Annotated in this window: 51 protein-coding genes (2 of these 51 running past the window's edge); 13 read left to right on the top strand and 38 right to left on the bottom strand. The window is 45.3% G+C overall.

The window, feature by feature from the left end; all coding sequences use genetic code 11:
- The 7 genes from MHN09_RS03520 to MHN09_RS03490 all read right to left on the bottom strand — a co-directional run.
- Positions 1 to 431, bottom strand: partial view of a DUF3299 domain-containing protein gene (locus MHN09_RS03520; protein ID WP_239239149.1) — the 5' portion only. 298 nt of this gene lie to the left of the window's left edge; 431 of the gene's 729 nt are visible here — the first part of the coding sequence; it begins with the start codon at positions 429 to 431; its stop codon lies off the left edge, out of view.
- Positions 432 to 446: 15 nt separating this feature from the next.
- Complete coding sequence (locus MHN09_RS03515; RefSeq protein ID WP_014951169.1) at positions 447 to 893, bottom strand: hypothetical protein; 447 nt, start codon at positions 891 to 893, stop codon at positions 447 to 449.
- Positions 894 to 898: 5 nt separating this feature from the next.
- Positions 899 to 1,480: a DUF3299 domain-containing protein gene (locus tag MHN09_RS03510; RefSeq protein WP_014951170.1), complete on the bottom strand. Its 582-nt coding sequence runs from the start codon at positions 1,478 to 1,480 to the stop codon at positions 899 to 901.
- Between the two features lie 150 nt (positions 1,481 to 1,630).
- On the bottom strand, positions 1,631 to 1,837 hold the full coding sequence (locus tag MHN09_RS03505) for a DUF2892 domain-containing protein (protein WP_014977706.1): 207 nt from the start codon (positions 1,835 to 1,837) through the stop codon (positions 1,631 to 1,633).
- Positions 1,838 to 1,864: 27 nt separating this feature from the next.
- Complete coding sequence (locus MHN09_RS03500) at positions 1,865 to 3,478, bottom strand: hypothetical protein (protein ID WP_239239146.1); 1,614 nt, start codon at positions 3,476 to 3,478, stop codon at positions 1,865 to 1,867.
- A 28-nt stretch (positions 3,479 to 3,506) separates the two neighbouring features.
- Positions 3,507 to 4,397, bottom strand: coding sequence for an outer membrane lipoprotein-sorting protein (locus tag MHN09_RS03495; RefSeq protein WP_239239143.1), 891 nt, complete (start codon positions 4,395 to 4,397; stop codon positions 3,507 to 3,509).
- A gap of 1 nt (position 4,398) precedes the next feature.
- Complete coding sequence (locus tag MHN09_RS03490; protein WP_239239141.1) at positions 4,399 to 7,002, bottom strand: MMPL family transporter; 2,604 nt, start codon at positions 7,000 to 7,002, stop codon at positions 4,399 to 4,401.
- Positions 7,003 to 8,051: 1,049 nt separating this feature from the next.
- Here MHN09_RS03490 and MHN09_RS03485 point away from each other — a divergent pair.
- The 3 genes from MHN09_RS03485 to MHN09_RS03475 all read left to right on the top strand — a co-directional run bounded on the left by MHN09_RS03485 (position 8,052) and on the right by MHN09_RS03475 (position 10,929).
- Positions 8,052 to 9,266, top strand: coding sequence for an MFS transporter (locus MHN09_RS03485; RefSeq protein WP_187446376.1), 1,215 nt, complete (start codon positions 8,052 to 8,054; stop codon positions 9,264 to 9,266).
- A gap of 496 nt (positions 9,267 to 9,762) precedes the next feature.
- Positions 9,763 to 10,536: a siderophore-interacting protein gene (locus MHN09_RS03480; RefSeq protein ID WP_239239139.1), complete on the top strand. Its 774-nt coding sequence runs from the start codon at positions 9,763 to 9,765 to the stop codon at positions 10,534 to 10,536.
- 201 nt (positions 10,537 to 10,737) lie between these two features.
- Positions 10,738 to 10,929 (top strand): CsbD family protein, encoded by a 192-nt coding sequence (locus tag MHN09_RS03475; RefSeq protein ID WP_014951177.1) that lies wholly within the window; start codon positions 10,738 to 10,740, stop codon positions 10,927 to 10,929.
- Between the two features lie 157 nt (positions 10,930 to 11,086).
- Here MHN09_RS03475 and MHN09_RS03470 read toward each other — a convergent pair whose 3' ends face one another.
- From MHN09_RS03470 to MHN09_RS03460, 3 genes are read right to left on the bottom strand one after another with little or no spacing between them, the layout of a single operon-like run.
- A complete protein-coding gene (locus tag MHN09_RS03470; RefSeq protein WP_014951178.1) occupies positions 11,087 to 11,608 on the bottom strand; it encodes a hypothetical protein in 522 nt (173 codons plus the stop codon).
- Positions 11,598 to 12,452 (bottom strand): DVU3141 family protein, encoded by an 855-nt coding sequence (locus MHN09_RS03465; RefSeq protein ID WP_239239138.1) that lies wholly within the window; start codon positions 12,450 to 12,452, stop codon positions 11,598 to 11,600. Before MHN09_RS03465 ends, MHN09_RS03470 begins: the two co-directional genes overlap by 11 nt.
- A complete protein-coding gene (locus MHN09_RS03460; protein WP_039229337.1) occupies positions 12,449 to 12,946 on the bottom strand; it encodes an RNA polymerase sigma factor in 498 nt (165 codons plus the stop codon). Before MHN09_RS03460 ends, MHN09_RS03465 begins: the two co-directional genes overlap by 4 nt.
- A gap of 350 nt (positions 12,947 to 13,296) precedes the next feature.
- Here MHN09_RS03460 and MHN09_RS03455 point away from each other — a divergent pair, with 350 nt between their 5' ends.
- Positions 13,297 to 14,673, top strand: a complete 1,377-nt coding sequence (locus MHN09_RS03455; protein ID WP_239239136.1) for a S8 family serine peptidase — start codon at positions 13,297 to 13,299, stop codon at positions 14,671 to 14,673.
- A gap of 41 nt (positions 14,674 to 14,714) precedes the next feature.
- Here the strand turns inward: MHN09_RS03455 and MHN09_RS03450 are convergent, their stop codons facing one another.
- From MHN09_RS03450 to arfB, 4 genes are all read right to left on the bottom strand, one after another.
- Positions 14,715 to 15,734, bottom strand: a complete 1,020-nt coding sequence (locus MHN09_RS03450) for an outer membrane beta-barrel protein (RefSeq protein ID WP_239239134.1) — start codon at positions 15,732 to 15,734, stop codon at positions 14,715 to 14,717.
- Positions 15,735 to 15,983: 249 nt separating this feature from the next.
- Entirely contained in the window at positions 15,984 to 17,015 is a 1,032-nt protein-coding gene (locus MHN09_RS03445) for a hypothetical protein (RefSeq protein ID WP_239239133.1), read from the bottom strand.
- Positions 17,016 to 17,138: 123 nt separating this feature from the next.
- Entirely contained in the window at positions 17,139 to 17,816 is a 678-nt protein-coding gene (locus MHN09_RS03440; RefSeq protein WP_039229119.1) for a hypothetical protein, read from the bottom strand.
- Between the two features lie 126 nt (positions 17,817 to 17,942).
- Positions 17,943 to 18,359, bottom strand: coding sequence for an alternative ribosome rescue aminoacyl-tRNA hydrolase ArfB (gene arfB / locus MHN09_RS03435; RefSeq protein ID WP_014951185.1), 417 nt, complete (start codon positions 18,357 to 18,359; stop codon positions 17,943 to 17,945).
- 145 nt (positions 18,360 to 18,504) lie between these two features.
- Between arfB and MHN09_RS03430 the strand changes: the two genes are divergently transcribed.
- The gene (locus tag MHN09_RS03430; RefSeq protein WP_239239131.1) at positions 18,505 to 19,434 is read left to right on the top strand and encodes an alpha/beta hydrolase; all 930 of its coding nucleotides are present in this window, start codon (positions 18,505 to 18,507) and stop codon (positions 19,432 to 19,434) included.
- A gap of 9 nt (positions 19,435 to 19,443) precedes the next feature.
- Here MHN09_RS03430 and MHN09_RS03425 read toward each other — a convergent pair whose 3' ends face one another.
- The 4 genes from MHN09_RS03425 to MHN09_RS03410 all read right to left on the bottom strand — a co-directional run bounded on the left by MHN09_RS03425 (position 19,444) and on the right by MHN09_RS03410 (position 21,369).
- A complete protein-coding gene (locus MHN09_RS03425) occupies positions 19,444 to 19,878 on the bottom strand; it encodes a hypothetical protein (protein WP_101566306.1) in 435 nt (144 codons plus the stop codon).
- 73 nt (positions 19,879 to 19,951) lie between these two features.
- A complete protein-coding gene (locus tag MHN09_RS03420) occupies positions 19,952 to 20,398 on the bottom strand; it encodes a hypothetical protein (RefSeq protein WP_239239129.1) in 447 nt (148 codons plus the stop codon).
- Between the two features lie 130 nt (positions 20,399 to 20,528).
- Positions 20,529 to 21,092 (bottom strand): CBS domain-containing protein, encoded by a 564-nt coding sequence (locus tag MHN09_RS03415; RefSeq protein WP_039221649.1) that lies wholly within the window; start codon positions 21,090 to 21,092, stop codon positions 20,529 to 20,531.
- A 43-nt stretch (positions 21,093 to 21,135) separates the two neighbouring features.
- Positions 21,136 to 21,369 (bottom strand): hypothetical protein, encoded by a 234-nt coding sequence (locus MHN09_RS03410; protein ID WP_014977718.1) that lies wholly within the window; start codon positions 21,367 to 21,369, stop codon positions 21,136 to 21,138.
- A 461-nt stretch (positions 21,370 to 21,830) separates the two neighbouring features.
- Here MHN09_RS03410 and MHN09_RS03405 point away from each other — a divergent pair, with 461 nt between their 5' ends.
- Together MHN09_RS03405 and MHN09_RS03400 are read left to right on the top strand one after the other, a co-directional pair.
- Positions 21,831 to 22,358: a cytochrome b gene (locus MHN09_RS03405; protein WP_014951191.1), complete on the top strand. Its 528-nt coding sequence runs from the start codon at positions 21,831 to 21,833 to the stop codon at positions 22,356 to 22,358.
- A 22-nt stretch (positions 22,359 to 22,380) separates the two neighbouring features.
- Positions 22,381 to 22,947 (top strand): YceI family protein, encoded by a 567-nt coding sequence (locus tag MHN09_RS03400; protein ID WP_014951192.1) that lies wholly within the window; start codon positions 22,381 to 22,383, stop codon positions 22,945 to 22,947.
- 76 nt (positions 22,948 to 23,023) lie between these two features.
- Here the strand turns inward: MHN09_RS03400 and MHN09_RS03395 are convergent, their stop codons facing one another.
- Both MHN09_RS03395 and MHN09_RS03390 read right to left on the bottom strand, forming a co-directional pair.
- Positions 23,024 to 24,316: an NAD(P)/FAD-dependent oxidoreductase gene (locus MHN09_RS03395; protein ID WP_014951193.1), complete on the bottom strand. Its 1,293-nt coding sequence runs from the start codon at positions 24,314 to 24,316 to the stop codon at positions 23,024 to 23,026.
- A gap of 185 nt (positions 24,317 to 24,501) precedes the next feature.
- Positions 24,502 to 26,571, bottom strand: a complete 2,070-nt coding sequence (locus MHN09_RS03390; protein ID WP_239239126.1) for a TonB-dependent receptor — start codon at positions 26,569 to 26,571, stop codon at positions 24,502 to 24,504.
- 317 nt (positions 26,572 to 26,888) lie between these two features.
- On the opposite strand from MHN09_RS03390, the gene MHN09_RS03385 reads away from it, so the two are divergent.
- Positions 26,889 to 27,332, top strand: a complete 444-nt coding sequence (locus MHN09_RS03385; RefSeq protein ID WP_014951195.1) for a DUF2721 domain-containing protein — start codon at positions 26,889 to 26,891, stop codon at positions 27,330 to 27,332.
- Between the two features lie 194 nt (positions 27,333 to 27,526).
- Here MHN09_RS03385 and MHN09_RS03380 read toward each other — a convergent pair whose 3' ends face one another.
- Complete coding sequence (locus tag MHN09_RS03380) at positions 27,527 to 28,537, bottom strand: 5'-methylthioadenosine/S-adenosylhomocysteine nucleosidase (protein WP_239239123.1); 1,011 nt, start codon at positions 28,535 to 28,537, stop codon at positions 27,527 to 27,529.
- Positions 28,538 to 28,851: 314 nt separating this feature from the next.
- On the opposite strand from MHN09_RS03380, the gene MHN09_RS03375 reads away from it, so the two are divergent.
- Positions 28,852 to 29,736, top strand: coding sequence for a LysR family transcriptional regulator (locus MHN09_RS03375; RefSeq protein ID WP_014951197.1), 885 nt, complete (start codon positions 28,852 to 28,854; stop codon positions 29,734 to 29,736).
- 127 nt (positions 29,737 to 29,863) lie between these two features.
- On the opposite strand, the gene MHN09_RS03370 is transcribed toward MHN09_RS03375, so the two are convergent.
- Positions 29,864 to 31,222, bottom strand: coding sequence for an outer membrane protein transport protein (locus MHN09_RS03370; protein ID WP_014951198.1), 1,359 nt, complete (start codon positions 31,220 to 31,222; stop codon positions 29,864 to 29,866).
- A 386-nt stretch (positions 31,223 to 31,608) separates the two neighbouring features.
- On the opposite strand from MHN09_RS03370, the gene MHN09_RS03365 reads away from it, so the two are divergent.
- Positions 31,609 to 32,607 (top strand): NADP-dependent oxidoreductase, encoded by a 999-nt coding sequence (locus MHN09_RS03365; RefSeq protein ID WP_239239120.1) that lies wholly within the window; start codon positions 31,609 to 31,611, stop codon positions 32,605 to 32,607.
- 23 nt (positions 32,608 to 32,630) lie between these two features.
- Here MHN09_RS03365 and MHN09_RS03360 read toward each other — a convergent pair whose 3' ends face one another.
- From MHN09_RS03360 to glmU, 8 genes are all read right to left on the bottom strand, one after another.
- Positions 32,631 to 33,707 (bottom strand): GGDEF domain-containing protein, encoded by a 1,077-nt coding sequence (locus MHN09_RS03360; protein WP_110288893.1) that lies wholly within the window; start codon positions 33,705 to 33,707, stop codon positions 32,631 to 32,633.
- Positions 33,708 to 33,811: 104 nt separating this feature from the next.
- A complete protein-coding gene (locus MHN09_RS03355; protein WP_239239118.1) occupies positions 33,812 to 35,737 on the bottom strand; it encodes an ATP-binding protein in 1,926 nt (641 codons plus the stop codon).
- A gap of 19 nt (positions 35,738 to 35,756) precedes the next feature.
- Positions 35,757 to 36,779: an ABC transporter substrate binding protein gene (locus MHN09_RS03350; RefSeq protein WP_239239115.1), complete on the bottom strand. Its 1,023-nt coding sequence runs from the start codon at positions 36,777 to 36,779 to the stop codon at positions 35,757 to 35,759.
- 124 nt (positions 36,780 to 36,903) lie between these two features.
- Positions 36,904 to 37,890: an LLM class flavin-dependent oxidoreductase gene (locus MHN09_RS03345; RefSeq protein WP_239239112.1), complete on the bottom strand. Its 987-nt coding sequence runs from the start codon at positions 37,888 to 37,890 to the stop codon at positions 36,904 to 36,906.
- 273 nt (positions 37,891 to 38,163) lie between these two features.
- Entirely contained in the window at positions 38,164 to 39,996 is a 1,833-nt protein-coding gene (gene glmS, locus MHN09_RS03340) for a glutamine--fructose-6-phosphate transaminase (isomerizing) (protein WP_014951234.1), read from the bottom strand.
- A 2-nt stretch (positions 39,997 to 39,998) separates the two neighbouring features.
- Positions 39,999 to 40,811, bottom strand: a complete 813-nt coding sequence (locus tag MHN09_RS03335) for a DeoR family transcriptional regulator (RefSeq protein WP_239239163.1) — start codon at positions 40,809 to 40,811, stop codon at positions 39,999 to 40,001.
- Between the two features lie 197 nt (positions 40,812 to 41,008).
- On the bottom strand, positions 41,009 to 42,049 hold the full coding sequence (locus tag MHN09_RS03330) for a Gfo/Idh/MocA family oxidoreductase (protein WP_239239110.1): 1,041 nt from the start codon (positions 42,047 to 42,049) through the stop codon (positions 41,009 to 41,011).
- A 289-nt stretch (positions 42,050 to 42,338) separates the two neighbouring features.
- Complete coding sequence (glmU, locus tag MHN09_RS03325) at positions 42,339 to 43,697, bottom strand: bifunctional UDP-N-acetylglucosamine diphosphorylase/glucosamine-1-phosphate N-acetyltransferase GlmU (protein WP_239239109.1); 1,359 nt, start codon at positions 43,695 to 43,697, stop codon at positions 42,339 to 42,341.
- A gap of 238 nt (positions 43,698 to 43,935) precedes the next feature.
- Between glmU and MHN09_RS03320 the strand changes: the two genes are divergently transcribed.
- A complete protein-coding gene (locus MHN09_RS03320) occupies positions 43,936 to 45,357 on the top strand; it encodes a diguanylate cyclase (protein WP_014977725.1) in 1,422 nt (473 codons plus the stop codon).
- Between the two features lie 17 nt (positions 45,358 to 45,374).
- Here MHN09_RS03320 and MHN09_RS03315 read toward each other — a convergent pair whose 3' ends face one another.
- Genes MHN09_RS03315 through MHN09_RS03305 form a run of 3 tightly spaced genes read right to left on the bottom strand, consistent with a single transcriptional unit; the run spans position 45,375 to position 48,298 of the window.
- On the bottom strand, positions 45,375 to 46,259 hold the full coding sequence (locus MHN09_RS03315) for a DMT family transporter (RefSeq protein ID WP_014951239.1): 885 nt from the start codon (positions 46,257 to 46,259) through the stop codon (positions 45,375 to 45,377).
- Between the two features lie 33 nt (positions 46,260 to 46,292).
- Positions 46,293 to 46,841, bottom strand: a complete 549-nt coding sequence (locus MHN09_RS03310; protein WP_239239107.1) for a methylated-DNA--[protein]-cysteine S-methyltransferase — start codon at positions 46,839 to 46,841, stop codon at positions 46,293 to 46,295.
- A 14-nt stretch (positions 46,842 to 46,855) separates the two neighbouring features.
- A complete protein-coding gene (locus tag MHN09_RS03305; RefSeq protein WP_239239106.1) occupies positions 46,856 to 48,298 on the bottom strand; it encodes an Ada metal-binding domain-containing protein in 1,443 nt (480 codons plus the stop codon).
- 300 nt (positions 48,299 to 48,598) lie between these two features.
- On the opposite strand from MHN09_RS03305, the gene MHN09_RS03300 reads away from it, so the two are divergent.
- Complete coding sequence (locus MHN09_RS03300; protein WP_039229068.1) at positions 48,599 to 49,747, top strand: serine hydrolase domain-containing protein; 1,149 nt, start codon at positions 48,599 to 48,601, stop codon at positions 49,745 to 49,747.
- Positions 49,748 to 49,790: 43 nt separating this feature from the next.
- On the opposite strand, the gene speA is transcribed toward MHN09_RS03300, so the two are convergent.
- From speA to MHN09_RS03275, 5 genes are all read right to left on the bottom strand, one after another.
- Positions 49,791 to 51,701 (bottom strand): biosynthetic arginine decarboxylase, encoded by a 1,911-nt coding sequence (speA, locus tag MHN09_RS03295; protein ID WP_014951242.1) that lies wholly within the window; start codon positions 51,699 to 51,701, stop codon positions 49,791 to 49,793.
- 158 nt (positions 51,702 to 51,859) lie between these two features.
- Complete coding sequence (locus MHN09_RS03290) at positions 51,860 to 52,282, bottom strand: arginine decarboxylase (RefSeq protein WP_239217755.1); 423 nt, start codon at positions 52,280 to 52,282, stop codon at positions 51,860 to 51,862.
- Between the two features lie 185 nt (positions 52,283 to 52,467).
- Positions 52,468 to 53,856, bottom strand: a complete 1,389-nt coding sequence (locus tag MHN09_RS03285) for an NAD(P)(+) transhydrogenase (Re/Si-specific) subunit beta (protein ID WP_239217757.1) — start codon at positions 53,854 to 53,856, stop codon at positions 52,468 to 52,470.
- A gap of 11 nt (positions 53,857 to 53,867) precedes the next feature.
- Complete coding sequence (locus MHN09_RS03280; RefSeq protein ID WP_014951245.1) at positions 53,868 to 54,149, bottom strand: NAD(P) transhydrogenase subunit alpha; 282 nt, start codon at positions 54,147 to 54,149, stop codon at positions 53,868 to 53,870.
- 2 nt (positions 54,150 to 54,151) lie between these two features.
- Positions 54,152 to 55,309 (bottom strand): NAD(P) transhydrogenase subunit alpha, encoded by a 1,158-nt coding sequence (locus MHN09_RS03275; protein WP_014980650.1) that lies wholly within the window; start codon positions 55,307 to 55,309, stop codon positions 54,152 to 54,154.
- Between the two features lie 541 nt (positions 55,310 to 55,850).
- On the opposite strand from MHN09_RS03275, the gene MHN09_RS03270 reads away from it, so the two are divergent.
- On the top strand, positions 55,851 to 57,671 hold the 5' portion of the coding sequence (locus tag MHN09_RS03270; protein ID WP_168463126.1) for a TonB-dependent receptor. It continues 1,086 nt past the right edge of the window; only the first 1,821 of its 2,907 coding nucleotides appear in the window; it begins with the start codon at positions 55,851 to 55,853; its stop codon lies off the right edge, out of view.

Raw genomic sequence — 57,671 nt, 5'->3', positions numbered from 1 at the left:
AAGAACGCCGTTATTTCTCGCTGTGCATTGGCTTCTACAGGCACAATAAACCCGCTGAGCTCGACGTACTTGCCATTAAATGTATCAACCGTATTTACTGAGATTAGCGCTTGCTGGTATTCATCGTCAAACGTGCGTTGAATAGACTGAAATACCTGTTCATGAAGGGGTAAATTCTGCTGAGGATTTTGAGTCGATTGGGTGTTGCCCAACAGCGCCTTTTCGGCGTCAGGTAACAGCGCGTCCCACGATAAGGGTTGGAACTGTTGAACGGTAGTTAACCTGTGGCTGTCTTGATAAATCGCCGTGTTATTCTCGAAAAAGCGCTCAATTACGCTATCAAGCTTACCCCTCAGGCCGAGCCCCACCAGCGCGCCCAATGCAATCAAAGCAATAATAGAAGCCAGTAAAACGTACGTGGCGCGCTTCATACATTATCCTAGCTTTTAACTTGCTAAAATTTTGACTTTGCGGGTGTAAGTTACTGGCACATTCTTTTTAAGCGCATAGACTTTTAGAACAAGTTCGTGCGTGCCTTCTTCTTGTGCCTGAAAGCTAATGGCTTGTTCGCCCTTTGTAGACGGCAAAGAAAAGCGCTGCGGCGACAGTAGCGTTACGCCATCACTTGCCATCACATCTACGCTAACTTCTTTATAGTTCGAAGGAATGGTAAATCGCAGCGGAACGGCTGACGCCTCAAGCTTAGCCACTTCTCGCTTTCTGTCGATATTGAGCGAAATGAGCGGCTCCTTAGCTGCCGCTAAGTGCTGTTGCATCATGGGGTGCTGAAAGCCAAACTGCATGTTTCCCATACCTGCGTGTAGTTCACACGCAGTACTATGAAATGCTATAAGACTTGATAAAACGGTAGCTGCAACGACTGTTTTTTTCATATCAGTTACTCCTCGTAAAGCGCGAAGCTGTCTAGCACTAACGAATAAGCAGATGTACCTAGTGCGCTTTCGTGGTTGTCTATTTTTACCGTGCCTTCAAACCAATAAGGGTCGTACAAGTTCTCAACTGCAATGCCTTCTTTGTATTCAACATACAAAATTTGATTTGGCGGCGGTGGTGGCATGTGTAAGCAAGCCCCAAAATAAGGAACGACGAAAAAAGCCGTCGCTTTTTGCTCATCGTTTTGCTCTAAAGGCACTATAAATCCAGGGATGCGGATAGCCTTCCCGTCAAACGCCTCTATCACTCGCGTCGACACTAACGCTTGTTGGTATCGCTGTGCTTGTTCATCTTCTAGCTGCTTTGAAGCAAAGTCATCGACAGAGTCGGCGGCAGAGCCATCGGCAATATCGTTTAAAAACTCAGGCCTATTTAAAAGCGCGCTCAAATCGTCCTCGGGCATAAGAGCTACCCAGTCAATTTCCTCGTAATTGGCGGCTTGGGTTGGGTTTAACGTGCTAAATAAAACCAATAGTGCCGCAATTAAACCGAATTTAACGCTAGAAAGCGTGACAGAAAATTTCACAAAGATGACCTAACATACTATTTAACAATCACGTTATAACATATCACAACGTAGTAAATTGCGATAAGCGTTTATCTTTGCAAAATGTTACTTAGCGCCAATTACTCAATAGAAAATGCTTTGCTAGCGCATTTGTGAAGCATCAGTTGATTACGCTAGCTCCCGTTCACTTTTAAGCCCAAGCACGTGTTTAAAAAATAGCGTTGCTGGGCAAAAGCCAGTGAAGCTCTGTTGGAACAAGTTTGCGCCAATAAACACGGTAAACCACATAAAGTTTGCATGAACAAACTGGGTTAGTAATACAGACAACAACACCATGAGCCCTGCGAAGGCGGTTAATGCTTTTTCCTGAGACATAGCGTAATCCTTAAATATTGGAAGAGATTAAAAATAAAATCGATAGGCAATAAACGCATTACTTGCGTCTTCAAACTGCCCCCAAAACGTATAGTTGTCCTTACCTGAAAAGACATTCACCCCCGCTCGCACTTGCCACTTGTCGGTGGGCGAATAAGCCACTGTAGTCTTTAGGTATCCGTCGCTATCGCTGGGTGAATAAAACAGAAAAGTATTTAACGTCAGTGTTTGACGAAGTGCTAACCACGTTAAACGGGTCGTCACCCAATGGCGGTATTTTTCTTGAACTCGCTCAGAAGACGAGACTGTTCTATTTAGGCCATCCCCATTGTGTAAGTACTCGGTGTACCACTGGAAACCACCGGTAAGATTTGCGGCAATTTCTTGGCTATAGCCTAGTAAGAAACGACTTTGATCATTCGCTATTTTCCCGTCACTTCCATCTATGTCTTCAAGGCTGTTGTAGAAAACATATTCCGCATTTGCTATCCCCCGCCCCAGAGGCGCGACAACACTTGCGCCATAGGCATTCATTTTACTGTAGCGCGGTCTTCCAAGAGAATCTGTCGCGGTGGGCTGCCTTGTATAACCGGTGTAACCATAGCCTGCAATCTCCATCCCCTTAACAGATTTATACACCCTTAAGGCAAGCTCACTTCCTCGTGGGCGATTATCACGTTCAACAGAAAACGAAGGGGCAATGTTTTCATCCAATTGCGGGCTGTAAAAAGAAAATATTTCGCCTGTAATACCAATATCAGGCTCAAATTCAGGTGTGACGACTAAGTCTACATTGGCAAAATCCGTGTAGCCCGACACCTTTAATGCATTACTCGGCGCTTTAAGGTATTCGTCTTCTCTTCCTGCAAAGAACGACTGATAATCTTTAGGGAAGAGATCATTTAAGAACAAGTAATCCCCTGTCCCCCAAGTCAGCACTTGCTTACCGACTTTAATGTCAAATGCATTTGCCCAGTCCCCCGTGCCGACTAAAGTGCTGGGTAGAATACTGCTTAAGCTACCTTGCCATGCCAGTTCGCGAAATTGTGATTCCCACGACGACGTTACGCCGTCATACCAAACGTCTGCTTTACTGGAAATGGAGGAACTGTCTAATGCATAGTCTGCGCGAAGTTGAACTCTGGCGTCGCGCAATGTGCTGTTACTTAACACGGATGGCGCGTTAGCAGCTTGAAAACTCTCGTTCATTTGTGAATTCTGACTGCCAAACGCGGTAGCCATGTCACGGGAAAAACGGTTTCCTACGGCGAGCTCGGCGAAACCAGAAATACGAAGCTTACTTTTGCTGTCAGTGCCCCATTCGTCATCCCACTTATCGCTCCAATCGTCACCTGATTCGACATTATCCTCCTCAGGCCACACGCTGTCCCACTCGTCGTTTACGTTAGCTTTGTACTCTTGTGTACCGATTTTTAACGGGTCTTTTGGGTTCTGGCTTTCAACATTTAACGTCTGAGCGCTTAACGGTAAACTTACTACTGCCATTAATGCAAAAATGAAAATAATCGGCGCGAGTAAAGCGTGCGCCCTCCATTGCTTTTTAACCCGCTCAGGAAGACAATAGGCATGGCTAGGCAGCGTCATCCATATGGATGGAGCTAGTAATTTAGGCAAGCGCACCGTGCTAAATTCCTTTTTCAAAATAGTGTTATTTAATATAGCGTTGCGGTGGCACACGAAGGCTACGCTCACTAAATATGCTATCTGGAAGACCTATGTCGTATTCAATCCCTCTGAATTCCATAAGGGTATAGCCACCTGATGCAAGGTCCGTCACCTTACTTCTCACCACAGTAGGATTGCCCTGTATAGTCTCAATAGTTACAGCTTCAACGCGGCGGTAGTTATTGTCACCCTTATAAAAGTTAATTAAGGTGGGCAAATAAGTGTCTTTGTCTATCTCTACTACATAGTGGCTGAACTCAACGAGCGCTGTGTCCTTGGGCGTTGCTTTTAAGTGATAATGAGTTTGGGTTTGTTCAAGCAGCTCAAAACTGTCCTGCGCTGTTGCGCGGCCGGAAACATCTTCATAGAAGAAATGAGAACCAACAAACGATGTACGTTTATCGCCAGCCGCTATCCGCTTTACCAAATCTAAAGCCGGCAAATATAACCAACGGTCGTCATCAGAATTAAGCGCCGCATGCTTTTCAACGCGAAATACCGTACCTTCAACTTCAGTAGGACGGCTAAAGAAAACCAGCATACGTTGATCGCCGGTGTCGGCGCCTGCCTCATTCAGCACATCTTTGCGCAGAATAGTAAACTGACGCATTTGCTTTCGACCTTGCTCGTCTACAATCAGCATTCTCGCCATTGAACGTCCGTCATTGCCCGCGTAGTACGCCGCCTGCTCAGCCTTATTAACGATTTCAGCAACATCGATACTACTGCTGCTTTCGTCGCTTTGGGTTGCCAAGGCTTGAGCGAATCCATTACCCGATATAAGTAATAGCGCAACAAGGCCCCTGAACATGCTTCGAAGGTTTCGTATTTTTGGTCGACGCCACATGAACACTGATAATATGGAAATACGCATTTTAGGCCTCCTTGAAAACCCAACGTTTAAGCAACGTCATAGCAGCTGGCAACACCAGCAGCGTAACGAGTGCTGAAATAAACATGATACTTGCCAGAAAAATGCCCACGGTGATGTAAGGCACAAGTGGTGCTAAAAGCAGCGGCGTAAAGCCAAGCGCGATGACCAGCGCATTACGAGTAATAGCGCTAGCAGGCTCTTCAAACATGGCATCAAACGTTTTACTCACGTTACCCGTTTGCTTGTAAATCTCTTTGGCTCTAGCCAGAAAGTGAATGGCAAAGTCTACCGACAAACCCAATGTCAGGGCTGAGAGCACGGCAATAGGCATATCGTAATCTTTACCTACAATGCCAATAGCACCGTAAATAAAGGTGATAGTTATGGTAAGGGGCAGCATGGCTAATACACCGAATATCAGTGAGCGCAGCAGCAATACCATCATCACAAAAACAATAATGAAGGCGCTAAGTAAGCTGTCTAACATGCCTGCAACCATGTTGTCCTGCCACACCACATTTAGGTATGCCTTACCTGCCCATTGATATGTCAGGCCATCAGGCAGTGGGTGTTGAGCGAAGTAGTTATCGACTAACTCAATTACCTCGGTCATATCTTGGTTGTCACCACTGGATAGTTGTAGCCACACCAAGGTTTTACGATAGTCTGGTGTCACGAAATGCCACAAGTCTTGAGGCCTATGAGAGGACTGATATTGCAAGAGCGTCTGAGCTATCGCCGGCTGAGTATTAGGTAACACGTAGTCGCTGTCATTGCCCGAATGCAGCTCTCGGTTAACCACTTTAATCACATCACTGAGGGACTGAGTTTTACCCACCAGCGTTTGAGTGCTTAGGTAATTTTGCAGGTCTGAAAGCAGCACTACATTATCGGGCTGTTGAAACGTTTTGCTTGTGCCTTTAATCTCATCAATGCTTGAAAGCAATCGATTTAAAGCGTCATATTCGTCGCTATCAAGATCACCAAATAATGCATCATCGACGACAAATGCGAGAGTCTCAAAATTATTGCCGGCATTTTCATTGTTTAGTGTATCGAGGGTTGTTTCACGCCATTCATCTAGTGAAGGGGGCAACACTGTACTTTGCAGTACTTCACCTGCACTTTTCAGCTTGCGGGTATCTTCAATAACAATGTACGCGTTATACGTACCCGCAAACTCCTTATTAAGCGCCTTATCGGCTACGCGAATTTCATGATTTTCTTTAAACCAGCGCACAGGGTTATCGTTAATTTGTATTTGGAAAATACCCCACACTGATACCGCTGAAATCACCATAAACGCAACGAGTAATGCCCCTTTATAATTTAGCGCCAAGGTGCGAATACCGTACACAAATCGCTGTAAGTATGTTGTTTTCATTGATGAGGTATTGGCATCGGCGTGCAGTGCAGACTGCAATTTTGCGAGCGCCTCTGGCGACATTCTTGATATATAAGCAGGTATAAAGGTAAGCGTAATAGCGAAAGCCAACAGAATACCTGAGCCAATGAAAGCACCGAAAATCTGTACGGGTGGAATGGGAGTTAGCATAAGTGAATAGAACCCTGCCGCAGAGGTCAGCGACGTAAACAGCATCGGCTGAAATAGGTGTTCAACCACTGTGGTAATCACTTCATCGGCCTTTTGACCTGGTTTATAGCGGTCTGAAAACTCAGACAATATATGCACCGAGTCAACAACAGCGATAGGCATCAAAAATATGGCAATCATCGATGACATGATGTGCACAGTGAAACCTAAGCCGATTAGCGCCCCCATTGTGATAATTACTGTTGCCATTGCCACCACCATCGGGGCGGTAATCAGCGTAAAATTGCGGAAAAAGACAAAGAGGAGGATAAAAATCATTAGTCCCGCAGCTGGCGCTGAAATTGCCATTTGAATAAACATTTCAACGCCGAACTGATCTTCAGCAACAGGGAGTCCTGTTATGTGCCACTGCAATGTTTCGTTTATTGTATTCGCGCCAATATAGGCACGAATGTCTTCCGCAATACGAAAGCTCTCATTTTTATCTTTAATGGGCACATAGATAGCCGCAGCATTGTGTGATGAAGAAGCCAGGCTCCCCTGTAACATTGGAAGGCGTGCAATAGCATTGGCAATGTAATCTGCTTCCTCTTGCGATGATGGGGCTTGTGACATCATCCAAGAGAACTTGAGCTCACCGTCGTCACCTTGAGTAATATTGTCCACTGTTGAGAACGACATGACATCTCTAGCAATAACCCCCTCAGTGTTTAATATTTGCTGGGTAACACCGTCTATTGCTTGCAGGTTGTTTGGTGTGTAGATGCCTTTATTGGTACTTAAAGCAGCATTATGAGTGGCTGTGTCATTGGCCGGTGATGCTATAACCCCCACCACTATCGCGTCGTGCATAGCAAAAGTATGCTTCACATCGTTATGAAAGACGCGGGCAGGATGATTGGATTCAAGCATATTCTCTGGGTCGGTGTCTATCGTAATTAGCCGCATTTGATAAGCGCAAAAGACAACAGCCAACAGTAAAGCGGCATAAACCCACTTACCTTTCCGGGTAGAGAGGAACAGTAATTTTTCAATAACTGCCGTGAACATAGCTATGAACTCCTACTAGGAAATACATTGATTCCCTCTAATCGTGATACGACTGGTTTAACTCCATCCACTGTGTTTCCTTGGCGTGTTGAGTGGCGCTCCACTTTCACAAACCATGACCTTTGATCTGCAGAACATTTCACAACGCCTACCTGCGTTAGCAAAAACAATGGGTACATTTATGGGCCACAGCGTTTATGGGACACAGTATTAAATTAGATTATTCTAATATATAAATAATCTAATGTATTTTTAGAAAAGATCAAGAGCAATGCGACGAGTAACACAGAGAAAAGAAAAGTGTTTGTAAAACGCTACACACCACCGAGAAAAAACTACATACCTACTCAACCTTAGTTTTTCAAATACGAGCTACCCACTGTCCAAAAATAAAAATAATCTTTAAAAATCAGTAAATTAAAATCATTCTAAATTGAATTTAAGGTTTGGCACAGATCACGCATACATTAGACTAACGGATAAATACAGAACGCAGTTTGTAGCTAGGATAGCTTTAGCGACGGAGAGGCCAAATTGCGTAGATGACAAATACTGAAGGTGACGACATGGGAAGTGCATGGAGTGTGTCACCAAGGAAAAACGGATGTGTCAGTATTGTAGCTAATGGATGCCTGTAGAAGATTCGTTAAATTGCTGGTCGATGATGAGGTTAGGTAAAAGACAACCTAATTAAACTCGCAGGATGCAAGGCACTTGTTTCATAAGGATTGCAAACAAGCTCTGAGTACCTACATCGCAAGCACCGACAGTGATGTCTCGTGCAGCAAGGGATTGTTGACCCAATTTGGATTCGTTGAATGTACGTGTGTGTTGCTTCAGCGAGACCATAGTGAGGACACTGGTAATGTCGTCGATGTTATTAGTGAGTTGTCATCCGACGACTACCCTCTCCCCTCAAAGGCCCATCCCGGCCTTTACATACCTCTGATTTTGGCCCGCCTTTGGCGGGCATTTTTTTATCTTCATTTGTGATAAAATTGCGTTGTTTCTTTATCGCCTACCAAAAGGGCTACCTGAGGGCTACCTGCGTGCTTTCGCCGTCTGCATCTACTATCGTTTTTAGAGTTCTTTTTTGTGCGTTGCTCGCTACGTCTGTTGGCCAAAGCGTAATGCTTACCACACTCCCTTCTATGGGGCGACAGGCGAACCTTTCTGAATTCCACATTGCCACTATTATGTCTAGCTCTGCACTTATCTTTGCGTTCGGTACGAATGTGTGGAGCAAGGTCGCTAAGCGTGCGGGCTTCAAACGTATTTTAATGGTTGGTCTGTCGGGTTATAGCTTGGGCACGTTTGCCTTCGCTAGTGCATGGATGGCAGGATTTTCTGGCATTATAAGCGGCACCAATTTGTTTTTGGCATTGTTGATAAGCCGAAGTCTGCAATCAACCATTATGTCTGCAACTCCGCCATCTGCGGTAGGTTACGCCGTCGCCATCAGTACGCCCCAAAGTAGAGTAAGTGCAATCAGCAAAGTCACCTCTGCAAGCAACGTAGGGCAAATTGTGGGGCCCGCCTACGCTGGGCTTTTAGTCGGTTTTGGCTTATTGGCACCGTTGTACAGCATCGTGTTGCTAACCTTACTGGCGCTTACATTGGTATATTTTAAGCTACCTGTTCTGCCGCCTTTGTCTCAGCAAAAAAACGCTCAGCAGACTAGCGACAATAACCAAGCGCCTAGCAAAGTACCTTATGTATTCGTCGCTGCATGTATTTGTGTATTTTGCGCAATGGCGATGATGCAGCAATCACTGGGTTTCTTTTTTATCGATTTTTACGACTATTCACCCGTAGACGCTGCTCGGCAAGTGGGTTTCGCGATGATGGTCAGTGCTGCCGCGTCTCTCACAGCCCAATTTGGGTGGGTACAAAAAGGCCGAATAAGCAAAGAAGCGATGATCACTATCGCGCTTCCGCTATTGGGCTTAGCCTACTTGCTGCTCTTTCTTCAACATTCGTTATTTATGCTTTATGCGGCCATGACATTAATGGGTTTAGGTATGGGAATGGCCTACCCATCTTTGGCAGCTGCAGCAACGACCTACTGCGCCCCCTCTCAACAAGCCACTATCACTGGGTTAATTACAGCGACTACTGCCATGGGCTACGTAATAGGTCCGCCACTGGCAGCTTTCATTTACCAACTGGATATCGCGCTTCCGTTCGCTATAGCGTCAGTGCTAATCGCAGCAACCACGTGCGTCGTCTACATAACATTGAAAAGAATTAGACACGTTGGCTAGGGCCTGTTAACCGTTGCTATACATTTGGCCCAATTCGTCATCAAAGCTAAACAGGCCTTAGCGAATTAATGCCAGCCTGACAGGTGACAGGTGACAGGAATACGCCTATTTCAAAGGTATTTATTTTTTTACCTTTTATTTTTAAAAAAGCGGAACCTTTTTATAATTAGGCTATCTTAACTTATACATGAAGTCGTTGAGTGTGCGTCTTTGTGGTGTGTAAATGTGTTTTCCAAGTTATGTTGTGGTTTTTTAAGGGGCTTTTTAGCCCCTTTTCTTTTGCTCTAATCTTTCCTTTTCCAGTGCGTATTCCTCGCTTATTGTTATAGTGCTAATCCAACGTACACCTATCTATTTTATTTGTATTAGTTTCTCTCAAGACCGGTCAGTTAATCTAAAAAATAGAACTAAACAATCCTGATCATTTCACCTTTAGAAATGGAAATGAGAATTACTTCCAAATAGAATAGCTACTCAAGATCACAGGAGTAAGCTAATGTCTAAACCGCAACCTCGCAGAGCTATTGTCACCCAATCAGTCCGAATTACCCCAAATATGCAGCGTGTACACCTTAGTGGGGAAGACCTTCTTACCTTTCCCTCGGTTACTGCAGGTGCGTACATTAAACTTATGTTCGACCTAGAAGGAAACCCGCTGAAACGCCCCACAAATACGAGCCAAGTGGCAATGCGCACCTATACGGTTGCGCACTTTGACGCAGAGAAGCCTGAAATGGTTCTGGATATGGTTATCCATGCCGATGGTGGTAAAACTGGCCCTGCGTCGGCATGGGCGACAAGTACAAAGCCTGGCGACATCATCACGCTCGCAGGGCCTGGTTCTAGTAAGGGACTCAGCGAGCAATATGATTGGATATTGTTGGCTGGCGACATGACAGCGCTTCCTAGTATTAGAAATCACCTCGCCGAGCTTCCTGTGCAAACCAAAGGCTACGCCGTGATTAAAATTGAAGACGAAAAGGATGCGGTTACACTTAAGAAGCCCGAAGGAGTAACGGTGATATGGGAACATGAGCAATCTTTACCTTCCCGCCTTGACCAGTTAACTTGGCTCGACGGAAACCCCACAGTTTGGGTGGCGTGTGAATTTTCTGATATGCGGGCGATTCGGGCATGGCTCAAGGACGAAAAATCCGTGGCGCACGAGAATATTTACATTAGCAGCTACTGGAAGAAAGGCCGCAGCGAAGATCAACATAAAATAGAAAAAAGGCAGGACAGTGAAGCGTATGCTAAAACATTGGCCTAGTTGATGATTATGCTTCCTGTAGGCTTTGCAAGAACTTGTAAATTCTGCATAAAAACCAACTGTACGGTAGAATTTTCATAAACAATAAATTCAATACTTTCATGCACCTACACAATGGAACAGCATTTGCTGCTAAGAAAATAACTGGCCAATTATTCCGCCAGTTTTTTCAACCAATTGTTTGGATAAGGAGAGCAAGTTATGAACAGTGATCGTATTGAAGGTAATTGGAAAGAAATGAAAGGTAAGGTGCAGCAAAAGTGGGGCAAACTTACCGATGACGACCTAGATGTAATTGACGGTCGACGTGAAGAACTAGTAGGTAAGATTCAACAAGCTTATGGCAAAAGCCGTGACGAAGCTGAAAAAGAGGTCGATGGTTATTTTAATTAATCGCCGTCTCCAATATATGAATTAAGACACTGGCAGTATAACAATCTGGTATCACTATGTTGTTAATCTTTACTGCTACTAAAAGGGCCGCTGCATAATGCAGCGGCCCTTTTTATTTGTGTCGTAGTCAAAGGAGGTTATGCCCTTTGATTTTTTATCACTCTTCCGTCTTAGGCTGTAAGTTATCGCGAACTTCTCTTGCGTCAAAGCTCGTTGCCGACGTTGGACGCGTACCTTTGCCTATCTCAATACTCAAGATACTTTCGATCTCACTTTGCTGAGAGCCCCCTACAAACACACCGGTTTCGAATTGGGTAGTAGGGTGGTAGGACGTTCTGCAAGTGAGCACACCGCACTCGGTAACCCGTGCATATCGCTGGCTAAAGCCTGCGGTAGGTGTGGTTTGCACAGTCTCTTTATCTACTAAGGTCTCTCGGTCAGTCACTACAAACCAGTCGTAACCTTCTAATAACGTAAGCTCGGCAGCACGGAGCATGGCGTAATCCATCGCCTTGCCTTTATCAGACCCCTTCGCTTTGAAATGCACGCGGTATTGGGTATCACTCAACTTACTTTCCGTGTAGCCAAAGCCGCCTTTTTTGGCCTGTCTATAATCGGGTTGACTGGCGCAGCCCGCCATAATTAATATCGCAAGTACTAACATAATTTTAGTTTTCATCATTTACTCCTTCGGCCTTATCAGCTAGCCAAGTTGCTTCAATTGCGTTTTTCTCTTGCTCTCGGTTTAATGGCGCAGACGCCATCATTTTGTCTAACTCTTCTTCCATTACTTTAGCGCTAGTGGCGGTTTGATATTGACCTGCATTCTCACCTAGCTCGTCCAATTTGCTAGCTGCAAGCTGCCACGCACCTTGCTTATCTTTACAAGCAATCATTACATTTAGTTCATCTTTCGATGCGACTTCAGCCTGTCTACAGTAGTTAAACTCCGTATTTACGAAAGACAACTGCGGCGTAACCGTCACGCCTGAATCAAAGGTTGTTGCTTCGCCAGTTAGGTTACTGTCGAGTACCGATGATACTCTCGCCCAATGAGAAGGCTGCGTTGTTTCAGCGCCCTGTTGATTAAAGAACACTAAGCCCGCTAATACCGCCACACTCGCAGCTATTGCAAAAGGCCCCTTCCACTTCGTTTGTTTATGTGGCGCACTATTAGTTGAATTCGCTTTCTTTGGAAACGGCTTAACGTTTTCCGCAGAGCTTTGATTTACGGAGCTTTGATTTGCAGCGCTTACGCTGGCTAAGCTTGCATCAGATGCCTGTACGTCGCTTGCCTGGCTTAACGGTATTTCATCACTCAAAAGTGCCACGATTTCTTTAGGCAGCGCCACTGCTGTCGCTTTTTCTGCAGCAACTTTCACAACTCTATCCACTTCTGCAAGTGCGGCGAGTCGGTCAGAGACGGTAACATCGTGTGCTATCGCTTCACGAACCAGATCCATCTCAGCGGTATCTAACTCTCCATCTAAAAATGCTGAGAGTTTTTCGTCAGTTAAGATCACGATAGCACCTCGTTTTGACCATTTAGTAAGTTTGATATTTTTGCTCTCGCTCTAGCAAGACGGCTCATAATAGTGCCCGTCGGTACCTGCAACACTTCAGAAGCATCCGCGTAACTCATCCCTTGTACAGCAACCAAAGAAAGGGTTTCTCTTTGCTCACAGGGTAACTCATCCATAGCGCTTGAGACTTGTTTAAGCGTAATTGTCTGCGTTATAGCGTCATCTATGTCGTTACAGCTATTCGCCGATTGCGCTTCATAGGAAAGGGCATCAGTCGCATTGGTTCTAACTTTCTTCGCTCTGTATTCGTCTATCCAACAGTTGCGGCACACTCTAAATGCCCAAGCCATTAATGTAACTTGCTCAGGAAGCGGTTTACTCAATAGCCGTTCAAGCGTGTTCTGAAGTAAATCATCAGCATCATGCATGTTACCCGTCAACGAATATGCAAACTTTCGCAATGACGGGACGAGTTCAGTCAACTCATCTTTCATTTTCATGTACCTTTGTGAGGTTTCCCGTTATCTCTACCCTGTTAACGAGCCACTCTTGTTTTTATTCCACGTACTCAGACCTATTTTTTACTGCACTGTATTGCAGCGGTCTATGAGCCATCTAGACAAGGCGAATGTTTAACAGTCTAAAGGGTCGCATTGGAATTTTTCTTCTGTCTAATCGTCACTACACTGTAAGGTAGTGGTAAATGCCTGTTCGCCTTTAACGCACATTTAGAACAACGTTTGTGCACAATGGACCACAGGCTTCTAATAGAGGCTATGGCACAATTTATGCCATTCCTTCCTTAGGCACCGATCTGCCCCAACGTTAACGTAAAGGTAGTAAAATGAAGTACACACTCATTGTGGCGATTTTGAGTTTGATTGCGGCACCAATATCACAAGCCCAACTAGCAGGAACATTGAATCAAGTGGTGTCTCCCGTGCGTCCGATAATTGATCGAACCTCCTCCGACCTAAAGGCCATTCGCGAGGAAGCAAGACGAAAAGCGCAATCATCTATCGAAGGCGCCAGAGACTTATCAACAGTGGCGTCGGGCGTACTAGGCGACATTCCTGCTCCCCAATTTATCGCTCCTGCAGCAACCACTATTTTATCGACTTCAGGCCAGGTCGTTGTTAATGAAGTAACGGTTGAAAGTGGCTTTCTGGCTGTCGAAAAGGAGTGGCTATTCCTAGGAGAAGAAGCCGACAAAGTACACTTTCAGGGTGCCAATATTGAAATACAAAAAGCTCAGTTTTTGCCCGCGCTCTCTCAGTGGCTTTTTAAAGTTAAAGTCACAGGAGATGAGGATGATGTGTCGTCTATTCGCAACAGTTTGCCCCATGATTTGCAGTCTCAAATTGGTCGAAATCATATTTATTTATCACAGACCAAGCCCACTTCGAACGGGTCTTTTCAAGAGATAAGCAGTGAAAAGCTGGAAACCTGTCCAACCCCCCTGCGCATTGGAATGGTTGATACTCATGTAGCGTCCAATCACCCACTGCTCTCACACGTTAATCTAACGCAAGCGTCTTTTATTGTTGGTCATAATCAAGATCGAAATCAGGAGCAAGATGGCAATGCGGGCAGCGAAACTGACGTTGCCTTTTCGTCAGACCACGGTACCGCAGTAGCCAGCCTATTGGCGGCGTCGTTGCCGAAGTCTAGCCAGGTATTTAACGCCAGTGTGTTTTATTCGCGTAATAGCGTTAGCCAAGGCGCTACGCTAATGTCGTTAATTGAAGGTTTAAACTATCTTGCATCACAGCAGGTAGACGCCATAAACATGAGCCTTGCAGGTCCCGACAACCCTATTTTAGCGCGGGTCATAAATCAATTGGATAAGAGCGGTATTCAAATCATTGCTGCGGTGGGCAACGAGGGACCAGCCTCTTTACCCTTGTACCCCGCGGCTTATACAGAAACATTGGGCATTACGGCCGTTGATAAATCTAATGTAATTTACCGGTGGGCAAACCAAGGGGATTACGTTGATTTTGCTGCGTTTGGCGTATCGGTAGATGCCGCACATCCTAATGGAAAAACGATCAGGCAAACGGGAACCTCTATGGCTTCACCGCGCGCCACCGCTTTGTATGCATGCTTTTTGCGCGAAAAACAAGAAAGGAACGCTGCCTTGTTGAAACTTCAGCAGCTAGCTTTAGATGCAGGGGCTCCCGGACGAGACAGCGTATTCGGTTTTGGTGTGCTGCCTTAAATTAAGCGTGCTGTTCACTATAGAATTTATATTAACGCCCACTAAAAATGAACGTTAATGCCTAACTCAGCAATGGTTTCTTGATAATTTGCGCCATCGACACTAGAAGCAAAGTCTCCATATTGCGTAGACAGTTTAATATCAACATTGTTGTGAATGGCGTAATCGGCACTCATCTCAACAACGTGTCTGTCGTCTTCCCTGCCTATACCTCCATCTTGTTCTGAGGCGTAATCTCTTACATCTAATTGATAGGCAACCGTGAGCTTCAAGGGTTTACTAAACACCGCTAGAGGATAGGTGTACGCTAGATCCATCCCAATACCGGTGTAATCGAACACATTATTTTGGGCATCTTCATTTTGATATTTAAGTGCGATTTGGAAGAAGTCTTCCCCTTCGAAGAAGTAAAATAGGTCACTGCGCACAGCAGCTGCTTCACTATCCCGAATTGGCGCACCTTCAGGCGTGTTCTCGAATTGTTTATCGATAAGGTCGCTACTAACACGCAAGTAAGTGCGCTGCCCCAACAATTTTCCGACAGATAATCCAGATTGTTGATAGGTGAGGAAGTCACGCCCGTCTAGCTCAGCGCTAGCGTGATAGTAGTGCGCTCCTAGTTTGGCGAAGTCAAACGCATAGCTGGTGCTAGCGGACAGTGTGGTAAGGCCAAGATCGAACTCGCTTAGCGTTTGATAGTTGGTATTCGCCTGACTTACCGACAGTACATTTTCCCATTTCGCTGTGGGCTTCACCACCACCTTTAGCTGAGTTTCTGACTGTACCGCGTCGTCGGCCACATCTGAATTCGTATCGAGCTCGCTAACGCTCACATTGCTATCAGAGCGGTACCCTAAATAGCCAGACCCTGAGAATGAAATCGTTTGGTGTTTTGCGTTTGTATGATTCGCATCTTCATCATTGTGCGAGTGACTGTCAGAGCCCGCATTAGCAGCGCTACTACCGAGTAAAACAGCTGCCACGGACAGCGATAGGCATTTGCGGCCGCCACGAATAAGGTTGTTTGTTGTTGATGAGTGTTGAAGTATTTGCGTATTCATTGTTGTTACCTACCACAGAGAAAGTGAAACTTCGCGATTGCTGTTTTTAAGGAGAGACGTGAGATTTGACTTGAGGTGCTCGCTTTAAGGAATGCACGATAGCGAGGCAGTGTATTCGCACCTGCAGCCTAGACCTTAAATAGCGGCTTGCCTTTCTATTTAGACAAGCCGCACTCAGACTTTAAGGTGGCTATTTAACGTGCTAGCTCAAGATTGCTCTACGCCCACCTAGTGGTTTAGGCCTTTATATTAAAGGCCAAGCGCACCTGAAATACTTGAAGCTACGTTGTCGTTTACAGTGCTTGTTACGGCGCTTTCAACCGAACTCGCCACGGTATTATTTACCGTGCTTGCTACGGTGCTATCCACCGTATTTGCTACCGTGCCTTCTACCGTACCTTCTACCGTATTTCCTACCGTATTTGCGACTGTTGCTGACACAGTTTGGTCGACTGTATTTGAAACTGCGCCTTCTACAGAGCTATCCACCGTACTTGCTACCGTGCCTTCTACCGTGCCTTCTACCGTATTTCCTACAGTGTCAGTAATCGTTCCTTCGACAGCGGTGCCAATCGTTCCGGTTACAGAACTGGTCACTGAGCTTGCTACGGTGCTGGCTGCTGTATTGGCTACGCCGCCGTTTACCGCACTTTCGATGGTGCCTGCAGCCGTGCTGTCAGCCGTGTTCGATAAGGTACTACCTGCTGCTGTTTCTGCAGTATTGTTTAGTGCACCACTTACACTGCCAGCTAGCGAACCTCCTGCGGTATTTTCCGCGCCATTGTTTGCTAGTGAACCGATTTGGTTCAATGCCAAGCTTGGCGCTGTCTGCGCTATACTTTCTGCTTCACTTTCTGCTCCATCGACTTGTTGTGCATTTCCAGACGCTGATGACAGTACAGATAATGACCCAGATACACTACTTGTCAGTGCGCCTGCCACTGGCGAAGTTATCGAGTTCGCCATATCTGATGTTGCAGAAACTTGACTCACTGCCTGATCGGCAGATAGATCGTTGCTTGTTTGATTTGCGGATAATTGTTCACCGGTATCGGCTGAGCTCTCGGTGGACATTTGGCTCTGCGTAGATGCTTCGCCTTCGGCAGAAGTCTGTGTATTAACCTGATTTGCAGACTGTGTAGTAGCACCGCTTGTTAGTGAAAGTGATGCAGAAGTCGACGCATTAGCTGATGTGTTAGCAGAGAACGTGGTTTCTTGAGCCAACACAGACGTTGACGCGATACCTAAAGCCAGTGCAATTGCAGTATTTAACTTTTTCATCCGTTTATCTCCGTTTTTCATAAAGGACACTGAGATAACGATTGAAGAAAAGTTTTTATTCCGCACTGAGTTTGATTTTTTTAAAAGAATTAAAAAAGCCCTGTAAAAACAGGGCTTTTCGAACTATTTTTCTGAAGCAGTCATGCTCTTTTCCCACCAGGGAAGTGAAAAATCTATATTATCTGGGTCGTAAGTTTTGGCATATTTCATTTTAACTGAACTCCAAAACGCAGCTTTGAAAGCAGGGTCGTAAATAACAAACTCACCCTTTTCGCGATACTGTTCAAACAGTTTTTGATAAGCTCCTACTGGTGTTAACGGGTTATCCTGTTGAAAAACCACATCTCCGCCGTACGCTTCGTAAAGGGCTTTCGATACTTTCCAGCTTTTTGCCATGCCTTCCGCCATTGCCAAACGATAACGCTCTAGCTCTTCATCTTGATAGGCGCCATCGCTGTCCAAATCAACGGTCCATAATTTTATTACAGAATACGCAGATTGAATTTCGCTTTCATTTGGCTCTATCGCATTTTTATCGGCAAAATCTGAAAGAACAGACTCGGTAATTTTATTACCAAGTGCACGCTGAGCTAAAATAGCTCGTACTTCTTTCTCAGACTTGTCAGTTAAAATAGACTGAAAACGGTCAACATCAGCCTGTGAAGGCTGTAGTTCAGTATTAGAAATAGATTTGTTGAACAAACGAGCAATAATCTCGTTTGCGGCTTGCGGTGTATTAATCCCAAGCGAAACCACTATGGCTGCAAATAGCACCATAGGAATAACGTTCGAACGCGTCACTTTGTATGCTTCCCTAAGTTCCAATAATTAGCATAAGCACAAGACACATTCATTTATTATTGTAAGAATTTTCCGTTGTCTTGCGAAATGACATCTATAAGGCTTTATACTTTAGATTAGTTTTGTTTAAAATTCCACTTTCTTACGCATAGATTTTTTAGCACCTTGTTGTTTTTTTACATCTACACGACGTGCTTTTGCCGCACGGCTCACCTTTGTTTTTATGCGCGGTTTTTGTTCAATTGTCGCAGCCTTTATCCATGCAACAAGTCGCGCTAGCGCATCTTCTCTGTTTTGTTCTTGCGTTCGATAATTTTGCGCTTTAAGCACAAAAACACCGTCGTTGGTTACGCGACTATCTTTAAGCTGAAGTAGCTTTTCTTTCAGCTTTTCAGGCAGCGATGATCCATTTATGTCGAAGCGTAAATGTATGGCGCTACTTACTTTGTTCACATTCTGCCCACCGCTACCTTGTGCTCGAATAGCTTGCAATTCAGCTTCGCTTTCATCTATCGCGATAGAAGGGGTTATTATTAATTCCATCTCAAATCCTAATACGTCATGGCGTAACCACGTTAACGTTGCAGCACTAGCGGCATGCATCTATAAGTCACTATCACTACTGCTTACTTGACCATTTTTGCGTTAACCGATAGGTTGTTTTTTATCCTTATTTTGGACATAAAACATGATCATCGCATTGCTCATTATTATTTGTATCTTTGTAGCGCTTATTTGGTTTACCGCCAAAATGGACAGCAATATCGAAGCTTCATTCACACCATCAGGAAAACTTACGCCTGTTGATGGTGGAATTATTCACTGGCAAAAGCAAGGAAACGGTCCGGCGCTTGTGCTGATTCATGGTTTACTTGGCAATAGTAACAATTTTAGCGAATTAGCAAAAACCCTCGCTTCCCGCTACACGGTCTATACCGTTGATCGTCCAGGCAGCGGATTTTCGAGCCGCTACAAAAACACATCCGCCAGCTTCGAGCAGCAAAGTAAAATGATACTCGAGTGGATGCAAAAAGAGGGAATAGGTAGTGCGAGCATCGCTGGGCATTCAATGGGAGGAGGAATTGCACTGAGGATGGCAATCGATGCACCTGACAAAATAAAATCGGTTTCGCTTCTATGCCCGTTAACTACACCACTAAAAGGTGGTGCCGGGCCTCTTTCGGTGCTTTACATACCCAATGAATGGGTACGCAGCAGTGTTGCAAAAACCATTGCCAGTCCACTGCGTGCAAAGTTAGGTAGAAAACAAGTCGCACAAATTTTTCACCCCGAACCTGTCCCCCCGTCCTTTTCAACTGAAGGCGGTGGTTTGTTAGCGCTTCACTCTCGAAGCTTTTATGAAGGTAGCAGAGATACAGTATCTGCGCAGGGCAGTCTGCACCGTCAGCAAACTCGTTATGAAGAGATTCAATGCCCTGTTGGGGTATTGTATGGTGAAAAAGATACTATCTTGAGGCCCGACGAGCACATCACCGCAGTAACAAAGGCAATAGGAAGTGCGGTACACAAAATTATTTCTGGCGCTGGCCACATGATCCCCGTTACTCAGGTGCAAGCGTGCGCCGACTTTATAATATCGATTGACGAAAGCGCTTAAATAAGTGACTTAGTGAAGCCTTGCACCTGCCTTTTCAACGTGATCTTTATGAGAAAACTCAACAACGGCGAGTGTGCGCTCTCGACCACAAGTCGACTGCTTCAGTTTGCGAAGCTGATCGGCGACTCTCTCAATGCCGTCATACGCTTTGCACATTTCAAAAGGGGTCGCGCCCAGCGTTATATTGTAACTGCTAAACCACGCCTTCATTTGCTCACTGTCCCCATCTGACAATGAAATGAGTAAATGATACATACGAATAAAAGCGAGCTGCTTTCTGTACTCTGATGTGCCACTCTCAAACCCAAGTAGCGTAGTCTGCGCCAAAGAAGATGGAGAAATACCCAATATTTCAGAAGCTTGCTTGATATTTAAACCGAGTTCCTGGTATGCCCAAGTGAAGGCTTTCGTAACAACGCTGGTAGGAAATAGTGATCTATTCATAATATCGCCTCGTTTCATCGAACAATGTTATACAGATGTTATGAAACATTGCGAAATGCGTACCAAGTTTTATCTACAGCTTCATTGCTACTTTCTCACGATGCAAATCGATGCCATCTTTATCGACGGAAAATCCTTTTGAAGACAACCAATCAACAGCATCTTCTATGGAATTCACAAAAACATAATCAATATTGGTATCGCGATACACGCGTTTAAGTTGCGCCTGCGTGGTTGCTCGAACGCTTGACTCTCCCATCACTAATGCCACATGAGTGAGCCCTATGGGATTTACCGAAGCCACACGTTCGTGAAGCAGCGCTTCAGCATCAGGAATGAGTAGTGATTCGCCAACAACACTAACAATATCGCACCAAGCTTTCCCATGTAAGCACTCGGAAAGCGTGCGATACTCACTGGCAAAGCTATTTACACACTCTCTGTTCCAAGGCCCATAAGCTTGCGTTAGCACCGCATCACCACAGCGTGTAATAATAAATTCGCCATGAGCATACTGCATATAACCACCTAACTACTTCGATAAAATATTAAGCTAGCAAATACCGTTAAGGCGATATATGCCTTTGACTACGAGTTGTTTTGAAACAACACGTAGTCAAAGTATGGTTCAGTATTGAGAAAATTGAAAATTAAGCGGCAAGAATGTTGATCAGCTCAGCAAACGTAGGGCGGCCCTGTATATCAAGCGGCAAACGCAGCTCTCTAGCAATGTCACTCACGCTGATTACGCCACGAATTTCATGGCTGTCTCTGTCCATGACAAGGCAATGGTGCTGCCCGTAGTCTTTGAGTGTTTCTATCACGTCCCCCACTGATGAACGTATTAGCTCACTGAAATCGAACGACATGAGCGAGGTTTTAGGACGCATGAAATCATGAACAGTGAGCTCTTCTCGCTTAACCTTAAGCTCGCTCACACGCTGAATGATTTGCTGTTCACCGACATCGTGACTGGTCACAATACCAATGAAACGGTTCTCACTGTTTACCACCAGCATCATACGAACATGAGACTGACGCATAATCGACTCTATTTTCGTCGCTGGAGTTCGAGCATCAATAACGTGTGGTAAGTGCTGCTTAAAGTCAGTGAAGACCGCCATAGCAGATGATTTTACAGTAATGGTGTTTTCAACAACCGGCCATGCCAATGTATCGATAGCTTCGGTTTTATATAGATTTAAGGCGTGCATACCTTTCTCCTAATCAAAAATAAAAAATTCAGTTTTTTAATGATTAAGTGAAAGAAGGTGGCCCTCGAATGATGTTATCGCGCTGCCTAGTAAAGGCTTTTGCATCAATCGTTTTTCCAGCCGAAAACCGGTATTTTTCCAAGCCGCTGGTGATGTCGACAAACGAAATGCCATCATCAATGTCGTCGTCAGATACTTCAAAAGCGGAGCTTTCCCATTCGCTAATGAGGGTTGAGAGCGTATTTGCACTGTTCGACTGCCCCGCAATATTTTGCACACTTCTTCCCTCTCCCAATACGGAGACGGATACTAGTGATGAAAATAACGCTGGCAGAATAACGGCCAACAAAACGTACGAAACGCGCAAAGCGTACAACCTCTACTGAACTAAACAACATTGAAGCAAAGCAGCCACTTTTGTTACTGCCTATTTAAACTATAAGAGTATTTAGCGCGTTTAATAGAGGTGTTTAGCGCATTTTATCGACCATTAAACGACGCGTCTTCGAAAACTAATCGTGTCGCGACTCAGGTTTGGTGGGTTGTTTGCTGTGAATTCGTTCTAAAAACAAGAACGAACACTCCCATTAAATGTGATGTTTAGCCAACGTAATTAGAAATACACTAGATTCAATTGATCCATGAGGTGTTTTTTCAGCGGTCATTTAGAGGTTGAGATAACGCGATTAACTGAAGGTCTAAACAACCTGATTGCAAGTAAGTAATAACGGAAGTGATATGAAACCAAGATGGTCCAGACCTATAGTTATTTTGCATTGGATATCTGCCATTGCCATTGTCGGCATGTTTGCTTCAGGGCTGTGGATGGTCGACCTCACATATTACAGCGACTGGTATAAGACGGCACCGCATTGGCACAAGAGTGTTGGATTAATTTTGCTTGCCATCACTGTTATTCGCTTAGTCACGCGCGTTGTTACTTCACGGCCGCCGTCACATGGCACCCCGTTAGAAAAAAGGTTAAGTCGCATAGGTCATGGGCTTCTGTACACCTTGATTATCATGCTATTCGCGAGCGGCTATTTAATTTCAACGGCCGATGGAAGAAGCATCGACGTATTTAATTGGTTTTCTGTACCTGCAATGGGCGAGTTCTTTGAAAATCAAGAAGACATTGCAGGAGAGGCCCATTTTTATATTGCGTGGTCGGTGATTGTATTGGCGATCATTCACGCGCTGGCTGCACTGAAACACCACTTTATTAGTAACGATGACACACTGAAGCAGATGTTACGGCTTCGATGATATTGAGAAGAAAGGAGAAATGATGAAGAAGTTAACACTTGCCCTGGCCGCTGCGCTGTCTTTAAGCACCGCTAACGCCGCAGATTATGTGATTGATAGCAAAGGCGCCCACGCGTCTATCAACTTTAAAATTCAACACTTGGGCTACTCGTGGCTTACTGGTCGCTTCAACGATTTTAAAGGTACTTTTAGTTACGACGACGCAGCACCTAGTGCAGCAAAAATTATGGTGACTATCGATACCGACAGTATCGACTCAAACCACGCAGAGCGTGACAAGCACCTTAAGAGCGACGATTTCTTAAACGTTGACGACTTTCCAGAGGCGAAGTTTGTCAGCACAAAAATTGTCGATAAAGGCAATGGCATGATGGATGTAATGGGTGACTTCACGCTTCATGGTGTAACAAAGCCTATTACAATTGAAGCCAAAAAGATTGGCGAAGGCAAAGACCCATGGGGCGGCTATCGTGCAGGCTTTATGGGCACAACGACGATTGCACTTAAAGATTATGGCATCGACTATGATTTAGGCCCAGCGTCGCAAACGGTAGAATTAGAGCTTCACGTTGAAGGCGTGAAACAATAGCTATTTACATTTAGTCCCAGCAAACTAAATTTATGATTTAAGAAAGCCCCAAACATGGGGCTTTTTTTACATGTGGTTAGTGAAGCTTCAGCTTAGGGCTGATGGCCTGACTTAACTTCTTCACAAGGAGCTTTAGAGCACCTTTAATTTTTCCGTGTACTGCAAACTGGTGCATATTATACAAAGAAACGTAAACCAACTTAGCTAGACGCCCTTCAATGAACATACTGCTGTTTGACAGTGATCCCATTAAGCTTCCAACAGTGCTGTATTTACTTAAGTGAACCAAGGATCCATAGTCCTTGTAAGTAAAATCTTTCGTGTCTTTTTGATTAAATAACGACGTTATATTATGCGCAACAATATCCGCCATTTGGTGGGCAGACTGCGCTCGAGGCGGCACCCACTTCCCATTTTCCTGCTGGAAACCGCAGCAATCGCCTAGCACCCAAATATTCTTATGAGATGAACTGCGAAGCTGCTTATCAACAAGAATTTGATTGGCTCTGTTCGTTTCAAAAAGCGCAAGCTTTGTTATGAAGTCCGGTGCTTTCACCCCCGCAGCCCACACCATTAAATCAGCGTCAATCCGACCACCGTCTTTTGTGATCAGCCCTTTCGCGTCGGCTTCTGCCACCATGGTTTGCTCTTTAATGTCTACGCCCAACTTATGCAGCGCTTTTCTTGCAGAGTTTGCTATACGCTCAGGTAGCGCAGGCAATATACGCTCTCCCGCTTCTACGATCGTAATCTTAAGACGAGAAGCTGACATGTCTGGCATTCCGTACGCCTTGGACAAATTCGCCACATGGTGAAGTTGAGCGGCTAGCTCAGTACCTGTTGCTCCTGCCCCGACAATAGCGACATCAATTCTGGCGTCTTTATCTTCTTGCTGATTGATGCGGATTAGCTGATTAAGAAGCGCTCTGTGAAAACGTTCAGCTTGCTTTAACGAGTCAAGAAAGTAGCAATGCTCAGCAACGCCAGGTGTGCCAAAGTCGTTACTCACGCTGCCAACCGCCAGCACTAACTGGTCATAATGAATCTCGCGTTCAGGCAAAACCTGAGTCCCTTCTTCATCGATTAAAGGCGACAAGGTTATGGTTTGCGCTTGCGCGTTAAGCGAGCACATTTCACCTAATTGAAAGCGGTAGTGGTGAGCTGCAGCGTGGATGGCGTAGTCCACACCGTCTGAATGCTTATCAATTACACCGGCGGCCACTTCGTGTAATAGCGGCTTCCAGATATGGGTTCGACTGCGGTCGACGAGGGTAATTTCGGCTTGTTTCTTTCTCCCGAGGGTGCGGCTTAAGCGACTGGCTAATTCAAGACCACCAGCACCGCCACCAACAATTACTATTTTTTGCATGGGTATACCTATTAACAATCATTCCACGTATGTCGCCTGACCTTTCCAAGCGCTATACATGGCGTGACTGAGACCCATGCTGATGCCTACAGACTACGCCTGATGCCGCTGCGGTACAAGCAAATCACGGCAATAGTCTGTATTTTCAAGATTAATAATTATCTATTACGGCTGCTTATTTGAAGCTATAACGTGAACGATGCCGTTATCATGAAGTTTCGAGGCCGCCCAGGAAAATATCGAGGGCCTGTGAAGCTAGTAAAGTCTGCGCGTTCAGCGTAGTCCGTATCAAATACGTTGTTAACCCGCGCATACAATGTAACGTCTTCGTTCACGCTGTAGCGTACACGCGCATGTACCAAGTCATGCCCCTCGTACTCGTTGAGATTTTCAGCGTCGGTGAAATAGCTCGAAACATGCTGCCACTCTAGCTGCGTTTGTACCTTGCTCGACATCTCAAAGCTTAAACGAGCGTTAAACTGAAGCTTTGGCGCAGTATCAATATCATTACCTTTAATGTCTTGTTCACCTGAGAGCTGACTGTGCTCGTAGGTATGCTTTGCGTATGTACCAGCAAAATCTAAGCGCAGTACATCACTTAACGGTTGGTCAAAAGTAAGCTCTACGCCTCTATGCCACGTTTCGCCGTTGCTTACGTTGAAAAAGTCGCTGTCGCGGTAGATCACATTATCTTTTTGTAGGCTGTAAAGGCTAAGCGTATAGCTGCCGTCAAATAGTGTACCTGTAACGCCCATCTCGATATTATCGGCCGTTACCGAGTCAAGATCAGTAACAGTTTGTGCACGCTGCAAACGATACAGCTCTGTTGCCTGAGGCGCGCGATAGCCTCTTGCGATGCCGCCAAATAACTGGGTTTGAGGGTTAAGTTGATAACGAAGTGAAAGCTTCGGACTAAAGTTATCAAAATCATTTTCGCTGTCTGCTGGTCTGGAATATCTGCAGCCGCCAAAACCGCACTGCGTGCCATCCTCGCGAACACGACCAACATTCATATTGTTGGTGTAGTCGTATTGCATAGACTCAAAGCGCCCGCCGACAGAAATAGCCCAACGCTCAGCTTGCCAATTAAAGGTAAAGAAAGGCGCAAATAGCGTGGCATCTACATCGTAATCATAATGTTTACCTGCAGGAATGGTTTCAACCAAAAAGGCTGACCCTTCTGTGGCGCTGTCTTGTGACTGGGTTAATTCACCTTCGGTGTATTCTACGTCTAGCCCTATATCCGCATTTAAGCTGTCATTGAAGACGTAATTGAACTGAGACAGCACACCAACGCCTTTTTGGGCATTCGTTTCAAGGGGTTTGCCTGGAAGAAAATGCATTCGGAAACGCATGTCCTGGTCGCGTAAGTAAGGTGTAATCGACAGTGCATGACCACCGCTAAAGCTTGTATCGAACTTGCTCCATAGTCTAAAACTTTCTGCTTTTCGAAAGGCTTCGGGGTTTGGGTTGCTTTTGGCTATTTGTGTATTTTTGTAGCTTTCAAACCCTTCAATGTAGCCGGCAGTTTCTTGGTCTAAATGGGTATAGGTAAGGCCGCTCGTGATAACCGAGCTATCCCACTCCAGCCTGTGGCGAAGCGAGACTTTTTCTTGGTCAACGCCCTCTTCATTTCGATATCCTGTATCTCTGGTAACACTGGCGGCGATACCCACGCCACTATGACCAAAGTCTTTCCCTTCTTTAAGCTTTACGCGATGAAAACCATAAGACCCATAGTCAAGACTAAGCTCCCCGTCGCCTTGGGTTGTGTCAGGGGTAATCACATTAATCACACCATGTATCGCATTAGAGCCATAAAGCGCTGACGCAGGGCCTTTTATCACGTCAATACGCTGTGCAATTTCACCGTGTGCTTCAAACAGCTCGTTAATATTGCAAAAACCTGCTGCGCGCAACGCAATACCGTCTTCTGCTGCTAAAATTCCGCCGCACGCTCCAGCGCCGGTTAACACTGGCGAACGAAGGGCAGGTAAATACTCTTGCCCATTGCCCCGCTGTACGCCAGCACCCGCAATGTAATTCAGCGACTCTTGGATATGTTGAAATGAAAGCAGCGAAAGCGTTTCTTCTGAAATAGACGACACTGCATAACCGGAAGCATTCATATTTCCCTGTATACGAGAAGACGTGGTTTCAATTCTTTCTATTTCATTGGTTTGTTGAGCAGTGGCTGCATGCGATAGCAGAGACACAGCTAGCAACGACAGAGGAAAGCTTGGGGCAAAGCGCATTATCTATCCTTATGATGACAAAATGTTTTTTTAGCAACTGATGCTAGTGTATCGTTAATTTAGGCAAGAATGGGTTAAAACTCGCTAAACTGTTGCGGCATTTTGACCATTACGTCATATCTCTGATTTAAGCGTTGGCGTAGACTTTGCAGTTCGCAGACTTTACTGTCACAACATAAGTCTTCGTTTTATACACTATTTCTAATTTACGTGTATCTAACGCATATAGACTGGCAGTACGTTAGTAGATTGCAGCAATGGGTTAATCACTCTTTGCCTGAAGTAAGAACACCAAACTTTGTTCGCTGGAGGAACCATTGGACACACTTATTCCTAGTCTTTCACAGCTTATCGAATTCGCTGTTGCCCCCGTATTTTTACTTACCGGTATTGCGGGCTTCCTCAATGTTATGTCATCTCGGCTGGGCCGAATATCCGACAGGGTCAGGGTGGCAGAAAGACAGATTCATACCCTTTCAGATCCGCATATTGTCGATCGCTCAAAAAAAGAAATTAAGGTGCTATGGCGCAGGGTAAAAGTGATTAACTGGGCGATTGGGCTATGTGTCGCCGCTGGACTGATGGTGTGTACCGTCATTATGGCGCTGTTTTCTGGGTCGCTATGGGTTGTCGATTTAAAAACACCAGTCATCGTATTGTTCATACTGGCTATGATGTTTCTAATCAGTGCGCTCATTGTTTTTCTGGTTGAAGTAAAACTTGCGACAAATACCATAAATATGGTCAGAACCATCCGCTAGCCACGTATCGACAACAGCTTGCTCGCTGGCGTTCAATTGTTCCCATCAGCGACACACCAAAAAGGCGGATAGCGCGTAATGTTTACCTTCTCTATCCGCCTACTTATTTTTAGGCTGTCGCGATTGGCTTAGTTTTGAAGCTAACATTCATTTGCAAAGAAGCAACGTTGCCTCAATGTTTGCCATACTATCGACTACTCGTCCTCAGCGAGTGTATCTAATACAGAAAACAGAACGTTAGCGCCAATTCGCGACACTTCATCGTCGTACTTGTTCTCTACGTTAACGCCTTCTTGACCGCCAGCCAAATCACTAATAGCTCGAACAATAATCCAGTCAACGTCGTTAACGGTACATACTTGACCTATTGCGGCTGACTCCATCTCAGTTACTTCGGCATTGAACACGTCTCTTGTCCACTTTCGATACTCGCGGTTATCCATAAAGACAGACCCGGTAATACCATTTCCGCCTACAAAGAGCTCGGCATCCCGCTCTCCAAGCACGCGCTGCGTTGGCATAGTGCTCATAGCTTGTTTCGCCGCAGTTAAAAGACGCGGTGTCGCGCTGAAATAGGCGGTGTCTTGTGGTTTATCTATCCCCTCTTTCACAATAAGCACTTCGTCAGGATGAATGAAGTGAAAGGGCTTATATTTTGGTGTGTGAGGATCTTTAGCGCGGCGTTCATCTTGCTCTTCAATGAACTTTGCATAATATTCAGGCAGTATGTATTCCCCCGGAGCATTCGGATCTTCATTGGTATACACACTCTCATCATGGTAGTACCAACGCGCCGGAACAATGACGTCACCCGGTTGCCATTTTGGGTTAACCGCTCCCGCAATCCCCATGTAAACCACTTGCTTAACCGGAAAGTAATCCAACGCCATCTGCATAGTCATAGCAGCGTTTGCAATGCTCATTCCAGTAGCGAATATTAATATTGGCTCGTCGTGATAGGTACCTAGGCGATACGTAACGCCTTTGATGGTTGTGGTTGTGTGAATGGATGCATTGGGATCTTGCTCAATACGATTAAGGATACCCTGCATTTCGGGTGCGTAGGCTACGGTAACAGCAGTAAACGCAGGCTGTGAGAACGCGGCGGGCCCGTATGAAGCGCCATCGGACGTTTTAGTAGAAGTACAACCGCCCATCCACGAGGTGGAGAGCAGAACAATAATCATCAAAGTAAACTGTTTCATTCGCGATTCTCAGCTGCATAGTTAGTGAATAATTAAACTAGCACTTTAATCGGGCAAAGAAACGCTGGATTTCAATAATTTACCATTTAAAAACATAAAGAAAACATCTTTAAAACAAGGTGAGCCCTAAAATTACTTTTAGCTACAAATGCGAAGAGAATGCATAACTTTCCAATGTAAGCATTGCGTAAAGACCTGCTTCAAAAGCGTTCATCAACGTTAAAATACGGTAGAATTCGACTATTTCCGTCGTTAATTTGCTACAAATGAACAGTCAAGATACTGCGGCCAATAAAAAGGATTAACTAAGCGCCATGAATACTAAATTACTTCGCTCTCTTCAGGTTTTTGTTGCAGTAACAGATAGCGGTAGCATGAGTGTAGCTGCGAGAGAGCTGCACATGACTGTCTCTGCTATTAGTCAGCAGTTAAGAAAGCTAGAACACGATATCGGCCTTAGCCTTTTTAACCGAAATACCCGAAGCTTGAGCCTAACGGAAGCAGGGCGCATCTATTACGAAACCAGTAAGCAAATGCTGCAAACCGCAGAACTTGCCCAGCAAAAAATTGAAAGTCTGCAGGATGATCCCACAGGTAAAATAAACATCATCGCGCCGGAGGGTTTTGGCGGAGGACTGTTAAGCGAGCCACTGAAAAAGCTTTGTGAAGAATTTCCTAAAATAACTATTTCTTTAACCGTAACTGACGAGCCTAAAGACATTATTGCTTCTAGTGCCGATCTTGTTCTTTGCTTCGCCCCAGTCTCAGATACAAATTTCAGCAGTTTGGTACTCGCGACCTGGAAGCGCATTTTATGTGTCTCTGCAGACCACCCACTGGCAAACGAAACTCTGACTTCGCCTGAAGCGCTTAACGCGCATACATATATTGCTCACAGACATATTGAAGAATACGTTATGAAGCACGAAAGCGAAGGCGAGTATGAATTGGATACACAACGCATTGATGTCAACTCAATGCAGACGTTGATTAAACTTACCCAAGATAGTGTTGGCTATGCGGTTCTTCCCGAACCAGAAGTGAGACATCTATTAAAGTCTGGTGAAATGAAGCAGCTCTTCACTGACTGGGAGTTACCAGATTATACGGTTTATGCGGTTACACCGAAACGGGAGCTAATGCCTGCAAAAATCGGCGCAGCAATTACATGTCTGCAAGATTTATTTGCGCAAATTTAGTCGTTAAACAGCGCACAAGAACCCCATCGCACATAAAAAATGCGACGTTATACCAGTGTACATAGGTCATTACCAAAAAGGCAGCGTAAATACGCTGCCTTTCTTATTTGACTTGGCTTCTTAGAAATTAGAAGCGAGTGTTCATTTGAACACTTAGAATGTGCGCAGTAGCTGACTGTGTGCCAGAGAAGTTAGTAGTAAAGTCAGTACCAGGAAGAACATTGCTTAGAATCGTTCTATCTTTGTCGATATTCGCTTCACGGCCATCAATGAATACGTAAGCCACGTCAATTGATGTATCTTCGCTTACCGTGTAAGTCATACCACCAGAGAACCAATGACGATCTGTATCTGGGATACTAAGTGAGCGGTTTTCTACCGATACCACACCGTCATCATAAGCATACCCAGCACGAAGGGTAATTTCATCGTTTAGGATGTAAGTTACACCAAGCGCTGCACGCCATGAGTCGTCGAAATTCTCTTCTTTAATTAGGAAATCGATGCCGTCTTCTAGGTTAGCTTCAAGCTTCTCAAACGTACTCCAGTCAGTGAAAGTAACACTTGCTTGTACAGACCACTGATTGTCAATTTTTTGATCAATCGCTAGCTCTGTAATCGCAGCAAGGTTCAAATCTAGACTACCTGGCTGGTTTAAGTTAATAGGAAACACTGGCGTCTCTGAAGATACCGCGCCTTCTAGTTCTAGTTTCGTTTCTGCACGGTATGAAAGCGCAACATTAGTCATATCAGTTGGTTGCCAGAAAATACCGGCGTTCCAACCATAGCCCCAATCGTCACCTTCCATGCTAAACAGTGAATTGCCAGGAGTAAGCGTAGGTAATGTAATACCTAACGCTTCTGCTGTTGGCGCTAGGCCTGCAACAGTGCCCGCTAGCGTGTTTGATACGCCAGAACCAATTTCAGCTTCAGCGTAAGTGATGTTTAAACCAAAACCTACCATAAGCTGCTTATTTACTTTATAAGATACAGCAGGGTTTAGGGTTACCGTTTTTACTTCAGCTGTGTCAGCAAAATGCAGCGCACCAAAATCATCAGAGTAATCTGAACGAAGACCGTAGGTTGTGAATACACCTACACCAGCAGATAGCTTTTCATTAATTGGGCTTACATAAAAGAATCCTGGAACAAAAGCAGTATCTGCAATGTTGTCTTCTGCTGCTGGCATAGGTTGGCCAACTGGGGCTTCGCCTAACGCATAGCTAACATCACCATCGATATCTACGTTCGGATCGATAAAGCTTACTGATGCACTGAACTCAGCTTCTTTAAATACACCAATCGCTGCAGGGTTAGTTGCTAAAATGGAGGCATTCTCTGGCTTAGCCGCTTGACCAGCCATGGCACGGCCTAGACCGTTTGCACTGTGTTCATTAACTTGGAAACCAGCTGCCAGCGCTGAAGAAGAGGCTAAGGTAGCAAGCGCTAAGCAAACTGAGGCACGTAAAGAAAACTGTTGCTTCATAAGATACTCATTGTAAAAGGGGAAAATTGCACGGGCATTCTACGGATCTGAGTACTTTTGTTCAATGCAAGTAAACGCCATTTACGCACTTTTATCGCATTTTTTACAATTATAGCTACAACTTCGACGCATTTATAAGCAACTTTGATAAAACAGCGTTAACGAAAGATCTCAATATTGTTAACGCCATTTTAATTAACTATCACTAACACCTATTGGAAATGCAAAAAGGTTTCACTCAAATTTATAAGTAGGCTGTGTTATAGGTTGTGTTTATGTCTATAACCCCCACCCTATTTTAAACAGCGCAGATGCAACCGTGTTTAGCGACGCGCTTTTACATTCGATAAGACGTCGACCATTTGTGCTTGTAACAGGAGGACACCATGTCAACATACAAAGTTATTACACTCGTTAATCGCCCCCATGACAGAAAAATTGGGCCACATTTATTTGAAAGCAAAGAGCTCGAAATTCCCACGCCTAAAGACGGTCAAATTTTGATAAAGCAAACTCACATGTCTTTAGACCCTGCGATGTTAGGTTGGATGAGTGAAGACAGAGAGAGTTATATTCCACCTGTGGAGCTTGGCGATGTAATGCGCTCAAGCGGTGTGGGCGAAGTGGTTGAGTCTAACAACCCTAATTTTTCGGTTGGCGACAAAGTTATGGGAATGACTGGCTGGAGTGAATATGTGCTCAGTGACGGTTCTGGTTTTAACAAACTTCAGCCTGGCATTACTGAGGAAATGGCCCTTTGTGTTTTTGCACTACCAGGCCTAACGGCCACAACAGGTTTATATAACTTTGGCGAGCCCAAAGAAGGTGAGACACTTATTGTTACGGGTGCAGCAGGTTCTGTAGGCTCAATTGTAGGTCAGCTTGCTAAAGCAGACGGGCTGCGTGTAATTGGCGTAGTAGGAAGCGAAGACAAAGCCGATTGGATTGTTAACGAGCTTGGGTTTGATGGCGCTATAAACTACAAAACCGACAATTTAGAAGAAAAGTTAGTCGAACTAACACCAAATAAAATAGACGTCTTCTTTGAAAATACGGGCGGTCCTATTCAGCAGCACATTTTTAACAGAATGAATGCCCATGGCCGAATTGTGGTATGTGGAATGATTGCCGATTACCAGTCTGAAGAGCCGTCACCGGGCCCGAACTGGATCCCGCTGATTAAAAAGCGAATTAACATTCGCGGTTTTGCTATGCCTGATCACTGGGGTGAAATTCCACAACTACTGCAAAAGCTTTCGCCTTATGTTCAACAAGGTAAAATCAAGTACCGTGCACACACTGTGGAAGGCTTAGAGAACGCCGAGAAGGGACTAAATATGTTGTTTGAAGGCAAGAACACCGGCAAGATGATTGTGAAGCTGTAAGCCAATCGTGAAAAAGCGCAGTGTTAGTCTAAGCACTGCGCCTGATTTAATACAAACTGGGCTTTGCCTTTTTCTTTTGCTTCGTAAAGTGCTTTATCTGCTTCGTCAATAAGGCAATCGATTGACATATTCTCGGCCGACTTGGCAAACACCACACCAATGGAACAACTCATTAAGGGATGCTTTGCATCTTGTGCATGTTCTAATGCTGCTTCTGTCCACTTATTCAAAAGCGCATCACAGTGCTTCTCAACTTGTTCTTTCTGAATGTCGCTCAATACAACAATAAACTCTTCGCCACCGTACCGACCTAATATGTCTGTCTCTCGCTTAAAGACCTGCTTCATAATGCGGGCTTGTATTTTTATCGCTTCATCACCCTGCTGATGACCAAAACAGTCGTTATATTTTTTAAAGTCGTCTAAGTCGAGCATCATCACGGCCATCGACACTTTATGACGCTTACTCAACGCCAACAGTTTTTCACTCTGCTCTCGTAACGCACGCCGATTCAATAAATCAGATAAGGGGTCAAATTTGCTAAGTTTAAGTAGCCTGTCATTGGTTTCTTTTAACATGCGTACGCTGCGATCTAACCGATAACGGGCATAAACACAAATAAACAAAGACCCAGATACAAATGCCATTGAAATTGGAACTCTGTCACCATAAACCGGCGCAACCCACATTAACCCCAAGAAACCCAGAATGTTGATGACGTTGGCTGCTAGCGCTAATTTAAAGGCAATACCCAGCGCAAACACACAGAAGAAAGCATATAAAATGGTGCCCTCGTAGGGGAAAATGAAGCTGTGCTCTTCCCAGCAAACCCATATTAACCAGTAGTTGCTGTAAGAAAGCGCAATAAGTAACCCTGCGAAAATGTAGGCTCGATGCTGAATGAACCTGCGCCAGAAGGAGAGTACAACAACGACGAGTATAATAGGGAATTGAAGAAGTAAGCGATCGAATATGTACAGCTCGTACATGCTGCTTGGTAGTAGCATCAAGTCAGCAGCCATAAAAGCAAGCACAAGTACAGCACCAATGATCAGCGCAATTCTCAGCCGAAGTAGCTCGCGGGGTTTATTGATTTGCACACGCCACCTTAAGCAATAATTTACTGTTAAAGCATCTATATATTAGCCCATGGCGAAATCCCCCACGGGCTCTTACAACTTCAAATTACTGAAGCTGCATCACTTTAACTATTATCAGTGACTTCTTGATTAAGCGCCAGTTTTGACAAACTTTCTTGCAGTGCCTCAACGGTGACAGGTTTGGTAACGATGTCGTCCATCCCCGCTTCTTTAAATGACACGTGACGCTCTTTGAATGCTTCGGCGGTAAGTCCTATAACTGGGGTTTTGCTAAGCTCTCCATCAAGCTTTCGAATGCGTTTTGTCGCTTCAATGCCGTCCATCACTGGCATGTGCACATCCATGAAAACAACATCAATACCGCCCTCTTCTACTCGTGCAGCGGCTTTCAGTCCATTATCAACGTGCTCAACATCACATTTCAGCTGTTCTAAGAGTGCCTGTGCTACCACAGCATTGATGGCATTATCTTCAGCCAACAGAACTTTAATACCTTCTGGTAAGCTAGCGCGCTCTGCTTGTCGCGCGGAATCCGAATCGGCCGACGACTCCACCACGCGACGACTCTGCACCTTGGCGGTAACGGTGAAACATGAACCTTCACCTACTTTGCTCACCACCTTAATATCACCACCTAATATTTGTGCAAGCTGCTTTGCAATAGCAAGACCTAGCCCAGTGCCACCGTATTTACGCGTAATTGATGAATCGGACTGCGTAAACTTATCAAAAATATGCTCGAGTCTGTCTGGCTCAATGCCAATACCGGTATCTTTAACCGCAATTACCAAATGGTTCTCGCTCACGGTATCCTGGGAAGGCTGTTTGAGCTTGGCGGAAATAGTCACAGTGCCCTTATGAGTAAACTTAATTGCGTTACTCACCAAGTTAATGATTATCTGGCGTAACTTCGTAATATCACTGGTTACTGCCACCGATTCCATGTTCTTACTTTTGTAAACCAAACGCGTACTATTGGCACTGGCATTGGTACCCAGTAGCGTAATAAGGTCATTCAGCATTGCGTCAAGATCGAACTCTGTAACGTCAACCTCTGACATACCTGATTCAATTTTTGAGAGATCCAGAACATCGTTGATAACGGTCGCTAGAATAGACGCCGATGATTTCAAATCGCTGGCATACTGATGCTGTTTATCCGACAGTTGCGTATCAAGAAGTAGCGTTGCTAATCCCTGAATACCGTTCAGTGGGGTGCGAATTTCGTGACTCATTACTGCAAGAAAATCCGTTTTTGCGCGGTTTGCTTGCTGAGCTTGAGCAACGTATTGCTCTATTTCACCAGACATTGCCTCAACGTCTCGCGCTAAACTACCTAACTCGTCGTTTTGCTGTAAGTCTATACTGACCTTCTTATGGTCAACCGCAATACGACTTGCTGCTGATTTTATTTTTTCGATAGGAGAAACAACAAACACCTGTGTGACTCTTCCCATAAGCAAACTGACAATAACGACAGCAAATAGCGTCACTAATGACGTTAGCCACGCAATAGTAGATAGGGAAGATTGCAGTGCGTCAGCAGGCTGCAATACGGTAACTTTCCAATTCCATGGCGCAAATTCCGCACATGCAAATAACACGTCAGCATCGTTAATATTCGACTCACCGAAGGCGACCTTACGACTGGCAATGGTTGCGATTGTCGCATCTTCGACATCAGGAACCACAGTGTGCTCCATCGTACTAAACACCACGGTATCGGCACTCTTGTCACTGATCGCAAAGTGGCGGTCGGTGGCTTGCTGCAACGACTTTAGCTCTTCAAACACTTCCTTTTGATAGGCCTCGCGAAACACAGGCACATTCTCTAGGCCCGACTCAATAAGCAGTTCACGTCTTTCGTCAATGATCTCTAAAACGTTTAATGTAAGCGTCTGAGTGAGGAGCTGATATTCTCTTTCGCGTACTGAATCGTACGCCGTCAAATAAGCCCAATACCCAGTAAGTGCCATACCAATTAATAAAATTGGAATGTAGATAACCAGCAGTTTCGATTTAATCCGCATACTTACTTCTAATTAGGCCTTATTGATACACATGTTTTTTCGACAGCTTCAAGTAATTTGAAGGAATGGGCAACTGCAGTTTGATTGCTGTAGACACATTTACCGCTACAGTGTACGTATCCATTTTATCAACGGGAATGTCCCTCGCCGATTTTTTCTCAAGAATTAGCTTGGCTTTTCTTGCAGCTGATTTGCCAATACTCGCTGGCTCAGATACTACGCCAAGAAGCGCACCTTCTTTCACAGAGGAAATGCTTTCTGCGAATAAAGGAAGCAGTCCCGTAGCTTCTTTTACCTTTGTTACTAAGCCATTCGATTCCGCGAGCGGCCCAGATGAAAGCCAGTAACCATCCAGCTCGTTTGTTTTTTGCTGAAAGCTGTTGATGATGCTGTCAGTCATTTCAACCAGTCCATCATCGCCTTCTATATACGGTGTACTAACAGCAACAAGATTTATGTTCTCGTAGTCACCATTCAGTGCCAGAAGTTGATTAACCAAGTTACTTGACGATGGGTATGTAGAATGGACTAGACCTATGGTAAAAAGCGATGAGGGCTTAGACGCTCTGAGCACGCCCTCTAACATATCTAGCTTCACCTTTGCGTCTAGCACGTGTGACTCGCCCGTCATGTTGCGGTCACTAACCGCACCAATAGCAGAAACTATTCCTTCTTCAACCGGTGCTGAGACCGCCATAAACAGCTTAGGTACATCAACAAACGCTTCAGACGCATTCAGCGCTCTGGTGGCAAGGGTCGCCACCGATACAATAAGGTCAGGCGCTGGGTTTTGTGCAAGCTCGGTAAGTATCTCCTTAGCACGAACTTCAGAGCCTTCGGCGTTATACGATGTTACGTTAATCTCGTGATCGGGCATAATCCGCGCAAGTTCCTTTTCGAACTCGGCCCGCGAATCAGCGACAATTGGAACAGGCAGTGTTTCAAGAACAATTAGGTCCAGGGTTTCTTTCGCAAAAGCAGCACTAGCGCCCCACATCAAAGAAGATAAAGCTAAAAGAAGGGAAAACCAGACCTTTGTCATGACTGTGAACCTAACACAACTAACTGAAAATACGCACATATAGACGTATCATAAAGTTATTCGAAGGTCATTCATAGTGGAAGTTATAACCAAATATTCAATACTGGGAATAGCTTTCTAAAAACTAAGATGCGATTTCCGCAAATGCGTTAACACTAAACAGGCGCGCTTCTATATCGTAAATCGGCATCGACACGATAATTTCATCAACACCCGTCGCTTCAACAAACTGAGCTAGCTTGTTTTGCACTGTTTCTTTCGACCCTACCAACGCATACCTCAATACATTCGATAACATTGCTTCGTCAGTCGCCGTACAATATTCTTCAAAGTCAGGCATAGGCTTAGCGAAAGGCCTGTTAAGACCACGTCGCATGTTCATAAATTGCTGCTTCACTGACGTGAATAGGAGTTCAGCCTCTTCATCGGTTTCAGCAATCACCACCATTACACCAGCCATTGCTTTTGGCGCTGATAACTGAGGCGACGGTTTGAACATATTGCGGTACACATGAAGCGCATCGAATAGCGCATCGGGCGCAAAATGCGAGGCGAACGAATATGGCAGCCCCATCTTTGCCGCCACCTGTGCACTGTACAAGCTAGAACCAAGTAACCACAAGGGCACGTGGGTATTCGCCCCTGGAACTGCAACAATCGGCTGCCCGTCTTGCGGTGTACCCAAGTAGTGCTGAAGTTCCTGAATATCTTCTGGGTAACTGTCTACATCGCTTTGTAAATTGCGACGAAGCGCGCGTGCGGTTGCCATATCAGTGCCTGGGGCACGGCCAAGTCCAAGCTCTATGCGATTGGGAAATAATTCAGCCAAGGTGCCAAACTGCTCAGCAATGACTAAAGGTGCATGGTTTGGCAGCATAATACCGCCAGCACCCACTTTAATAGTCGAGGTAGCGTTAGCAATGTGCGTTAACACTACTGAGGTGGCAGAACTGGCAACACCACGCATGCCGTGATGCTCGGCTAACCATACACGTTCATAGCCACAGCGCTCAGCTTCCACAGCCATTAACTTCGAATTGTTTAACGCGTCTATTACGCCAAACCCTTCAGATATTGGCGCTAAATCTAGCAGTGAGTATGGGATAGCCATGTTGCCTCGCAATGTTGAAACTTGGTATGACTTATAGGTATGACCTTACTCCTCGTTTTACAACTGCCTTACCTGACAAAGTAAGACGGATGGAGAAGGTTTATCGATGAAGTGAGAGTGGTGGAAAGAGAAGTGAAATAATAGTGAGTCATGGGCTTGCAGGAAAGCCACTTAATTAGCAGCCAATAATCGCCTATTGAAAACAAAAAAGCCTGCGCTTTGTCAGTCGCAGGCTTTGTTTGTGAGCACGAATAAGTGCTTCAGCAGTGTGCTTTATTCCACCGTAACCGACTTCGCCAAGTTACGCGGCTGGTCAACGTCGGTGCCCTTAATTAGCGCTACGTAGTAGCTCAAAAGCTGTAGTGGCAAGGTATAAATGATAGGTGCGATTGGTTCGTCGCAGTGCGGTACGTTGATAACGCGCATGGTTTCATCACCTTCAAACGCCGCATCTTTATCCGCAAATACATACATGATGCCGCCACGGGCACGTACTTCTTCAACGTTCGACTTTAGCTTCTCGAGGAGTTCGTTGTTCGGTGCAACCACAATAACGGGCATTTCGTCATCAATAAGCGCAAGTGGGCCGTGTTTCAATTCACCAGACGCATACGCTTCCGCATGAATATAAGAAATCTCTTTAAGCTTTAGCGCCCCTTCCATGGCAATAGGATATTGGTCGCCACGACCTAGGAACAAGCTGTGGTTCTTATCTGCAAATTCTTCAGCTAAATCTTCAATGCCACCAGTTATCGCTAAGGTCTCTTCAAGCTTTGCAGGTAGACTATGAAGCGCAGAGACAATAGCTTTGCTGTCAGCGTCTGTCATGCCGTTTTCTTTGCCCAGTGCTAGGGTAAGCATTAAGAACGCAGTGAGCTGAGTAGTGAAAGCTTTGGTAGACGCAACGCCAATTTCCGCGCCAGCGCGGGTCATAAATGCAAGGTCTGACTCGCGTACTAATGACGAACCCTGAACGTTACAGATAGTCAAACTAGACATATAGCCCAGCTCTTTTGCTAAGCGAAGGGCAGCTAACGTATCGGCTGTCTCACCTGATTGAGAGATAGTAATAAGCAGGCTGTTTGGGTGCACTACTGACTTGCGGTAACGGAATTCTGATGCAATTTCTACGTTGCACGACACATTTGCATATTGTTCTAGCCAATAGCGCGCCGTCATACCCGCATGGTAGCTGGTACCACAGGCAATAATTTGTACATGCTGTACTTTTTTGAATATCTCGTCAGCACCTTTACCAAATATGTCAGCAGTAAGTCCGTTTTCGTCAATACGATCTTTAAGCGCATTACGCACAACGGTTGGCTGCTCGTGAATTTCCTTAAGCATGTAGTGGCGGTAACCCGCTTTGTCACCCGCGTCGTGCTCGATATTCGACTCAATCACTTCGCGTTCAACGGCATTGCCGTCTTTATCGAAGATTTTAACGTCGCGACGAGTAATCTCTGCCACATCGCCTTCTTCTAAAAAGATGAAGCGGCGTGTCACTGGCAATAATGCCATTTGATCTGACGCAATGAAGTTTTCGCCAAGGCCTAAACCAATTACAAGCGGGCTGCCCGAACGTGCAACCACTACGCGACTAGGATCTTCTTTATCCATGATGACGGTGCCATACGCACCGTGGAAGGTTTTAACGGCACTTTGCACAGCGTCTAGTAAAGTCTTACCTGACTTAAGCTCTTCGTGTACGGTGTGAGCAATAGTTTCTGTGTCGGTGTCGCTGGTAAAGGTATAGCCCTGCTCTTTTAACTGTGCTTTTAAGTTAACGTAGTTTTCAATAATACCATTGTGAACAACAGCTACACGTTCAGTTGAAAAGTGTGGGTGCGCATTCGCTTCAGTCACACCACCGTGCGTTGCCCAACGGGTATGAGCAATTCCAGTTGTACCCAAAGCTTCACCTTCTGCCACCGCATCAGCAAGCTCTTGTACTTTGCCTGTACGGCGAATACGCGTAAGCGTGCCGTCGCCTTGCAATAGCGCTACGCCAGCTGAATCATAGCCGCGATACTCCAGTCTTTTTAAACCTTCTAATAGGATTTCAACCACGTTACGCTCAGCTACAGCGCCAACTATTCCACACATAATTATTCTCCACTCGGCGCTGCAATAAGTACTGTCACGCCCTGATTTTCAATATTAAGTTTGTCTTGTTCACAAATGCCTTCATCGGTGATCAAAACAGAAATGTTTTTCCAGCTTAGCTCTAGGTTAGGCATTTTATGCGTTAATTTCTTTGAGCTGGCTACTATAACCACCTTACTAGCCGCCACAGCCATGGCGCGGGTTACACCAATAAGCTCGTTAAAGGTGGTGGTGCCTCTGTTGACATCTATGCCCGCGGCACCAATAAACGCAATGTCAAAACTATAGGCACTAACCAACTGTTCAGCCATAGCGCCTTGAAACGACTGAGATTGGGCATCCCATGTGCCCCCTACCATTAACACCGTCGGCTCTTTTTCACTTTGGGTAAGGTAATTGGCGGTTGATAATGTGTTGGTCATTACCACTAAATCATCGGCATGAGATAAATGGGGTAAGATGGATGCGGTGGTAGACCCGCAGTCTATAACGAGCTTATTGCCCGGTTTGACCAAGCTCGCTGCAAGTTGGCCTATAGCGTTAATTGCTGGGCTAGTAGTTGAATTCGCGAAAGGGTCACTGGTAATAAACTGAGATGGCCCAGCATTTGAGTTGGTAGATGATGGTACAGGCACTGCGCCACCAAACTGTCGAATCAGTAAACCTTGCTGCGAAAGGGCTGCGAGATCTTTTCTAATGGTGACTTCAGACGTAGCAAAACGCACGGCCAAATCTTCAACTTGAGATTGACCATGCTCTTTCACCCACGCCACTATCTGCTGGCGGCGCTGTTCAACCGATTTACTACTTTTCAATATAACCTCATGCTCTTGCCGCCTTCTCGCTAAACCTTCCTGTACGCGTTGTTCCAATTGAGAACAAGCCATGAAAAGTCTGCAAAACAGTCCGCAAACACACCTTCAACATTCAATCATAACTTTCAAAACGAAAGCTATTAGTTTTAAAGTGAAAGCATCGTAAGTTAAATTGAAACGACGATCAAGGTAATTGTTTAATTAAACGCCAGCGATTTCTTTTGAGCACTCGCTTTTATGGCTAGCTCAATGACTTTGATAACAGGTACGACCGTACTCGCGTCAGCCGGCGAGAATTTACCGTCTTCAATAGCGTGAGCAAGGCGATTGAAAAACGTGAGATATTCACCCTTCAATGTTGTCACCGTCTCTTCAACTAGCTGGCCGCTTTCATTGACCACAGCTAGCACGCCATGCTCGTTATCTTTTGTAATCGCCCAGTGTTCATCATCAAAGGATAGCTCTGCACGCAATTGATCTTCTTGCGGATCTAAATAGAACTTTCGAAAGCTGCCTTTTGTGCCTTGCAAGTCGTAGCGCAATGTCGCGCTGGCCTGAAAAGCTGAACTACCTAGCTTTACAACTTTATCAACATAGTGAAGTGTTACATCGAACGTGTCATCTGACTGTCCATTTTCACGCAAGGCCTGTATGTTTGCCGACACTTCTTCCGGTTCGCCGAAAAGCTGTAGCGCTTGGTCGATTAAATGGGGACCTAAATCCCAGAAGATACCGCTTCCTGGCCCTGCATTTTCACGCCACCTGTCTCGTGGTACTGGGCGAAATCGATCGAAGCGGCTTTCCAAACGTTTAATGTCGCCAAGTTTTTCATCGTTAATTAGCTGCTTAATCGTAAGAAAATCGCCATCAAAACGTCTGTTGTGATAAACACAAAGCTGTTTATTTTGAGAATGTGCAAGCTCTACTAAAGCTTCTGCTTCTTCACTATCTAATGTAAATGGCTTTTCTACCAATACGTGACAGCTGTGCTCTAATGCCAGTTTCGCCTGTGGCCCATGAAGGTGATTTGGGGTTGTAATAACCACCAAGTCTACATCGTGAATTTTAAGCGCTTCTTCCAACGAGCCATACACTTCAGCATGGGGTAAAATTGCGTTAACCACATCAGGTTTTGAAGAGATAACCACATCGACAGAGAACTGCGGTAGATAATTTAGAAATGGCAAATGAAAGGTTGTGGCGGAAAATCCAAAGCCAACCAGAAGTGTAGATATCATCGCATATCCTTGTGTAACGAGAATTAAGAGGTAAGTAAACACACACTATCAGTAATGATAGATAGGGGAAACCTTAGATAGTTCATTATTTAGAAGACAGATAGCTGAATGAGTTGCGTTTACAGCGACACAGTAGACGTTAATTTAAGCCCTCTGATTTTGTCATCTTTCTGACTGGGCGATAGTTTGATGGGACTGAAGAAGAAACTGGGCTAGCTAATCACTATTTGTGTTTGCCAGCCCTATCTCACTATGTAACCCGTTAGCGAACTTTAATAAGGATACGTCTTTATTTTTTTGTCGGGCGCGGCCAATTTGGAATATTGCGCTGCTTACCGCGGGCAACGGCTAGCGCGTCTTCGTCTACGGTTGACGTGATCACGGAACCAGCACCTACAGTAGCCCCTTTGCCAATGTTTACAGGCGCGACAAGCGACGAGTTTGAGCCGATAAAGGCATTGTCGCCGATGACGGTTTTGGACTTGTTCACACCGTCGTAGTTACAGGTAATTGTGCCTGCGCCAATGTTCGCTTTGGCACCCACTTCTGCATCGCCTAGGTAGGTTAAGTGATTCGCTTTGGCGCCCTCGCCTAAAATAGCCTTCTTCATTTCCACGAAGTTACCCACTTTGGCATTTTTCTGCATTACTGCACCAGGGCGTAGTCGAGCGAAAGGCCCGACCGTACAGGCTTCACCTACACTGGCTTCTTCAACAATAGAATTAGCTTCAATTACAGCGTTATCGGCAATAGTACAGTTGTGCAGAATACAGTTTGCACCAATGTTGACGTTGCTACCAAGTGTCACCTTACCTTCAACAATAACGTTAACGTCGATAATTACGTCGTTACCGGTTTCAAGCTGGCCGCGTAAGTCAAAACGAGCAGGATCCAGCAAGGTCACGCCATTGGTCATTAGCTCCTCGGCTTGGCGACGCTGAAGCGCGCGCTCCAGGTTAGCTAACTGCAAACGATTATTAACGCCTTCCACTTCTACCGCAGACTGTGGCTGTGCTGACTGAATTCGCTTGCCTTCGGCCGCTGCCATGGCAATAACGTCGGTAAGGTAATACTCACCTTGCGCGTTATCATTGCTTAACTCGCCCAACCAGCGCTTAAGATCAGCACCAGACATCATCATCATACCGGTGTTAATTTCTTTAATTTCACGCTGGGCATCAGTGGCGTCTTTGTGCTCAACTATCGCGGTAATGTTGTCATTCTCACGAATAATACGGCCCATGCCTGTTGGGTCGTCTAGATTTACAGTGAGCAGTGCTAAATCACAGCTTTCCTTCACAGCTTTTAACGCACTTAGTGTCTCTTCGCGAATAAGTGGCGCGTCGCCAACCAGAACAAGCACGTCTTCATTGTCTTTAATATGAGGTGCCGCTTGCTGAACAGCGTGGCCTGTACCTAACTGTTCGGCCTGTAAGCACCAGTTTAGATTATCTTCAACAACCGTTGCCTTAAGCTGGTCGCCGCCATGACCGTAGACCAAATGAATATTGTCAGCACCCAGTGATTTTACTGTGTTGATAATCCGCTGCACCATAGGTACACCACCTACTTTGTGTAACACCTTGGGCAACGATGATTTCATACGAGTACCTTTACCCGCCGCTAAAACAACCACTGAGAAAGCCATATAATTCCTTTATTTCGCAAAGAGAATGAAAAATCGGAGCATAGTGTAACCAAGGAAATAGCATATGTCAGCGGTTCATTCGTGATCAAAAGCTATTTGCAGAGTGCGAAAACTAGGTGTTTTCCTTCATTGTTATTTAGTCTAAAGTTAATGATAGTCACCTAGTAGTTCAATATTGCAACAGGTATACTTACCATTATAGGTAAAGTTCAGTCAGGCAAGGGAGCATGCGCAGTCTGTGAACACATTTAGAACACTGCATAGAAGCATTTTAGTGTTATTCGCGGTAGTGGTTATCGCTATCGTTACACTGGTACATTTTAGTATTTCCAAGATTGTTGCCGAGCAGAGTCGCGCGCAACAACAGTCACTTTCGCCCGCAATCTCACTTATTGTGGAGCAACTTTTAAAACCACTCCATATTTCAGAAGCTTTGGGGCATTCTACCGAGTTAGTAGACTTGATGGATGGAGAAACGATTGACCAAGAGGCTGTTTTCAAAACATTGGATCGTCTTGAAAATGAGTTTGGGTTGTCTTTCTTTATTGCCAGCGAGGCAGACAGAAAACAATATAATTCTGATGGCAGCATAATTAACCTGATTGAAGGGGAAGTAAGCTGGTATTTCAAGTACAAGGACTACCCTACCGATGCCGTGGCAGATATCGGTAAATGGGAAGACACCCATTTCTATATTGATATAAAGATCCACGATGAAGATGGCCGCTTCTTGGGCTTCTTTGGTGTTGGAAAGAGTCTGCGCAGTTTTATCGAGGTCTTCGATACCTATAAGCAAGAGTACGGCTACGACTTTTTGTTTGTAGATGGTGAGGGTGACATTATGCTGTCTTCTGATCCTAATCTTATTGCGTCTTACTCTGATTTTACCAATTTGTCAGAATTGCCTTGGTATGCCAGCCTTCCCCTTACTATCCAGAACGAGCAGGCACTCAACAATAAATTAGTGACTATCGACCAGAATGATTACCTTATTGCCGAAGTAAAACTTAATCAATTTGGTTGGACGGTGTTTTTACTTAGTCCACTTGAAGAACGCCAGGCTGAAATTTCACAAGCATTTATATTCAGCGTTGTAACACTACTGGTTGTTGTATTCTCGCTGTTTTTACTTATCTACAATCTGTTGTATTACTTCAGAAAAGACATGCAGCCAGATCTGGTTGTTCGCCATACCAACCGTCTTCCAGAAAAAGAGAATTTACAGCTTATCTACAAAACGTTGCTGGCTGAACATAAGTCATTAAGCGTGATGCTGATTAGCATTGATGAGTTTTCTGACATTGTCGACGCTCACGGCAGAAACGCAGGCGACGACTTATTAGATAAAGTTGTGGCCTACTTGGCTGAGCACTTGCGCGAGCAGGATGTATTGGGACGCTGGAGCAGTGCAGAATTCATTATTCTATTGCCACATACCGGCCCGCATGTGGCTTTTGATATGGCACAAAATCTTCGTCACGGCATCGCAACCTTGCCGCCGCTACAAGAGTTACCAGAACTGCTTATTACAGCGTCTATTGGTATATCTTACACCGCGTCACCGCGCGCTATGCACGAAGTAACCGCGCACGCGGAAGACGCGCTTTATCAAGCCAAGCGCGACGGCAGCAATTTAGTAAGAATGCAGCTGATAGACTAGCCCAGGTTTGATTCAATCTAAGCAGGTTTAACCTTAAGGCGTTTTCTTTTGAGAACGCCTGTGGTTAACGCCACACCGAACAAAATCATTAAACCACCCACAATGGTTTGAATTGATAAGTGCTCTTGCAAGAACAGTACACCCCAAATAATGCCAAATAGTGGTACTAGGTAAGCTACAGTAATGGCTTTGGCTGGGCCGATGTCAGCTATGAGTTTGAAATACAAGATATACGCTATGCCCGTGCCACCGACAGCCAGCGCTACCGCATTTACCCATGCATTCACGCTTGGCATTGTTTCTGGCAAGGTCGCAAGCGCGAAGGGTGCTAGCATCACGCTGGCCATAGCCTGACTACCTGTAGCGACAACCAGAGGTTTAACCCCCTGCAACCATTTCTTCATCATACACGCCGCTATCCCGTAGCCAGTGGTGGCCAATAATGCAGTCAAAATAGGAAGAAAACTAATATCGCCCTCGCCGAGCTTTTGCTGACTAATAACGGTTACACCTACAAAGCCTACAAAAAGCCCCGCTACTGCTGACTTTGTTAGTTTGTCACCTAACCACAGCCAAGCGACAATGGCGCCAAACATGGGAGCCGTGGCATTTAAAATGGCATTCACCCCTGCCTCTAAATGCAGGCTGCTGTAATTAAACAGGACGAAAGGAACCGCCGTGTTAGCCATGCCCACCAGCGCAATGGCCAACCAGTGGCGCTTTATGTCTTTTACCGACCCCCGTATTAACAGCAATGGTAGCAATACCGCTGTAGCAAGCACGGTACGAATGGCTACTAATACATAAATGCCAAATTCTGGTGCGGCAACACGCATGAAAATAAATGAACCGCCCCAGATACCGGCTAACACCAGCAGCGAGATAATGTCTCTTATTGCCATTCTTTTATCACCATTTTCTTATCACCCATTCTTTTATAGCCCCAGCACCCCTTGGGCTCCTTCTAAATTAAGTAAATACTGCTTACGCGGTAAACCACCTGCATAGCCCGTTAGGGTTTTATTACTTCCGATTATACGATGGCAAGGCACAACAATAGCAATAGGGTTACGACCATTTGCCATACCCACGGCGCGGACAGCTTTTGGGTTGCCAATGGCTTTTGCGATATCTAAATAGCTAGCGGTTTCGCCGTATTTAACGTGCTGCAAAGCATCCCACACCTGATTCTGAAACGCCGTACCTTTAGGGCAAAGCGGTAGGTCAAACTCGCGTAACGTACCGTCAAAGTATGCTTGTAACTGACTGCACGCTGCTTCGGTGATGGCGTTTTTTTGCGAATGAAAGTCGTTGCTTAGCACGCTTTCTTGCGCTGCAGTTTCTCTGCCTATACCACCCTGCTTTGCGTTGGCCGTATTATCTGATTTAGCGGCACTCACGAACTCGATAGCCGTTATGCCTTCATCAGTGGCTTCAACTTTAACAAGCCCCTGTATGCTGTTCACGAAATCTGTATATTTCATACTTACGACTCTCTTTACTGATTGCTTAACTGCCACAATTGAAGGGTTAAATAACTGCGCCAAGGTGCCGCTTTTTCAGGCGCTATGGGGTACTGCTGCGCCATTTTACGAACGATTAAATCACCGCCAAGGTAAATATCAGGGTTTCTCTCCCCCCGCATTTTTAAATAGTCGAGCGTCCACGGCCCCACGCCTTTAATGGCGAGTATGTCTTCATGGCTTGGCATGTTACCGTTTATGAATAAACGAGCAAAGTGACGTACAGCCTCTTTTCTCGCCTGTGGCATACGTAAGAATTCAAGACTGTCTTCGGCCACACTTTCAGGCGAGGGAAAGCTGTAGCGTTCACTCGTTATAGATTCAAGACCGTTTGACGGGAGCGCATCAGATACCGTTTCGCCCAGCTGATGTACCAGTAAAGTCACCTGGCCAATAGCCGCTTTTACACTAACTTGCTGGCCTACAATAGCCCGGCAGCCGCTTTCAAATACGCTCCATGCACTGGGAAGGCGTAGCCCAGGCGTTAACTTGCTCGGCGGTAGCCCAGACTGCAATAGGCTTTGTTCAATTAAAATCGGGTCAGCGTGAAGATCTAGTACCTGCTTTATATTTTCAATTATCGTATGAAGACGACCTAAATCAGGCATGTCGATGAGAAGTTTGAATCCGTGGCGCGCCTCGTCGTGAATGGCTTTAAAAAAGCCTAAACTTTCATTGCATGAAAAGTATCGTTCATAGCTCTCGTTCGTTACTCGCTCCATGCCCTCAATAGCGCGAGTTGCCAAGAAATCTCGTACATAGGGCCAATTGTACGGCGGCCGATAAGAAAGAAATAAAGAGATAGCCTTTTGTTGAACCGGCTCTTTTTTTCTAAGCTGGGTAGGAGACGTAGCGCAATATTGCTCTATGGCCCGCTGCAGTTGTCTCAGTGATTGATAGCCTGCCGTAATTGCGATATCTGTCATAGATAAATGAGTTTGTTGAATAAGCTGCTTTGCAAACAAAGTGCGCTGCATATTTTGAAACTGCTTAGGCGGTATGCCCACAGCATTGACGACCAACTTATTTAGGTACCGCTCACTAATACCCAACCGCATAGCAATATCCGCAACGCGCTCAATGGGAATAACAGATAGCAGCGACAACGCTCGGTTAATCGTTGCACCCACGCCTTTCCACGCCGCTGAACGAGGTGCACTGTCTGGTCTGCAGCGAAAACATGGACGATAACCATGTGCCATTGCCTGTGTGGCGTGTTGAAAGTAAGTCACATTCTCTTCTTTAGGAAGTCGCGCTGGACAGATTGGCCTACAGAAAATACCGGTTGTTTTTACCGCCACAAAAAATCGTCCGTCAAAGCGCGGATCTCTGCTAAGTCTTGCTTTTGAAAGCACTGACTCAGCAGTTGTTGAGTTTTCTGAAGCCCCCATGTCTGAGACAAAAAGATTGTCTGGCATTAGAATGCGCTTCCCACCTGTCGTTTATCACACTTTATCTAGTGTATCGTGCATTGGCCCTGTTGGTGCGACAAAATCAGAACTCAATAATTACAAATCTTGCTAGTCGAACTTTTCTTCCTTTCTTGCATATTCTTACAACGGTTCGCTTACCGCTAGAATAAATCAAATCATTGAAGAGATAGTGAGCATAATTAGCGACATTTGATCATTGGAGCAGCTAAACGCATAATAATGCGATAATAATAATGAGCGCCTGATGGATGTATCAGAAAACCACAGGCTTAACGAGCTGACTGTATGCTGAACTCTTTGCGCACCTTCAAGCTGCGCCTGTCTAAAATTTGGCTGATAGCGATGCTAATGGTCATTACACAAAGCGCTTTTGCGGATTGGCTTGATGACTATGCTAGTTACGTTCAAAAGGAAGCCTCAAAATACAACGTGCCTGGTTATGCGTTTGTGTTTTATGAACAGGGCAAAGCGCCAAGGGTTTACGTATATGGAAGTACCCGCAAACGCGGCGGAGAGAAAGTTACAGAGAACACAGTATTCAGGCTAGCTTCTGTTTCAAAAACCTTTACTGCGTTGTTGTCAGCTAAACTTGTAGAAAAAAACCAGCTTAGCTGGGAAACACCGATAACCACCTTATTACCCGACATTCCTTTTAAAGGCAAAGGAATGAATGCGCTGCAACTGCAACATATCGTTGGCCAATCTAGTGGCTTTATGCCCAACGCTTACGACAACCTTATTGAAGCTGACTACTCGCTGGAGCGCGTGCTTAAATCCCTGGGCGAGCTTGAACCACTGTGTGCGCCGGGTGAATGCTATACCTATCAAAATGCACTCTTTGGTGCGCTGGAATACTACTTCAGCAACAATAATACCTCTTACTCACGACAGCTTCAGGCCAACCTGTTTGCACCACTAGGTATGAAAACAGCCAGTGTTGGAAAAGGCGGATTGCTTGCATCAGAATCATGGGCTCAACCTCATATTGCTATCGCCAGAAATAAATGGCGCGAAGGAAAGGTAGAAAGCAACTACTACCGGTTCTCTCCAGCTGCTGGCGTTAACGCTAGCATTTCAGATATGACGATTTATCTGCAAGCGCTGCTAGGCGAGTTCCCCACGGTCATATCCGATGAAATGGTAGACTATGTCACTACAGAGCGCGTGAAAACGAAGCGTGAAACCTACCGCAGAGGTTGGCGCGGCATGATTGACGATGCTCACTATGGTTTGGGTTGGCGTATTTACGACTTAAATGGATTACAGCTTAACTATCATGGGGGTTGGGTAAAAGGCTATCGTGCTGACGTGGCGTTTTTGCCTGAACACAAAGTTGGCTATGTGATGCTGATGAATGCAGAGTCGAATATGATTAATTCAACGACAGCCGAGTTTTGGAAGCGTTACTTGAAAAAAGCCGACGCAGATAAGTAATATCGGCATCGGCTTTTCGGTACTTTCATTCAGATATTAAACGCTACTGTTTTAGATAGGTATAACCTGCCAAACAGTTTTCGTAAAAATCAGTCCAGCGAACCCCTTCACGAGGGTTCAATTTTCCGTCCCACACTTGCTTGTCTATCATGCGTTTTACGTCTGATGCCATTGCGCGCGGGTTATACTGCATAACGTTAAGTACATCTTCTACCGATGACCCCTTCACCACTTCTTCAATGTAAAAGTCTTCAGGATCGTCGTCATAGCTGTAAATATGCACTTCATTTAAGCGACCAAACAAGTTGTGCATGTCGCCCATAACGTCTTGATAAGCGCCCGTTAAGAACAGACCAATGTAGTACGGCTCATCTTTCTTAAGTGGGTGCATTGGCAGTACGTCAGTAATTTCACGGCCAATAGTGAACTGATCAATTTTACCGTCGCTATCACAGGTAATATCCACTAGCGAGCAATTGACCGTTGGCTCTTCATTCATACGAATAAGAGGCACTACCGGCAGCAGCTGGTCGATGGCCCATGTATCAGCAGCCGACTGGAATACAGAGAAGTTACAAAGGTACTGAGACGACAAACTGTAATCTAGCTCTTGAAGCTCTTCTGGAACATATTCTTCGTTGCGATACCACTGCTGTAAGCGACCCATAATTTGCCAGTACAGCGTTTCGATTTTGCCCAGCTCTTCAAGTGACAACACGCGTAATTTAAATGCATCAAGCGCTTGCTCTTTGTACTGCGACGCATCGTTGTAAATTTCATGCATGTTCGTTTGTTCATCAAACGTGTCTGCAAGTTCGCGCATATTCTTAAGGAAGAAGTGTTCACCCGCTTTTGCTGATGTATCCATTTGCGACGCATTCGACTTAATTTCGCCCACAATTTCCGTGATAACACAGCTGTGATGCGCAGTGATTGCACGTCCACTTTCACTAACCAGATGCGGATGCGGTACGCCTTCAAGGTCGCACATTTCCTTCATGCCATAGACAACGTCAGCCACATACTCTTGCATGCTGTAGTTACGCGACGATTCATTAGTTGAATTACTGCCGTCGTAATCGATACCAAGGCCACCACCTACATCAACATAGTCTAGCTCGAAGCCCATTTTGTGAAGGTCTGCGTAAATACGCGCGCCTTCGGTTACCGCTTCTTTAACCGCACGAATGTCTGTTAATTGGCTACCAATATGGAAATGCAGCAGCTTTAAGCAGTGCGCCATGCCTTGCTCTTCAAGGTAGCGGGCTGCGTTAATGATCTCAGTAATGGTTAAACCGAATTTCGCACGTTCACCACCAGAGCTTTCCCACTTACCACGACCTTTCACCGTCATTTTTGAGCGCACACCAATGATAGGATCGATATCCAGCTCTTTGGCTATTTTTACCAGAAGAAGAAGCTCGGTGTATTTTTCGACTACTACCACAACGCGGCGACCCAGCTTTCTTCCTAACAGCGCAAGACGCATAACTTCGTCGTCTTTATAACCATTTAGGATAGTCAGAGACTCTTCGTTGGTATTCATGGCAAGCACAGTCAGAAGCTCGGCTTTTGACCCCGCTTCTAAGCCATAGTTAAATGGCTTGCCCGCATCGACAATTTCCTCAACGACTTCGCGCATTTGGTTTACTTTTACCGGATACACACCTTGGTACTGGCCTTGGTATTCGGCTTCTTCGATGGAGCTTCTAAATGCTTTGTTCAAGCCTGCAACTTGCGAGCGCAGAATATCGTGGAAGCGCACAACAACAGGAAACTGTACGCCTTCTTTGCGGATATCTTCAATTACCGAATTAAAGTCGATTCGAATGCTAGGATCTTCAGGAACAGGGGTAATATGGACGTTGCCGTTTTCACCAATTTGAAAATAGCCGCCACCCCATTGAGACACGCCATAGACGCGCTCCGCTTCTTCGATGCTCCAATCTGACAATTTATTCACCTATTTGTAAGTGGGCTAGGCCAATACCTAGCATAGAAAGTGCGAAAATAAGCAGCGTATTATAGTCAACGTAAGACTGAACGCGATAGTTGTTGCGATATAAAATATCTATTGTCGCGACGAATTTTGTTTATCGAACGCGGGCTTTTTTAGCCTATCCAAGTTCGAACATAATCTAAAACGACGTTATCTGCTTTTTCTTCACAATGGGTTATAAACTCTGAGATGCTTTGAGTACGTTCAAGTTCAAATCCCAGTTTAATTGATGGCGCGCTAAAAAACTTCTCTGCAATGTGATCAGCATCTGTTGCTTCATCTTCCAGCCATGTCTCGCTGAGCTGACTTCGCCTATCTAACTTAATGGGCGCTTTTATTTGATTGAAGGTATCAGAATTGGGGATTTGCCAACTACGCATGTCTACAAATAAGTGAAAGGGTCTGCCTTTACGGGTTTTCAAGCAATCAGAAAGCTTAGCAAGGTACTGAATGTTGGTAGACATATCCCACTCGCCACGAAGCGTGACCAAAATACAATTTCTAAACGGCTCAATATGAAAAGGGGTCGTAGACATTTATTCGTACATCTCTATGCGACTATATGAATAGCTAACTCAACATCTATAGCATTCACATACTAGAGCTGATAAGCATCAACTACAACTATAGTTGAGTACTTTATAATTAAGTTTAATACCCAACAAAAAGGCCTGTGTTTAAACAGGCCTTTATAGAAGATGTATCAAAAAGATACGCTGTATTAGTCGTCTCCGAACTCGCGAATAATGCTGTTAATAGTGTCTTTAGCGTCACCCAGAACCATGCGCGTGTTGTCTTTGAAAAACAGCGGGTTGTCTACACCGGCAAAACCGGCATTCGCAGAACGCTTAAGTACAAAGACCGTTTTCGCACGATGTGCTTCGATAACTGGCATTCCGTAAATAGGGCTGCCTTTCATCTCTTTGGCTGCTGGGTTAACAACATCGTTTGCACCGATAACAATAACCACGTCATAGTTTTCCATACGAGGGTTAACGTCATCCATCTCGTATAGTTGGTCATAAGGCACGTCAGCTTCTGCCAATAACACGTTCATGTGGCCCGGCATACGCCCCGCTACAGCGTGAATGGCGTAGTCAACCGTACAGCCATTTTCCTCTAGCAACGACTGAAGTTCACGTACCGCATGCTGCGCTTGCGCAACCGCCATACCATAACCAGGCACCACCAGTACTGCTTGCGCTGCTTCTAATACATAAAATGCATCTTGCGCCGACAGTACTTTAATCTCGCCTTCTATTTTTTCGCCGGCCTCGACTGGCTTGGCAAAGCCAGACAACAACACATTCATCAATGAACGGTTCATGGCCTTACACATAATATTGGTAAGAATTAAGCCTGAAGCGCCTACTAGTAGACCGGTAACAATCAATATTGTGTTACCTGTAGCAAGACCTGCCGCCGACGCTGCTACACCTGAGTAGCTATTTAAAAGCGCAATAACCACTGGCATATCTGCACCACCAATTGAAATGGTAGCCCACAAGCCGAAGCTTAGTGACAACGCAATAGCACAGTAAATCCAAAGTGGGTTGCTTGGGTCGGTAGTAAAGAAATAACCTATCACCACCATGCCAATTAGATGCAAGATGCTTAGCTCGCGAAGCCCTGTGAAAATAACGGCTTTAGAGCTCATTTTTCCTGACAACTTACCCCAGGCTACCACCGAGCCAGAGAACGTAATGCCCCCAACTAAAATTGTGAAAAACAGGGTAATAAAAGTGAACGCACTTTCCGTTTTAAGAGTAATTAGGCTCATTCCGGCTAATGTTGCCCAACCCAGAAGCAATGACGCTGCGCCACCAAAGCCATTAAATAACGACACCATTTCTGGCATTGCCGTCATTTCAACGGTCTTGGCTTTCCACGCACCAAAGGCGCCACCAATAACAAAACCTAGCAGGATGTAATGATAGCTAATAATCTGCTGGTCAAGCAGGGTGACGACGACAGCAACCAGCATACCAATGGCAGAAATAAGGTTACCTTTTTTCGCGGTATCTGGATGGCTAAGTAACTTAAGTCCTAGTATAAATAGTGCCGCAGCTACTACGTACGCAAGGTTTATTACGGTTACGATATCACTCACTTGCGTACTCCTTATTTATCTTTTTTCTTGAACATGCCAAGCATGCGATCAGTAACGAGATAACCACCCACCACGTTGATGCTGGCCAGCGCCACCGCTGCGGTACCAAGAATGGTCGTTAGCAAGTTGTTGTCGCTACCCGAGGCTACCAATGCTCCCACTAACGTAATACCCGATATCGCGTTAGAGCCTGACATTAAGGGTGTATGTAAGGTTGCTGGGACTTTTCGAATTAACTCAAAACCCAAAAAAGCAGCCAGTAGCACGATGAAAAGTAGGTAAATGATTTCCATGATTAGGCTCCTTTGTATGCGTTGTTAAGCATGTCGTTGGTGATGCTACCGTCGTGGGCGATAACACAGCCGGCCAGAATGTCGTCTTCTAAATTCAGCCCAAAGGTTTTGGTTTCATCGTCGAAGAACTCATCCACAAGGTTGTAGATGTTATTGGCGTACATGTCGGTGGCGGCTTTAGCCACATACTGGCTCCAGTTACCATTACCAATTACCTTTACACCGTTAACTTCAACGGTTTCGCCAGCAACCGAACCTTCAACATTACCACCTGATGTTGCGGCCATATCTACAACCACACTGCCCGGCTTCATGAGTGCTAATGTATCTTTTGAGATAAGCACTGGTGGCTTGCGACCAAATAACTGCGCTGTCGTAATAACAATGTCAGAGTCGGCAATCGCGTCGCGTTGCGCTTCTTGCTGCTTCGCTTTTTGTTCATCGGTCAGTTCTTTTGCATAACCGTCCTTCGTTTGGCCTGTTTCCCCAATGTCGATCTTAAGGAATTTGCCACCTAGCGATTCTACTTGCTCAGCCACCACAGGGCGGGTGTCATAAGCAAGTACGTTTGCGCCTAAGCGTTTCGCGGTTGCTATGGCTTGAAGACCCGCTACGCCAGCTCCAATAATAAATACCTTTGCTGGTTTTATTGTTCCTGACGGTGTCATCATCATAGGTAATATTGATGGCAACTGATTCGCCGCCTGCATCACCATTACGTAACCCGCAAGACTCGCTTGCGAGCTCAATGCGTCCATTTTTTGTGCACGAGAAGAACGAGGGATCATCTCTACAGAAATAGCGGTTAGCCCCTTTTCTGCAATAGACTCAACAAGCGATTGCTGAAAGAAAGGGTCGAGATGGCCTACCACAATGGCCCCTTTTTTCATCAACGCTAGCTGTGCATCGGTGGGTTTGTTCACCGCCACGAGCATATCTGCTGTTGATAATGCATCATTCACATCATCGATGACAGTTACGCCTACATCTTTGTATTCTTTATCTGAATACCCTGAGTGTACGCCTGCTCCTGCTTCAAGCAGTAAGGTCGCCCCTTTTTTCACCAGACGCTGTGCACTACTAGGTGTAGCCGCACATCGCTTCTCCACATTATTTAGCGGATCTGGCGCTTTTGACTCATTTAATATTATGATTTTCACACGCTTCTCCTCACATTCCGGCTATCCGAGAATGACACCCTTTAAACAGTACTAAGCCATTTTATTCACTTATGCCTAGCATTCTCTAGCGAAATCAAAAACAGAACAGGCAATTTCTGTATTTATTTTACTTCGAATAGCACCCCTTATTCCGCTTATTTTTCAAGCGAAACTGCGGCAAAGCTACGCTATATGGGCATACATCACTAGTATCATTTACTTACGAGTCATAACTAATATTTATATAGAAATGGCATACAGGCGATAAATGAAGTGGATAAAGAAGCATTTATTCTGTGAATACATTAATAATTGTGCACTTTTTAAACACACGTAAAGGTGAAATACGATAATCGATGTCGAAGAAATCACGCCTTTTAAATAAGGTGATTCAATTAATTTAAAAAATTGTTAAATAAATTTGGGGGATTTTACAAACCGTGTCGTCTTGATGAATTAACAGCGAAATGCTGTGAGAGAAAGCCAAGTGGGGTGCACACCATAAGGCGCATTAAAATTAACGATTAGGACACACACCATCATGTATAGGAAAACCAAGCTTGCATGCTCAGTGGCAGCAGTTTTAGCGTCGGCTATTTCTGCGAATAGTGCATTTGCCCAAGACGCGCAACCCAATAAAGACGTAGAAGTGATTGAGGTAAGTGGTATCCGCTCATCGGTTGCAAAATCGATGGATGTTAAACGCAGCTCTGCTGGCGTAGTCGACGCCATTAGCGCAGAAGACATCGGTGATTTTCCCGATACCAACTTAGCTGAATCACTACAGCGTATTACCGGCGTATCTATCGACCGTTCAGGCGGTGAAGGCCAGCTAATTACCGTACGTGGTTTTGGACCACAGTTTAACACCGTGTTGGTAAATGGCCGTCAAATGGCGTCTGAAAACGATTCGCGTGCGTTCAGTTTCGACACGATTGCTTCTGAGTTAGTAAGCAGCCTTGATGTGCATAAAACGTCAACGGCCACAATGCAGTCTGGTGGTGTAGGCTCTACCATTAATATTAATACCGCGCGCCCGTTCGCATTAAACGGTTTTAAAATGGCGGGCTCGGTAAAAGGCGTGTACGACGAAAATAGCGAAGAAACTACGCCGCAATTTTCTGGCCTTATTAGCAACACGTTCAATGACGACACCTTCGGTGTATTACTTGCCGTTTCACACCAAGAGCGTGAGACTCGCCTTAACCAGGCTCAGATGGACGGTTGGCTAGAGAACGTTGGCGTGCCAAACCCTGTTACGCAGTCAGGCGACGCTTGGACAGGCAATGTATTTTCACCGCGAAACTACGATCACAAAGTGACCTTTGAAGAGCGTACCCGAACAAACGCTAATCTTGTATTCCAATATGCACCTAACGACAAACTGGTTGTAACTGCTGACGCACTGTATTCAGATTTTGACGTAGAGTCTGAAGCAACGTCGTACGGCCACTGGTTTACCGCACCTAACATTCAGGGTGTAGGTGATGACGGCAGCCTGTTTGATGAAAACGGCAATCGCCGCAGCCCAACGGTTGATGCAAACGGTACTATTGTCGATTTATACCAAGAGGTAGGTTTGGCGACAGATATGCACGCCAAAACGTTCGACCGTTTAACTGATACCTATGCCATAGGCCTTAACTTTGATTACCAGTACTCTGATAATCTGAATTTATCGTTTGATTTAAGTCATTCAGAAGCCGAACGCGAAGCCAATAATGGTGGCGGCGATCAGCTTTCACTTATTGGTTATGCCAACCGCGTACGATTCCAAGTAGATGACAACATTTTACCAGTTGCCAGCATGTTCGCTTCGCCTAATGACAATATTTATAGCGGACAACAAGAACTAGATGGCGCGATTGTTACTGGTCCTGACGGATTCCCTATATACAACCCTGCACTGACACCTGATGGTGTGAGCAATCATCTTGATGAAGCTAACAGCCGAGCTCACGTAATGCTGCGTCGAGGCTGGGCGGTAGAAGATGAAGTGAGCCAGCTGCGCTTTGACGGCGAATACGTAACAGATGGCAGCGGCTTAACTGAAATTCGCTTTGGCGCACAGTACAGCACCGAAACCAAATCACTTACCCGTTGGGACAATGAAGGTGTAGGTATTCACTGTACTTACTGTGGTTACCCAGACTTACCTGAGATCCCAGCAGGCAGCCAATACGTTTTTGACGCAGGCAGCGATTTTCTTTCTGACGTAAGTGGTAGCGGTCGCATGCCCACCTCTTGGCTTGCCCATGATGGCGAAGCCAACTTTGCGTTTTTAGAATCTTATTATCAAAGCGTAAATGGTGAGTCGATTAGTTTTGATGCGGTGCGTCGTAATAACAGCTTTGAAGTTGAA

Origin of the sequence: Alteromonas sp. MmMcT2-5, assembly GCF_022348315.1 — a bacterium.
GTDB classification, from domain to species: Bacteria; Pseudomonadota; Gammaproteobacteria; order Enterobacterales; family Alteromonadaceae; genus Alteromonas; species Alteromonas macleodii.
The sequence above is the reverse complement of the archived record's forward strand: the minus strand, read 5'-3'. Positions and strand labels throughout refer to the sequence as shown.

Coding starts and splice junctions, on each gene's coding strand:
- MHN09_RS03330 (WP_239239110.1), bottom strand. CDS start 42,049: ATGATATCTACACTTCTGGTTGGCTTTGGATTTTCCGCCACAACCTTT.
- MHN09_RS03290 (WP_239217755.1), bottom strand. CDS start 52,282: ATGTCTACGACCCCTTTTCATATTGAGCCGTTTAGAAATTGTATTTTG.
- MHN09_RS03380 (WP_239239123.1), bottom strand. CDS start 28,537: ATGAAACAGTTTACTTTGATGATTATTGTTCTGCTCTCCACCTCGTGG.
- MHN09_RS03365 (WP_239239120.1), top strand. CDS start 31,609: ATGTCAACATACAAAGTTATTACACTCGTTAATCGCCCCCATGACAGA.
- MHN09_RS03300 (WP_039229068.1), top strand. CDS start 48,599: ATGCTGAACTCTTTGCGCACCTTCAAGCTGCGCCTGTCTAAAATTTGG.
- MHN09_RS03455 (WP_239239136.1), top strand. CDS start 13,297: ATGAAGTACACACTCATTGTGGCGATTTTGAGTTTGATTGCGGCACCA.
- MHN09_RS03505 (WP_014977706.1), bottom strand. CDS start 1,837: ATGTCTCAGGAAAAAGCATTAACCGCCTTCGCAGGGCTCATGGTGTTG.
- glmS (WP_014951234.1), bottom strand. CDS start 39,996: ATGTGTGGAATAGTTGGCGCTGTAGCTGAGCGTAACGTGGTTGAAATC.
- MHN09_RS03390 (WP_239239126.1), bottom strand. CDS start 26,571: ATGCGCTTTGCCCCAAGCTTTCCTCTGTCGTTGCTAGCTGTGTCTCTG.
- MHN09_RS03450 (WP_239239134.1), bottom strand. CDS start 15,734: ATGAATACGCAAATACTTCAACACTCATCAACAACAAACAACCTTATT.
- MHN09_RS03470 (WP_014951178.1), bottom strand. CDS start 11,608: ATGAAAACTAAAATTATGTTAGTACTTGCGATATTAATTATGGCGGGC.
- MHN09_RS03370 (WP_014951198.1), bottom strand. CDS start 31,222: ATGAAGCAACAGTTTTCTTTACGTGCCTCAGTTTGCTTAGCGCTTGCT.
- MHN09_RS03350 (WP_239239115.1), bottom strand. CDS start 36,779: ATGACAAAGGTCTGGTTTTCCCTTCTTTTAGCTTTATCTTCTTTGATG.
- MHN09_RS03460 (WP_039229337.1), bottom strand. CDS start 12,946: ATGAAAGATGAGTTGACTGAACTCGTCCCGTCATTGCGAAAGTTTGCA.
- MHN09_RS03425 (WP_101566306.1), bottom strand. CDS start 19,878: ATGAATAGATCACTATTTCCTACCAGCGTTGTTACGAAAGCCTTCACT.
- MHN09_RS03420 (WP_239239129.1), bottom strand. CDS start 20,398: ATGCAGTATGCTCATGGCGAATTTATTATTACACGCTGTGGTGATGCG.
- MHN09_RS03355 (WP_239239118.1), bottom strand. CDS start 35,737: ATGCGGATTAAATCGAAACTGCTGGTTATCTACATTCCAATTTTATTA.
- MHN09_RS03430 (WP_239239131.1), top strand. CDS start 18,505: ATGATCATCGCATTGCTCATTATTATTTGTATCTTTGTAGCGCTTATT.
- MHN09_RS03395 (WP_014951193.1), bottom strand. CDS start 24,316: ATGCAAAAAATAGTAATTGTTGGTGGCGGTGCTGGTGGTCTTGAATTA.
- MHN09_RS03305 (WP_239239106.1), bottom strand. CDS start 48,298: ATGCCAGACAATCTTTTTGTCTCAGACATGGGGGCTTCAGAAAACTCA.
- MHN09_RS03345 (WP_239239112.1), bottom strand. CDS start 37,890: ATGGCTATCCCATACTCACTGCTAGATTTAGCGCCAATATCTGAAGGG.
- MHN09_RS03400 (WP_014951192.1), top strand. CDS start 22,381: ATGAAGAAGTTAACACTTGCCCTGGCCGCTGCGCTGTCTTTAAGCACC.
- MHN09_RS03415 (WP_039221649.1), bottom strand. CDS start 21,092: ATGCACGCCTTAAATCTATATAAAACCGAAGCTATCGATACATTGGCA.
- MHN09_RS03315 (WP_014951239.1), bottom strand. CDS start 46,259: ATGGCAATAAGAGACATTATCTCGCTGCTGGTGTTAGCCGGTATCTGG.
- MHN09_RS03495 (WP_239239143.1), bottom strand. CDS start 4,397: ATGCGTATTTCCATATTATCAGTGTTCATGTGGCGTCGACCAAAAATA.
- MHN09_RS03445 (WP_239239133.1), bottom strand. CDS start 17,015: ATGAAAAAGTTAAATACTGCAATTGCACTGGCTTTAGGTATCGCGTCA.
- MHN09_RS03405 (WP_014951191.1), top strand. CDS start 21,831: ATGAAACCAAGATGGTCCAGACCTATAGTTATTTTGCATTGGATATCT.
- MHN09_RS03280 (WP_014951245.1), bottom strand. CDS start 54,149: ATGGAAATCATTTACCTACTTTTCATCGTGCTACTGGCTGCTTTTTTG.
- MHN09_RS03375 (WP_014951197.1), top strand. CDS start 28,852: ATGAATACTAAATTACTTCGCTCTCTTCAGGTTTTTGTTGCAGTAACA.
- MHN09_RS03310 (WP_239239107.1), bottom strand. CDS start 46,841: ATGAAATATACAGATTTCGTGAACAGCATACAGGGGCTTGTTAAAGTT.
- MHN09_RS03475 (WP_014951177.1), top strand. CDS start 10,738: ATGAACAGTGATCGTATTGAAGGTAATTGGAAAGAAATGAAAGGTAAG.
- MHN09_RS03480 (WP_239239139.1), top strand. CDS start 9,763: ATGTCTAAACCGCAACCTCGCAGAGCTATTGTCACCCAATCAGTCCGA.
- arfB (WP_014951185.1), bottom strand. CDS start 18,359: ATGGAATTAATAATAACCCCTTCTATCGCGATAGATGAAAGCGAAGCT.
- glmU (WP_239239109.1), bottom strand. CDS start 43,697: ATGGCTTTCTCAGTGGTTGTTTTAGCGGCGGGTAAAGGTACTCGTATG.
- MHN09_RS03515 (WP_014951169.1), bottom strand. CDS start 893: ATGAAAAAAACAGTCGTTGCAGCTACCGTTTTATCAAGTCTTATAGCA.
- MHN09_RS03490 (WP_239239141.1), bottom strand. CDS start 7,002: ATGTTCACGGCAGTTATTGAAAAATTACTGTTCCTCTCTACCCGGAAA.